Consider the following 48,318-nt stretch of genomic DNA (forward strand, 5'->3'; position numbering starts at 1 on the left):
GCTGCTGTGGCTGGCGCTCGGCATCGTCTGCATCGTGCTGCTGTCCTCCGCCGAGTCGGCGGCCTGGTTCAACCGTCCGCGGGCCTGAGACCCGCGGACCCGAGGCCGCTGCGGCGGCCCGGACACACCGCAGGCCGCGCCCCCGCCGGGGCGCGGCCTGACGTGCGTCCACCTCAGTGGAAGAAGTGCCGGGTGCCCGTGAAGTACATCGTCACACCCGCCGCCTTCGCAGCCTCGACCACCTGCTCGTCACGGACCGAACCGCCCGGCTGGACGACCGCCCGCACGCCCGCTTCCGCCAGGACCTGGAAGCCGTCGGGGAAGGGGAAGAAGGCGTCGGAGGCCGCGTAGGAGCCGCGCGCCCGCTCCTCGCCGGCGCGCTGGACGGCGAGTTTGGCGGAGTCCACCCGGTTGACCTGGCCCATGCCGACGCCGACGGTGGCACCGCCCTTGGCCAGCAGGATCGCGTTGGACTTCACCGCCCGGCAGGCACGCCAGGCGAAGGCCAGCTCGGCCAGCTCCGCCTCGTCCAGCGCCTCGCCGGTGGCGAGCGTCCAGGCGGCGGGGTCGTCGCCGTCGGCCTGGAGGCGGTCGGCGACCTGGAGCAGCGCGCCGCCGTCGACCGGCTTGTGCTCCAGGTGGGCGGCCGGGGCCTGGGGGCAGCGCAGCACGCGGATGTTCTTCTTGCGGGCCAGCACCTCCACCGCGCCGTCCTCGTAGTCCGGCGCCACGATGACCTCGGTGAAGATCTCGGCGACCTGCTCGGCCATGGCGACCGTCACCGGGCGGTTGACGGCGATCACACCGCCGAAGGCGGACAGCGGGTCACAGGCGTGCGCCTTGCGGTGGGCCTCGGCGACGTCCGCGCCGACGGCGATGCCGCAGGGGTTGGCGTGCTTGATGATCGCCACGCACGGCTCGGCGTGGTCGTGGGCGGCCCGGCGCGCGGCCTCGGTGTCCGTGTAGTTGTTGTAGGACATCTCCTTGCCGTGCAGCTGCTCGGCGCCGGCCAGCCCGCCGGTGCCGTCGCTGTAGAGGGCGGCGGCCTGGTGCGGGTTCTCGCCGTAGCGCAGCACGTTCGAGCGCCGGTAGGCGGTGCCGAAGAACTCAGGGAAGCCGGAGTCGTCGGCCGGGGCGTAGTCGGCCGCGAACCAGGAGGCGACGGCCACGTCGTAGGCCGCGGTGTGCGCGAACGCCTCGGCGGCCAGCCGCCTGCGCGTCGCGAGGTCGAAGCCGCCGCCCGTGACGGCCTCCAGCACCTCGCCGTAGCGGCCGGGGTTGACGACGACGGCGACGGACGGGTGGTTCTTGGCCGCGGCGCGGACCATCGACGGGCCGCCGATGTCGATCTGCTCCACGCACTCGTCCGGGGAGGCGCCGGAGGCGACGGTCTCCCGGAAGGGGTAGAGGTTGACGACGACGAGGTCGAAGGGCTCCACGTCCAGTTCGCCGAGCTGCCGGCGGTGGTCCTCCAGACGCAGGTCGGCCAGGATGCCGGCGTGCACCCGCGGGTGGAGGGTCTTCACCCGGCCGTCCAGGCACTCGGGGAAGCCGGTCAGCTCCTCGACCCGGGTGACCTCCACGCCCGCGGCGGCGATCCGCGCGGCCGTCGAGCCGGTCGAGACGAGCTTGACGCCCGCCGCGTCCAGGCCGCGGGCCAGCTCCTCCAGGCCCGTCTTGTCGTAGACGCTGACCAGCGCGCGGCGGACGGGCCGCCTGGTGGCCCCGGTGGTCTGGGGGGTCTCGGGGGTCTCGGAGCCTTCAGTCATGACCGAGAATGACCTTTCTTGCCTCGATGCGGTAGCCGTGGCGGGCGATGCGTCGCACCGTGTCGACGAGCAGCCGCCGCTCGACTTCCTTGATCCGCTCGTGGAGCGTGGATTCGTCGTCCTCCTCCCGCACCTCGACCACGCCCTGGGCGATGATCGGGCCGGTGTCGACGCCGTCGTCGACGAAGTGGACGGTGCACCCGGTGACCTTCACGCCGTACGCGAGCGCGTCGCGCACGCCGTGGGCGCCGGGAAAGCTGGGGAGCAGGGCGGGGTGGGTGTTGACGAAGCGCCCGCCGAACCGGGCGAGGAACTCCTTGCCCACGATCTTCATGAAGCCGGCGGAGACCACCAGGTCGGGCTCGTGGGCCGCCACCGCCTCGGCCAGCGCGCGGTCCCAGGCGTCCCGGCCGGCGTGGTCGCGCACGCGGCAGACGAAGGTGGGCAGCCCGGCGCGCTCGGCGCGCTCCAGCCCGGCGACGCCGTCGCGGTCGGCCCCGACGGCGACGATCTCGGCGCCGAAGGCGTCCGGCCGCTCCTCGGCGATGGCGTCGAGGAGCGCCTGGAGGTTCGTGCCCGAGCCCGATACGAGGACCACGACGCGGGCCGGGGAGTGGGCGGCGAAGGAACGGGAAGCGGAAGCCACGACGAGGCTCTTCTCGGATCTCTCGGTGGGACGGTGCGGCTTTGTACGGTCGTACGAATCCGTGGGGCGGACGAATCCGGGGAACCCTACGAAGCGGCCGACCGTCAGCAACGATACCGGCACACCGGGCGGCCCCCTCGGGACGGGGGGACGGCCGCCCGGTAGCGTCAGGGCCACACATCGGCGAACGGCCCGGGGCCGGGACGACATCTAGGGGAAGACACAGAGCACATGACGGACCGACGACGCCGCGCGGCCCCTGAGACCTCGACCGGGATCCCGACCGTTACCGCCCCGGGCCCGCTCCGGCTGCGGCCCCCCACCGGCCCGTCCCCCTCCGGCCCGCCTCCCTCCGGCCCGCCTCCCTTCGGCTCCTTCGGCGGCCCGCTCTCCGGCGGCCGGCTCTCCCGCGACCGGCTCCCCGGTGACCGGGAGGAGGACAACCCCTTCGCCGCGCCGCCCGAGGGCCGCCCCGAGCAGCCCTGGCGCCCGCGCGGATCCCAGGGGGCCGACCCGTCCGGCTCCTCCGGGTCGTCCGGGTCGTCCGATTCACCGGACTCCCCGCGAGGCGACGGGGACGGCGACGGCGACGGCCGGGGCGGCGACCGGCCGGAGGGCTCCTCACCCGACTGGGGCCGCAGGTGGAGCAGCCGCCAGCCGGGCCGCCAGAACGGCGGCTTCGGCAGCGGCGGCCGTCCGGAGCAGAACGGCGGGCAGAACGGCGGGCAGGGCGGCGCGCCCGGCGGCATGCGCTGGGACCCGACCGACCCCGTCCAGCGCCGGGCCCGGTACGCACTGGTCATCGGCGGCTGGGGGCTGATCTTCGCCTTCTTCGGCCTCCCCTGGCTGGCGGTGCCGCTGGGCGCGCTGGCCGTGTACTGGGGCGTCGGCGCCATCCGCGGCAAGCCGGGCACCGGCGGCGGTACGGGCGTCGGCGCGGACGGCGGTGCGGACGTCGGCACCGGCGGCGGTACCGGGACCGGCCGGGCGGCGGCCCGGCCCGAGGACGTGGCCGGCACCGACCGCTCCACCGCGCCGGAGTCCGGCGCGGGCCGGGCGCCCGCCCCCGCCGGCCCGGAGGCCGGCCGTTCGGGCCGGCCTCAACTGGCGGCGGCGGTGACCGGGCTGGTCACCGGGATCCTCGCACTGGTGATCATCGCCGCGCAGTTCACCGTCCAGCTCGTCTACCGCGACTACTTCGTCTGCGTCGAGGACGCCCTCACCAACTCCTCGCGCGAGGCGTGCGAACGGCATCTGCCCGAGCAGCTGCGCCCGCTGTTCGGTGAACCCGAACGCGGGGAGTGAGGCGGGGCGCGGTCACGACGGGCGCGACGGGCGCGGGGAGCAGCCGGGAGCCTCGCGGCCGCCGAACGTCAGTGTCCGCGGGCCGGGCGCAGCCGCCAGGACCGCATGGCCAGGGCCGCCGGCACCCCCAGGGCGGCCGTCCAGCCCAGCGCCGCGGCCCCGGTGAGCCGCCAGTCCGGGCCGACATGGACCAGCGCCCCCGTGCCCAGCGGACCGCCCGCGCAGGCGGCCAGCACCGCCATCGCCGCGCCGCAGCCGCAGGCGGCCAGCGCGGCCGCGCCGGCGGTCGCCCGTCCGTCCAGCGCCGCGGGCCCTCCCCCGGCGGGCACGGCCGCGCGCGCCACGCACCACGCCGCGAGCAGCCCGCCCGCCAGGGGGACCGCAAGCGCCGCGGCCCAGGTCACGGGCGTGCCCGGCCCCTCGACCGGTACGGCCGCCAGCAGCGGGAAGTCCGGCAGCGGCGGCAGGCCGGTCACGGCCGCGGGCCGCACCGTGCTGCCTCCCCCGAGCGTGAACCCGGGGCCGAGGCCGTACGCCGCGCCCCAGACGGCCGCGTTGGGCGTCAGGGCCAGGGCCAGCAGCAGGACCGCCGCCAGCCCCGGCCACTCCGGGGTCGGCTGTTCCTGCGAGGGGAACGCGGCCCGCTGGGCGGTGGCCACATGCCACAGCAGGGCGCCCGCCGCCAGCAGTGCGCCCCCGGCGCACAGCGCCGCGGCCGACGCGGCGGCGCCGCGCAGGGCGGCGGACGCCCCGGCGCGGGTGAGCGCGGGCCGCTCCGCCCGCCGCCGCATCCGCCGCATCCGGCGCAGGAGCCGCGGCGGGGCATCGGGCAGCGGCCGCCCCAGGCCCGTCCACGTTCCCGCCGCCGCGGCGGCGGCCGCGACGGCGGGCAGGCGCAGCGCGGCGCCCAGCGGATCGACCCGGATGGGGCCGGAGGCCGCGTAGCCGGTGACGGCCGCCGCGACCAGCAGGTATCCGGCGACGATCCAGCACGTGGCGCGCCATGCCGCACCTGTGTCCCCCGCGCCGGGATCAGTACCGGGGCCCGTACCGGGACCCCCGCCGGGGACTCGTGCGGGCACCGGTCCCCGGGCCGCGCCGCGGGCCGTGCGGTGGAGCAGCCACACCGGCACGGCGCACAGCAGCAGGGGCACCAGCCCGACCGGCGCGGGGGAACCGCTGAGGGTTTCGGTACGGACGAGAGGGGCACCGTGTGCCACCAGCCAGAGGTCGGCGGCGATGCGCAGCGCGCCGCCGGGACCGTCGTCGGGGTGGGGCGAGGTGATCCACAGCAGTATGACGAGGACTGCGATTCCGCCCAGGCCCAGGCCCGCGGCCATCACACCGTCGAGAAGGCGGTCGCGGGGAGGGACCGGCGCATGACGGATGAGCGCGAGGGCATGCGGGGGCGGTGAGGAGGGCGAGGCGTCGCGGCGGGTCATGGGATACACGCCGACATGCTGCCAACAACGCCCGATTCGCCCGGGGAGCAGGGAAAAAGTCGATGTGTCGCACACAGTGCGCTATGCAGTTTTTTCATACAGTGCGGCGGTATGGCATCCATACCGCCGCAATCATGACGACCCGTAGGGGGCGGCCAGCATGACCGAGACACTCTCCATCCCCGCGCCCGCCGAGGACGCGGCCCCGGAAGCCTCCGAGCGCGAGGAGCCCGCCGCCGGGCCGTCGTCCGGGCTCACGGAGACCGCGGACCTCCCCCGCCCGGCGGCGGCGGACGGGCCGGCCGAGGCGTTCGATCTGCTGTACGCGCGCCTGGCCCGGCCGCTGCTGCGCCAGACGTATCTGCTCACCGGCGACCCGGCGCCGGCCGGGCAGGCCGTACGCCATGCCTTCCGGCAGGCGTGGGAGCGGTGGCCCGAGGTCGCAGTGGACCGGGATCCGGCCGGCTGGGTGCGGACGGCGGCGTACGACCACGCGCTCTCGCCCTGGCACCGGCTGGACCCCCGCCGCCGCGCGGCCCGGAGGGACGGGACGGGGAACGGGGCGGGGAACGGGACGGGGAACGGGACGGAGAGCGGCGGAAGGCTGCCGCCGGAAGCCCTGCTGGACCTGCCGCCCTCCTACCGCCGCACGCTGCTCCTGCACGACGGCCTCGGACTGGGACTGTCGGAGACGGCCGCCGAGAGCGAGGCGAGCACCGCCGCCACGGCCGCACGGCTGATGCACGCGCGCGAGGCGCTGGCCGAGTACGTGCCCGGTCTGCGCCGTGTCGCGCCGGACCGGCGCAGGGAGATCATCCGCTCGATGCTGGAGGAGCTGGCGGACGCCGGCTCCCTGCCCGGACTTCCGTCCGCCCGCACGGCGCGCGACGGCAGCGAGCGGACGGTGCGGCTGCGGACGGGCGCCTCGTTCGGGGCGGCCGCGCTGGTGGCCGCGGCGGCGCTGCTGGCGTCCCTGGCCGGGCCGCAGGCACACGACTCCGCCCGGCAGGCGCCGCGGGGGGCCGGGGCTCCGGCCGTGTCAGGCTCCTCCCCGGACGGGCAGGAGAACCGGGCGGCCGGCTGAGGATGGCCCCGGGGCCCGCCGCGACTCCGCCGGGCCCCCCGCACGGCGCGGGCCCGCACCCCTCGGGGTGCGGGCCCGCGCCGTGCGGTACCGGCCGTGTCAGCCGTGTCAGCCGTGTCAGCCGTGTCAGCCGGCGAGCAGCTCGCGCGCCAGGCGGGCGGTCTCGGACGGCGTCTTGCCGACCTTCACACCCGCGGCCTCCAGGGCCTCCTTCTTCGCCTGGGCGGTGCCGGAGGAGCCGGAGACGATGGCGCCGGCGTGGCCCATGGTCTTGCCCTCGGGGGCGGTGAAGCCCGCGACGTAGCCGACGACCGGCTTGGTGACGTTGGCCTTGATGAAGTCCGCGGCCCGCTCCTCGGCGTCGCCGCCGATCTCGCCGATCATCACGATCAGGTCGGTGTCGGGGTCGGCCTCGAACGCCTTGAGGGCGTCGATGTGGGTGGTGCCGATGATCGGGTCGCCGCCGATGCCGACGCAGGTCGAGAAGCCGAGGTCGCGCAGCTCGTACATCATCTGGTACGTCAGCGTGCCGGACTTCGAGACCAGGCCGATGCGGCCCGGCTTGGTGATGTCGGCCGGGATGATGCCCGCGTTGGACTGGCCGGGGGTGATCAGGCCGGGGCAGTTCGGGCCGACGATACGGGTCTTGTCGCCCTTGGAGCCCGCGTAGGCCCAGAACTCGGCGGTGTCGTGGACGGCGATGCCCTCGGTGATCACCACGGCGAGCGGGATCTCGGCGTCGATCGCCTCGATGACCGCGCTCTTGGTGAACTTCTCCGGGACGAAGACGACGGTGACGTCGGCGCCGGTGGCCTCCATGGCCTCCTTGACCGTGCCGAAGACGGGCACTTCGGTCCCGTCGAAGTCGACGGTCGTGCCCGCCTTGCGCGGGTTGACGCCGCCGACGATGTTGGTGCCGGAGGCCAGCATGCGCCGGGTGTGCTTCTGGCCCTCGGAGCCGGTCATCCCCTGGACGATGACCTTGCTTTCCTTGGTGAGGAAGATAGCCATTGTTGTCGGTGTCCTCGTCCTTCGTTACTTCGCGGCCAGCTCGGCGGCACGCTCGGCCGCGCCGTCCATGGTGTCCACCTGCTGCACCAGCGGGTGGTCGGCGTCGTTCAGGATCTTGCGGCCCAGCTCCGCGTTGTTGCCGTCGAGGCGCACCACCAGCGGCTTGGAGACGTCCTCGCCCTTGGACTTCAGCAGCTCCAGGGCCTGCACGATGCCGTTGGCGACGGCGTCGCAGGCGGTGATGCCGCCGAAGACGTTGACGAAGACGGACTTGACGTCCGGGTCGCCGAGGATGATCTCCAGGCCGTTGGCCATGACCTCGGCGGAGGCGCCGCCGCCGATGTCGAGGAAGTTGGCGGGCTTGACGCCGCCGTGGTTCTCACCGGCGTAGGCCACGACGTCCAGGGTGCTCATGACCAGGCCCGCGCCGTTGCCGATGATGCCGACCTGGCCGTCGAGCTTGACGTAGTTCAGTCCCTTGGCCTTGGCGGCGGCCTCCAGCGGGTTGGCCGCGGCCTTGTCCTCCAGGGCGGCGTGGTCCGGCTGGCGGAACTCGGCGTTGGCGTCCAGGGACACCTTGCCGTCCAGCGCGATGATCCGGCCGTCACCGGTCTTGACCAGCGGGTTCACCTCGACGAGGAGGGCGTCCTCCTTGACGAAGACGGTCCACAGCTTCTGCACGGCGTCGACGATTCCGTCGGCGACGTCGGCCGGGAACTTCGCGGCCTCGACGATCTCGCGGGCCTTGGCCTCGGTGACACCCTCGACGGCGTCCACCGGGATCTTGGCCAGGGCCTCGGGCTTGGTGGCCGCGACCTCCTCGATGTCCATGCCGCCCTCGACGGACGCCATCGCGAGGAAGGTGCGGTTGGCGCGGTCCAGCAGGAAGGAGACGTAGTACTCCTCCGCGATGTCCGCGGTCTGGGCCAGCATCACCTTGTGGACGGTGTGGCCCTTGATGTCCATGCCCAGGATCTGGCCGGCCTTCTCGACGGCGTCGTCCGGGTCGGAGGCCAGCTTCACACCGCCGGCCTTGCCCCGGCCACCGGTCTTGACCTGCGCCTTGACGACCGCGCGACCGCCGAGTCGCTCGGTCACCTCGCGCGCCGCCTCGGGCGTGTCGATGACTTCACCGGCCAGCACCGGTACGTCATGCTTGGCGAAGAGATCCCTCGCCTGGTACTCGAACAGGTCCACGCGCGTCCGTCCCTAGTTGTGGTGTCGCGGTTCGTTGTCAGCGTGGGCGTGCCGCGTGGCCGCGGCGTCTGCGGAGCGCGCGGCATGTCCGCCTTGCAGGTTAGCCCTGTCGGTGTGCCCGGCATAAATCGCAGCTCACACCCGTGCGGTGACAACCGTCACAGACACCGCCCTCCCGACCTGGGTGGCAGGCGCCGCGGCGGGACGGGATCCGGCCGGCCGCCGGGACCGTCCGGGCGGGTCTCCGGGTGGATCCCCGGCAGGGGCCAGGCCGGAGACCGGCGCGGTGGCCGGTCAGCCGAGCTGGCGGCGGACCAGCTCGTGGAAGAGGCCGCCGGTGTCGGCGAGCAGGTCCGCGGGGGCCCCCTGCTGCACCACCCGGCCGTCCGACATGACGATCACCCGGTCGGCGTCCATGACGGTCGACAGCCGGTGGGCGATGACGACGCGGGTGCAGCGCAGGGCGCGGGTGGAGGCCATGACCACGCTCTGGGCCTCGTTGTCCAGCGCGCTGGTGGCCTCGTCCAGGAAGAGGATGCGCGGCCTGCGGATCAGCGCCTGGGCGATCATCAGCCGCTGGCGCTGGCCGCCGGAGATGGTGCCGCCGCCGTCCGACAGCATGGTGTGCATGCCCATGGGCATGGCCTTGATGTCCTCGGCCAGACCGGCCATCGCGGCCGCCTCCCACGCCTCCTCCGGGGAGAACGGCTCGGCGCCGCGGATGCACTCCAGGATCGAGCCGGTCAGCGGCTGGGCGTTCTGCAGGACGACCCCGCACTGGCGGCGCACGGCAGTGCGGTCCAGGGCCGCCAGGTCCTGGCCGTCGTAGAGCACGCTGCCGGAGACCGGCCGGTCGAAGCCGATGAGCAGCCGCAGCAGCGTCGACTTGCCGCAGCCGCTGGCCCCGACGATCGCGACGAACTCGCCCGGTCCGATCCTCAGGTCCACGCCGTCCAGGGCCGGCGGGCCGTCGTCGCCGTAGCGGTAGGTCAGCCGCCGGGCCTCGACGGCGCCGCTCAGCTCGCCCGGCGGCACACTGCCGCCGTCCACCTCCGGCAGCTCGTTCAGGATCGGCCTGACCTGCTCGAACATCGGCAGCACCGCGGCGGCCGAGATCAGCGCGCCGGTCAGCTGGGTGGCCGAGGACAGCATCAGTGTCACGGCGGTGTTGAAGGTGAGGAACTCGGCGGCGGACATGCTGCCGCGGGCCGGTCCGGCCAGCAGCATGAACATCGCCAGCGTGCACAGCGGCAGGTAGACCGCGTTGAGGACGGAGACGGCGTTCCTGATCCGGCCGATGCGCCGCTGGAGCCCGCGGGTGCGGGCGAACTCCCGCGCCCAGGCGGCGTAGGCGAAGCTCTCGGCCGCGGCGACGCGCAGCTTGGGCAGCCCGCGCAGGGTCTGGAAGGCCCGGTTGTCCAGCTTGAGCCCGAGCCTGACCAGCTGCCGCTGGTAGCGCAGCTGCCACAGCCCCAGCACCAGGAAGACCGCGGCGACGACCAGCAGCAGGGCGATCGCCGCCAGCGCCAGCGGCACGCTGTGGACCAGCAGCAGGACGAGGTTGACCGCGCCCACGGTGGTCGCCTGGAGGGCCACCGTGCTGATGCCGGAGAGCACCCGGCGGATGGCGCCGACGCCCATGGCCGCGCCGGCCAGCTCGCCGGTGGAGCGGCCCGCGAAGAACGTCGTCGGCAGCCGCAGCAGCCGGTCCCACACGGCGGGCTGGAGCGTCGCCTCGATACGGCCCTCCAGACGCAGGACGGCGGTGTTCTGCATCAGCATGAAGGCGGCCGAGACGACGCCGGCGGCGATGAGCGCCAGGGCCGTCTGCACGATGAGCCCGGTCTCGCCACCGGGCACGTACTCGCCGAGCACCTTGCCGGTGGCGATGGGCACCAGCGCGCCCAGGCCGACGGCGACCAGGCCGCTCAGGGCCAGGTCGCGCAGCTCGGCACGGGTGCCGCGCAGGCCGAAGCGCAGCAGTCCGGGCAGGCCCAGCGGACGGTCGGGCAGCGGACGGTAGAACATCACGGCGCGCGGCTCGAAGCGGGCCGCGCCAAAGGCGCCGACGCGTTCGCGTTCGCCGGTGGCCGGGTCCACCGCCTCGTAGCCGCCGCGCCGCCACAGCAGCGCCACGGGCGCGCCCTCCCCGGACTCCGGTCCGGCCGGGCCCCGGGTGCGGCGGCCGACCAGGGGGCCGCTGTCCTCGCGCCACCAGCGTCCGGTGAGCCTGACGGTGCGGGTGCGCACGCCGGAGGCGATCGCGATGCGCTCCACCGGGTCCGTGCGCTCGGGAACCGTGCCCGCGCCGCCCGGCTCGGTCAGGGTGATGCCGGCCCGCCCGGCCACCAGCCGGCAGACGGCGAGGACCGCGTCGTCGCCCGCGCCGCGCCCGGGGGTGCGTCCAAGGCGGCCGATGGAGGCCAGCAGCGCCCGGTCCGCCTGGGTACGGGCGGCCTCGCCGGCCTCGATGCCGGCCGCGGTGCGGTCCTCGTGGGTGCGTTCCAGCTCCTCGATCCAGCGGTCCAGGGCGTACAGCAGCCGGTACTGCTGGTCGACCATGCCCTGCCACATCGCCGTGTCGACCAGCAGCGTGCCCACGGCCTCAGCCCGGTAGGCGGCGCCGTACAGCACGCTGCCGGGGGCGACGTGCATCCACAGCACGTCGTCGTCGGCCGGACTCCCGTGCCCGTCGGTGGGGGCGGGGCCGGCCGACGGCGCCTCGTAGAGCACCCGCAGGCCGCGGCCGATGCCGAGCGCGAACGCCTGTTCCAGCGGGCTGGGCCGATCGGCGGCCCTGTCCCACGGGCCGGCCGCGCCGTCCCCCCGGCCGTCGGCCGGGGAGGCTCCGGTGGCCGCCCCGTCCCACTGGCCCGTGTCCCACCGGCCCGCCGTCCACTGCCCGGTGTCCCAGCCGTCCCCGGCCCATGCGGAGGCGGCACGGGCGGGGTGGGGCAGCTCCCGCAGCTCGACGCGGTGCAGTCGGCAGCCCTCCAGGGGGCGGCCGACCAGGGTGTGCTCGGGGCCCTCGACCGGGCCCAGCAGCAGCGTGCCCGCCTCCAGCCGGCCCAGGAAGTGCCAGTGACCCGAGCTCGCCGAGCCGACGGCGAACAGGTCCAGGGCCCCGTCCGCCACGAGCCACAGTACGTGCGGGCCCTCCAGGGACAGGCTGCGCACCCCGGCGCAGTCGACCGCCGTGCCCAGCCCGCCCAGGGCCGCGACGACGGGATCGGTGTGCCGGGCGTACGGAGTGTGCGGCGCCTGGTCCGTGCAGGAGGGGTGGGGGGCGTACGGGACGTGGGGGGTCGTCAACTCAGCGCTCCCTGACCAGTTCGGCGTACGGCCCGCGAGCCGCGACCAGGTCCTCGTGGCGTCCGCGCTCCACGACCGCGCCCCGGTCGAGCACCACGATCTCGTCGCTGTCGCGCACCGTGCTCAGGCGGTGGGCGATCACCACGCAGGCGCAGCCGCGCCGCCGCAGGTTGTCGATGATGGTCTGCTCGGTCACCGCGTCCAGCGCGCTGGTCACCTCGTCCAGGACCAGGACGCTGGGGCGGCGCACCAGCGCCCGGGCGATCTCCAGCCGCTGGCGCTGGCCGCCGGAGAGGTTGCGGCCGCCCTGCTCGACCCGGCTGTGGATGCCGCCGGGGCGGCGGGCGACCACGTCGTACACGGCGGCGTCCCTCAGTGCCGCGACGACGGCCTCGTCCGGGATGGAGGGGTCCCACAGCGCGACGTTGTCGCGGACGGTGCCCTCGAAGAGGAAGACGTCCTGGTCGACGAAGGACACCGACGCCGCCAGCGCGCCGCGCGGGATGTCCTCCAGCCGCATCCCGTCGATGCGGACGGTCCCCTCCCAGGGGGTGTGCAGGCCGGAGATCAGCCGGGAGACGGTGGACTTGCCGCTGCCGGAGCCGCCGACGAGCGCGACCTGACGGCCGGGGCCGACGGTGAGCGAGAAGCCCTTCAGCAGCGGCGGGTCCAGGGGGCTGTATCCGAAGGTGATGTCCTCCAGCTCCACGTGGCCCGTCAGGCGCCGGGTGCTGGGGACCGGCTCGCGCCGCGTGTAGAGCGGGTCGACCGGAAAGTTCTCCACGTCCCGCAGGCGGGCGACGTCGGCCGCGAAGTCCTGGATCCGGCCCGCCACCCCGTTGAGGCGGGTGATCGGCGCGGTGAAGCTGGTCATCAGGGTCTGGAAGGCGACGAGCAGACCGACCGTCAGATGCCCCTCGACCGCCCGCAGACCGCCGATCATCAGGATCAGCGCGCTGTTGAGCGTGGCCAGCACGGGTGCGGCGACCGCCAGCCACGCGCTGGGCACGCCCAGCCGCTGCTGCACGTCGAGGGTGACCGCGTGCTGACCGGCCCAGCGGCGGAAGAAGCCCTGCTCACCGCCGGTGGCCTTCATCGTCTCGATGAGCTGGAGGCCGCTGTAGGAGGTGTTGGTCAGCCGGGCGAGGTCGGCGCGCAGCTTCTGGGTGCCGGTGGAGCGCAGGTGGAGCACGACACGCATGGCCACCACGTTGAGCAGTGCCACGCCGACCCCGACGACGGTCAGCTGCGGATCGTAGGTCCACAGCAGCGCCGCGTAGAGCACGACCACCACGGCGTCCACGCCCGCGGCGGCCAGGTCGCGGGCGAGGGTCTCGGCGACCGTGTCGTTGGACTGCAGCCGCTGGACGAGGTCGGCCGGGTTCCGCTGGGTGAAGAAGGAGACCGGCAGGCGCAGCAGGTGCCGGAAGAAGCGGGCACTGGCCAGGGTGGAGGAGATGATGTGCCCGCGCAGCAGATTGGCCTGCTGGACCCCGGTGAGGACGGCGGTGAGCACCAGGGCGGCCGCCATCGACGCGAAGAGCACGCCCAGCAGCGAGGACTGCCCCCCGATGAGGAACATGTCGATGTAGGTGCGGCTCAGCGCGGGCACCGTCGCACCGACGGCCACCAGCAGCAGGCTGGCGAGCACGGCCGCCAGCAGGGTGCCGCGGGTGCCGCGCAGCCGGGCGGGCATGGCGCCCAGGACTCCGGGCCTGCGGCCGCCGCCGCGGAAGCCCGCCTCGGGCTCGAAGGTGAGGACGACGCCGGTGAAGCTGGTGTCGAACTCCTCCAGGGGGACGAACCGCCGCCCCTTGCCGGGGTCGTTGACGTACACGCCGCGGCGGCCCAGGCGGCGGCCCATGCCGTCGTAGACGACGTAGTGGTTGAACTCCCAGAACAGGATGGCCGGTCCGCGCAGTTCGGCGAGTGCCGCGAGGTCCATCTGCATGCCCTTGGCCCGCAGCCCGTAGCCGCGGGCGGCCTTGAGGATGTTGCCGGCCCGGGAGCCGTCGCGGGAGACGCCGCAGGCGATGCGCAGCTCCTCCAGGGGGACGAAGCGGCCGTGGTGGCCGAGCACCATGGCCAGCGCGGCGGCGCCGCACTCGACCGCCTCCATCTGGAGCACGGTGGGGGTGCGTACGGCCCTGGGGGTCCTGCCGCGTACGGCCGCGCCCGGTGCGGCGGTCCGGCCGCGCGGGGCGCGGCGGGAGCCGCCCCCGCCGCGGGCGTTCCCGCCGCCGCCACGGCCGTTGCCGCGGTGGCCGCCGTTTCCGCGGCGGTGGCCGGGGGGCGGGAGCCGGCCGGGCTGCCGTGCCGCCGGTGCGGCCGGGGCGGGGTCGTACGGGGCGGGGTCGTACGGGGCGGGGTCGTACGGGGCGGGGTCGTACGGGGCGGTCAAGGAAGGAACCAATCGACGGGGCGCTGCGCCGGGAGGCGGATGGCGCCGGTGACCGGTGTCCTGGATTCGAGGGCGTGCGCAGGACCGTCGCCCGAGGACCAGAGGTAGCCGGACCCGGTGGTGGAGGATCGCTCCAGCTCCACCAGCACCGCCACAGGGCTGCCCTGCCGGGCGAACCGGGCGGCGAGTTCGGTGTCGCCCAGGAAGGCGGCGATCCGCCGCTCCGTCTGGGGCACCCGCCCGACCTGCCCGACCCGGCCGCGCAGTACACCGAACTCCTCCTGGGGAGCGGACTGGACCTCCAGCTCCACCCGGGCGCCCTCGGTGATCGCCGCACCGCTGTCGCCGGGGACGTACAGCACGGCCACCAGCGGGTCGTCCGGGTCGTCCACGCGTTCCACGGTCGCCACGTCCGCGCCGGTCCCGACGACCGAGCCCACTCCGGCGACCAGGGCCGTCAGCCGGCCGCCGGCCACCGCGCGTACGGCCCGGTCGCCCTGTGCCGTGCGGACCCTGAGCAGGGGCGCGTCCGGGCGCAGCAGTTCGCCCTCCTCGGCGAGGACCTCGGTGACCTGGCCGGAGACCGGGCTCTGCAGCGTGTAACTGCCCCCGGGGCGGGCGAGGAGGCCGGGAGCGTCCAGCTTGGCGGACACCGAGCCGTTGACGGCCCACAGGCCGGCGACGGCCATGACGGCGACCGTGACGGCCAGGGCGAGCCGGCCCTGTGGGCGCGCGAAGCGCACGGGCAGGTCGAGTTCCTCCGGCGACTGCAGCTTGGAGAGCGCCTTCTTCCGGAACTGCACGGGCTACTCCTTGGACCGCTTTCCTCGGGGGCGGGCACCGCGGCGGCCCCGGCACACGGCGCGGACGCGGGCACGGAGGCGGGCGGACGGCGGCACGGGGGCGACGGCGCGGGGTGGTGCGGGGTGGTGCGGGGCTGTGCGGGGTGCCTCTGGCGGGGCCCGGGCGGACAGCCGTGAACCCCGGAACCAGGGGGAGCTCCGGGGTTCGGTGTGGCCTCACGGCGCGCACGCACACCTGCGGGGCCGTACGGCGCACGGGCCGACGGTCCGCGCGGACGCCGCTGTCAGGGACCGGCTGTCACAGACCGGCGATGTTGGCGTCGGCCTGGACGCCGGAGACGCCGGAGACGCTGCCCGGGAGCGAGCCGGCGATGCCGGTCGCGGCCTGGACGGTGTTGAGGGAGGACACGGCGCCCACGACGCCGGAGACGTCGCTGATGACGGCGCCGGCCACGCCGCCGGAGATGCTGACGACGCCGCCGGAGACGGCGTCCAGCTCGGCGTCGTCGATCTCGCGGGTCTCGAGGTGCTCGCGCATGACGCGTTTTCCCTTCGTTCGTGGAGGAGTTTCCGGGTGGCGTGGGGCGGGCCGGCGGAAAACGCGACCCGGCCACCCCCACGACGGTCCGGCAGCCGAAAACCGGCCACCGTTCATATGGCCGCCGTGGTGCGGACGATGAAAACACGCGATCGGCTGACCTGGCCAATTCCTCCGGAACATCTTTCCGCGCAGCATCGCCGACCTGGCGATCGGCGTACCTTTTCGGCCACCGGACGGTTTCAAGCTCTCCACGAGACGGAGAGAATTCGCTGCACGGATCACAGTTTCCGCAGGATGCACCGGGACATTCCGACCCCTGCACCGGATGAGGCAATCCGGACATCTCAAGCGACGGCGACATGAAGGAATCACCGTCCGCCCACCGTGTGAAAGTTCTACGGGCGCGGTGCGGGACTCCGCCCCCGGCCGCGCCGGAAGCCGCTCCCCCCTGATTCCCGCTGCGGAACGGAAGGGCCCGGAAGGACGGGGAATCGCTTTCCCCGGGACGGAAGACCCTTTCGCCGCGCACCTGTCCGCGAATTCCCCTCCGTTCCGTCACGGGAGAACCACGGAATCCCCCGCTCGGTCACTTCTCCGGTATCGGCAGGGGGCGCCTCTCGATCGCCGCCGCCATCACCTCCGGGAAGTGGTCGGGGGTACAGGCGAAGGCGGGCACGCCGAGCGCGGCCAGCGCCGCGGCGTGCTCCCGGTCGTAGGCGGGGGCGCCCTCGTCCGAGAGGGCCAGGAGCGTCACGACCTCCACGCCCGCGCTCCTCATCGCGGCGACGCGCTTGAGCATCTCGCCGCGGATGCCGCCTTCGTGGAGGTCGCTGACGAGGACGAGGACCGTCTCGGCGGGCCGGGTGATGCGCGACTGGCAGTAGGCGAGCGCGCGGTTGATGTCGGTGCCGCCGCCGAGCCTGGTCCCGAACAGGACGTCGACGGGGTCGTCGAGCAGGTCGGTGAGGTCCACGACGGAGGTGTCGAAGACGACCAGCCGGGTGGAGACCGACCGCATCGAGGCGAGCACGGCCCCGAAGACGGAGGCGTGAACGACCGAGGCGGCCATCGAGCCGGACTGGTCGACGCACAGGACGACGTCCTTGCGCACCGCCCGGGAGGCGCGGCCGTGGCCGACCAGCCGTTCGGGCACGACCGTGCGGTACTCGGGCAGGTAGTTCCCCAGGTTGGCCCGGACGGTGCGGTTCCAGTCGATGTCCCGGTGGCGGGGGCGGCGTGTCTTCGCCGACCGGTCCAGGGCGCCCGTCAGCGCCGCCCTGGTGCGGGCCGCGAGCCGGCGCTCCAGTTCCCCGACGACCTTGCGGACGACCGCGCGTGCGGCCTCCCGGCTCGCCTCGGGCATCGCCCTGCCCAGGGAGAGCAGTGTGCCGGCGAGATGGACGTCCGCCTCGACGGCCCCCAGCAGCTCCGGTTCGGTCAGCAGGGCCGACAGGCCGAGCCGGTCGATAGCGTCCCGCTGCATCACCTGGACGACGGAGGCCGGGAAGCAGTCGCGGACGTCGCCCAGCCAGCGGGCCACGCCCGGCGCCGAGGCGCCCAGCCCGGCGGACCGCGGCCCCGGCCGGACGCCGGCGCCCTCCTCGTCCCCGTAGAGGGCGGCGAGAGCGCGGTCCATGGCCGCGTCCCGGCCGGTCAGGGCTTCTCCGGTGCCGTCGGCGTCCCGGCCGCCGCCCAGGACCAGCCGCCAGCGCCGCAGCCGCTCGCCGGCGTCCCGCCCGTCCGTGCCCGTGTCCGTGGTCCCGGTGGGGCTCCCCGCCGTACCGGACGCCGCTGTCGGTTCGTTCACCGTGCGGTCACCTCCTCTCCCTCCGCGCCGCACCGCCCGGCGCCCTCCGTCCGATCTCCCAGCAGCAGCCGCAGGGTGGGCAGTACGGCACCGGCGCGCTCCTGATCCGGCTCCTCCCCGAAGCCGGGGACGGTCTCCCATTCGGCCGCCGCACCGCCCGGCGCCCGCGTACCGCGCCGGACCAGTTCGCCGACGGTGCGCCGCACCCCCGGCTCGTACGCGGCGAACGTCCGCCGCAGCAGCGGCAGTACTGCGGTGAACGCCTCCCCGGATATCCCCGTGAGCCAGCCGTCCACCAGGGCCAGCAGCCGCTCGTCGTGGACGAGCAGCATCCCGCCGTCCGACAGGAACCCCTCGATCCACCCCGCCGCGTCCACCGGCGGGGCCCCCGGGGAGAGCGCCGGGCCCATCAGCCCGGCCGCCTCCTCCCCGGAGAGCCGGCCGTCGTCCAGCAGCAGCCGGACGCAGCGGCCCCGGAGCAGCCCGGGGACCGCGGGGGCGCGGTCACGCCCGGCGAGGGTGCGCAGCACCGACCGCCAGCGCGTGAGCAGCCCCTCCCCCGCCAGCAGGACGACCGCTCGGTGGGCGGCGTCCACATGGCCGCGCATCTCGGCCGCGGCGGCGCCGCCGAGACCGGCGCAGGCGGGCGGCAGCCCGACGCACACCCGCTCGGCGATCCCCTCGGCGACCTCGCGCAGCGCGGCGGCGTCCGTGCCGCGCACGTCGCCGTAGCGCACGGAGCGCACCAGCGCGGGCAGAGCCCGGGCCAGGTGGCCGACGTCGGTGTCCAGGGCCGCGCGGTCGGCGAGGGCGCGCATCACCGCGGGCAGGGCCTCGCCGAGCCCGGCGAGCAGGCAGCGTTCGGCCAGTTCGGTGGTCTCGGCCAGCGAGGCGGCGTCGCGGGCCAGCGCCTCGGCCCTGGCGCCGGCCGCGGCGGCCACGGTGGTGCCCCACACCCCGGCCTCGGCGATCCGCACCGACAGCTCCGGCCGCCAGCGCAGCCGCCAGGTCTCGCGGAAGGTGCCCGTGCCGCCGGCGCGGCCGTGCACCGGCTCGCCCCAGTCGACGCCGAGCAGCCGCAGCCGGTGCAGCAGCCTGCTGCGCGCCGCTGCGTTCTCCTCCCGCAGATCGAGGTCGAGTTCACGCTCGCGCGCCTCGGGTCTGAGGCGCAGCGATCTCTGCAGGCGGGTGAGGTCGCGCTGGAGCGGGACGGCGGGGGCGTCCGGCGGCACCGTGCCGAGCGCGTCCCCGACGACCAGCCGGTCGTGGACGAGGGCGAGCGGCACCTCCGAGCCCTCGCACAGCACGGCCCGCACCGCGTCGAGCGTCTCGGCGAGCCCCGGCAGGGGGCGCCCGCGCAGGGCCGCCAGGGCGTCGGCGAGCCGTACCGCCTCGATGACGTGCGCCGGGGACACCGAGGACACCGCGGGCGGCGAGGACGGCGAAGCCCCGGTACGGCCCTCCTCGCGCAGCAGCCGGGCGGCCTCGGCCATCCACCGCTCGACGGGCCGGTCGGGCGCGGCGAACAGATGGCCGTACCAGCCGGGTGAGGTGATCCCGGCGCCGTATCCGCTGCGCCGTGCCAGCCGCTCGTTGGTCCACGGCACCCAGGTGACCTCCGTCCTCACCTTCGGCAGGCCCTTCAACAGCCTCCGGTCGGCGGCGGCTGTCGCCCGCACGGCGAGGGCCGGTACGTGCCAGGCGCCGCAGACCACGGCGACCCGGTCGTCGCCGAACCGACCGCACGCCTCCCGCAGCCGCAGCCGCATATGGGCCTCGCGCACCGCGTCGCGCCGCCGGCCCGCGCCTCCTTCGGAGGAGGTGCCCGCGGGAGTGCCGGGGGCGCCCTCGTGCGCCTCGCGCAGGGCGGTCATGGCGTCGGCGAGGGCGGTGAAGGCCGCGTACGGGTCGGCGGGGCGGGCTCCGGCGGGGCCGGCCGGCGGCACGCCGCGGTGCTCGACGACGTCCTCCCACCAGCGTTCGGGATCGTCGTGGCCGGCCGTCTCGGCGAGCACCCGCAGCGGGTCGAGGCGCAGCTCCCCGGCCGGCCCCTCCTCCTTCTCCTCCCCGCTCCCGTCTCCCAGGGCCAGGGTGTGGGCCGCGGGCAGGTCGAAGAACCGCACCGGCACCCCGTGCTCCAGCGCCCAGCGGACGGCGACCCACTCCGGGGAGAATCCGGCCAGCGGCCAGAACGCGGCGCGGCCCGGGTCGTCCACCGCATGGGCCAGCAGTGCGACCGGCGGGCGCATCTCCTCGTGCGCCGCGAGCGCCACCACCGCGTCGGCCTCCGGCGGCCCCTCCAGCAGCAGCACCGCCGGCCGGTGGGCGTCCAGCGCCGCCAGGACGGCCCGCGCCGAGCCGGGACCGTGGTGGCGTACGCCCAGCAGCAGCGGCCCCGGCGGCGGTGCGTCGCCCGCCGCCCCCGGGGCACCCGCGACGCCGCCCGCCGCGGCGACCGCCGCCCCCGTCCCGGGCACGCTCATGCGCCCGCCTCCCGGCAGGCCCGGTAGAAGTCCTTCCAGCCCTCCCTCTCCCGGACGACCGCCTCCAGGTACTCCCGCCACACCACCCGGTCGGCGGCCGGGTCGCGGACGACCGCGCCGAGGACGCCGGCGGCCACGTCGTCCGCGCGCAGCACCCCGTCGCCGAAGTGGGCGGCCAGGGCCAGTCCTCCGGTGACCACCGAGATGGCCTCGGCCGTCGACAGGGTGCCCGAGGGCGACTTGACCCTGGTGCGGCCGTCGAGGGTGACGCCGTCGCGCAGCTCGCGGAAGACGGTGACCACCCGCCGGATCTCGTCGGCGCCGTCGGGGACGGCCGGCAGGTCCAGGGAGCGGCCGATCTGCTCCACGCGCCGGGCCACGATGTCCACCTCCTCCTCGGGTGTCCCGGGCAGCGGCAGGACGACGGTGTTGAAGCGGCGGCGCAGTGCGCTGGACAGTTCGTTGACGCCCCTGTCGCGGTCGTTGGCCGTGGCGATCAGGTTGAAGCCGCGGACGGCCTGGACCTCCTCGCCCAGCTCCGGTATCGGCAGCGTCTTCTCCGACAGGATCGTGATCAGGGTGTCCTGCACATCGGCCGGCATACGGGTCAGCTCCTCGACCCGCGCGACCGCGCCGCCGGACATGGCCCGCATGACGGGGCTGGGCACCAGGGCCCCGCGGCTGGGCCCCTCGGCCAGCAGCCGCGCGTAGTTCCAGCCGTAGCGGACCGCCTCCTCGGCGGTGCCCGCCGTGCCCTGGACCAGCAGCGTGGAGTCGCCGCTGACGGCCGCCGCCAGATGCTCCGACACCCAGGTCTTGGCGGTGCCGGGCACCCCGAGCAGCAGCAGGGCCCGGTCGGTGGCCAGCGTGGCGACGGCCACCTCGACGATCCGGCGCGGGCCGACGTACTTGGGGCTGATGACCGTGCCGTCCGGCAGGGTGCCGCCGAGCAGGTAGGTGGCGACGGCCCACGGCGACAGTCTCCACCGCTGCGGGCGCGGCCGGTCGTCCGCAGCGGCCAGGGCGCCCAGCTCCTCGGCGAAGGCCTCCTCGGCGTGGGGCCGCAGAGCGGCCGGTGCGCTGGTGGCGGTCACGTTTCCCCCTCGCATGCGGCTTTCGCGTGTCGGTCCCACGATGCACGGGCCCACTGACAATCCCCCGCGGCGATCACGCGGTCGCCCTCCCCGTCCGGCCCGTCCGGCCTGCCCGGCCACTGCGCGGAGACACCGGCAACGGAGACGCCGGAAACGGTCGGGGCAGTCGAAGACGGTCGAAGGTGATCGAGAGCTGTCGCGGACGGTCGGAGACGGATTGTCAGTGGCCGCTCGTACGGTCGTCCACATGGTTCACCGCACAGAGAGCGAGCTTGTGTTTCCGGTCGGTGAGAGCTGCGGCATCGGTGGCGACGACAATCACGCGTCCGTACGGGGAGAGCGAGGGGCACATGAGCACAGGGGGATCGCGGCGGCCCGCGAAGCGGGCGCAGGCGCCGGCGTCTGACGCCGCTCCCACGAGAAGAGGGGAGGCCGCCGCCCGCGCCGGGGAGCGGGCGGCGGCCCCCGCCGGCCCCGAGGCGGCGCGGCGGCGGGCCGAACGGCGGGCCGAACGGATCTCGGCGGGCGCCACCGAGCTGGAGCACCGGCTGGCGGACCTGCTGCGCGGCGGTCTGGCGGACATGGAGAGGCCGGCGGGGGAGGCGGGCCGCGGCGTCTGGGAGGAGACGGCCGCCCGCATGGTGGACGCCCAGGCGCCCGGGCTGGCCGCCCGGGTCCGGGAGCTGGGGACCGTCCCCGGCTCCGGCCCCGGCTGGCCGTCCCGGCTGCTGGAGGAGTGCGCCCTGCTGCACCTGCTGGACCAGGGGTTCCTGAACATCGGCGGGCTGCCGGAGCCGCTGGCCGCGACCGTGCGGTCCCGGGTGGGGATCACCACTCGGGCGGCCGAGGTGCTGGCCGACCGCGACGCGGTGGTGCGCGACCACTGGCTGGTGCTGGGCCGGCACGACACCGAGGAGGGAAGGGTCGTGGCACGCCGGGTCTGGCTGCACGGGCGGCGGACCGGGCGCACGGCGCTGGTGCTGTCGTTCGCCGCCGGCCGGCCGTCGGAGCCGCCCCTCCCGGTGGGGGTCTCGGTGGACGCCGACCTCGCCTACTACCCCGGCGCCCCGGCACTGCGCGCCGCCCTCGGCGAGCGGCACGCGGAGCCCGGGCCGGGCGGGCGGCCGCCGGGGGCCGGTGTGCACGAGGCGCCGGCCTCCTACGGCGCCGCGCTGTGCGGCGACCCGTGGCTGGAGAGCCTGCCGGTGGTTCTGGCCGGCGTGGTGCCCGTGCCGGTCGGGGACGGCTGGCAGCTGGCCGACGAGGGCGGCTCCGCGCTGCCGGTGGCGGGGACGGCGGGGGTGCGTTCCCGGATGTGGCGGCTCGCCGCCGTCTCGGGCGGCGAGCCGGTCACGGTGTTCGGCGAGTGCGGCCACCGGGGCTTCACCCCGTACACCGTCTGGCCGGGGCCGGGAACTGGGTCGGAGCCGGCCGTGGCCGTGCCGCTCACCTCGCCGGACGTGCCGGGCGGTACGTGGTGAGCTGGGGCGAACTGGTCGGCGCCGCACTGCTGGGCGCGGAGCGGCGCACACCGCCCGGCGGCTCGGTCGAGGCGCTGCTGGACGCCGCCGCGGTGGAGACGGTGCGGCGGCGGGCCGGGCTGCGGCCCGCCCCCGCCGCGCCCCGGCCGGAGCCGGCGCCGCCGGACCCGCGCCCGCCGCTGCCGCCGGCCGCCGCCCGGCGGCTGTCCCTGCTGCTCGCCGACCGCCCCGGCGCGGGCGGCGGACGCCGGGGCACCGCGCCCGACCTCGCCGAGCTGCTGCCGCAGTGGCTGGCCGCCGCGGGCGCCCACGGCTACCGCGCCCCGGCCGAGCAGCTGCCCGCCCTGCTGGACGCGGCCCGCGCGCGCACGGACCTGCGCGCGGGCGCGCTCGCCCTGGGCGGACCGCGGGCCCTGTGGCTGGCGCGGCTCAACCCGGACTGGCGGTTCGCCCTGCGCGGCCGCTCCGGGCGCGGCCTCGGCCCGCCCGAGGACGGCGGCGCCGTACGGCGGTTGTGGGAGGAGGGCCTGTTCGCCGAGCGGTCGGCACTGCTGCTGTCCCTGCGGCGCCGTGATCCGGCGGCGGCCCGCGAGCTGCTGGCCGGCACCTGGGCCGCGGAGCGGGCCGAGGACCGGCTGATGTTCCTGGACTCGCTGCGCGAGGGCCTGTCGGCGGCGGACGAGGAGTTCCTGGAACGTGCGCTGGCGGACCGCAGCCGCAACGTCCGGGCCACCGCCGCCGAGCTGCTGTCCGCGCTGCCCTCCTCCGCGCTCGCGGCGCGGATGGCGGCCCGGGCCCGCTCCTGCGTCGCGCTGGACCGCACCGGATGTCCGGGCCGTCTGGTGGTCGAGGCGCCGTACGAGTGCGACCCGGGCATGCGGCGCGACGGTGTGGTGTCCGGGGCGCCGCCGGGCCGCGGCGAGCGGTCGTGGTGGCTGGTGCAGGTGGTGGAGGCCGCGCCGCTGGACACCTGGCCGGAGCATCTGGGCGGCCGTACGCCCGCCCGGATCACGGCGCTGCCGGTGGCCGACGGCTGGGAGGCGGACCTGCACGCCGCCTGGGCGCGGGCCGCCGTGCGCCAGCGGAACACCGTGTGGGCGCGGGCGCTGCTGCGGGGACCGTCCGCCCCGATGGCGGCGGCCCCGGGCGACCCGGCGAAACTGCTGGCGCTGCTGCCGCCCCGGGAGCGGGCGCGGTGGGCGGCGGAGTTCATAGCCGCCCACGGCCTGTCCGAGGCGTTCCGGGTGCTGGGCGTCTGCGCGGTCCCCTGGGCCGAGCCGCTGGGGCGGGCCGTGGTGGACGCGCTGGAGATCGCCCGGGACGCGGGCAGTTATCCGTGGAGCTTCAGCGGGGTGCTGGGTCTGGCCGAACGCTGCCTGGACCCGGGCGAGGCCGACCGCCTCGCCCCACTGGCCGCGGTCCCGGACGAGCCCGAGGACGGCTCACCGGGCGCGGGCGGCTACTGGGCGGAGGCGTTCCAGCGGCTGGTGGCCACGCTCCGCCTCCGCGCCACGATGCTCGCGGAGCTCGAGCCGCCGGGGGACGGCGACCCCGCGCCCCGGCCGGGGAGCCGGGACCGGTAGGCCGGGACCGGACCGGGGTCAGGCCGCCACGGAACGTACGTGGGAGCGCACCCACTCCACCACCTCGCCGGTGGGCGCACCGGGGGTGAAGATCGCGGCCACCCCCTGCTCCTTGAGCGGGGGGATGTCGTCCTCGGGGATGATGCCCCCGCCGAAGACCTTGATGTCCGCCGCGTCGCGCTCCCGCAGCAACTCCAGGACCTTGGCGAAGAGCGTGTTGTGGGCACCGGAGAGGATGGACAGGCCGATCGCGTCGGCGTCCTCCTGGATCGCGGTGTCCACGATCTGCTCGGGCGTCTGGTGCAGGCCGGTGTAGATGACCTCCATACCGGCATCGCGCAGCGCCCGTGCGATCACCTTGGCTCCGCGGTCGTGGCCGTCGAGACCCGGCTTGGCGACCACCACGCGGATCGGACCCGACACACCCATCACTGCCTCCCATAACGACTGCGGCCCGGCCGGCCCGTCCGACCATCTGCCGGTGGGCGGTTACCCGGTGAACGAACGTTATCGCCAGCATCCCCCACCCGGCAGTTCCGCGGTAAGGAGGGAGGGGGAAATCACACGGGACGCCGGCCGTCACGGCCGGTCTCCCCGCGGGGACCCGCGGTGATTCCCCGGGCGGTCCGCCGCCCCGCCCTCCCCCGATTCGCCTCCGCCCTGCATCAGTCCCCCGTTCAGAGGGCATACGACCACATATACCCGGCGCGTGCCACCGGGAGGAGGTCGACGGCATGAGGGTCACCAGGGCGCTGCCCATCCCGTCCGGCTCGTTCCTCGGCACCCTGCCGCTGTCCCTGATCCCCTTCGCCCCGCGTGAGCTGCGGGCCGCCGCGCTGGAGGCCGCCTCCCTGGCGAGCCGCACCCTGCTCTACCCCGCGGGCATGGCACAGGAACGGTGCGTGCCGGCTCCGCCGGCGGGCGCGGGCGAGGAGGACGAGCGGGTGCGCCCGGGGTCCCCGCCCGGGGGGAGGCGGGAGAAGGGGTGCTCCGGCGACACGGGAAGCCGTGAAGGGGAGAAGTGCCCTCCCGTTCTGCTGCTGCACGGCTTCATCGACAACCGCTCGGTGTTCACCCTGCTGCGCCGCTCACTGGTGCGCAACGGCTGGCGCGACATCCGCGCCTTCAACTACTCCCCTCTCACCTGCGATGTCCGCTGCGCCGCGGAGCGCCTGGCGGAGTACGTCGAGGAGGTCTGCGAGAGCACCGGCCGCCGCCGCATCGACGTGGTCGGACACAGTCTGGGCGGCCTGATCGCCCGCCACTACGCCCAGCGGATGGGCGGCGACGCCCGTGTCCGCACTCTGGTGACCCTCGGCACCCCGCACTCCGGCACCCGGGTGGCACCGCTGATGTCGGCCCATCCGATCGTGCGCCAGCTGCGGCCGGAGTCCGACGTGATCGAGGAGCTGGCCGGTCCCGCACCGGGCTGCCGCACCCGTTTCGTGGCCTTCTGGAGCGATCTGGACCAGCTCATGGTCCCCGTGGAGACCGCCCGGATCGACCACCCCGATCTGGATTCCCGCAGCGTGCGCGTGAGCGGCCTGGGGCATCTGACGCTTCCCGCGCACTGGGAGGTCGCCGCCGGGATCCGGCGGGAACTGGCCGCGGGGACGTCGCACCGCGGGGAACGGGCGGCGCGTGCGGAACGGGGATCCGCCGGGGCCGCCTGACCGGCCCCGGCGGATCCCCGCCACTCCTCCCCGCCGCCGCTTCCCGGGACGCCCGCCCTTCTGCCGGATTTCCCGCATACCCGCGTCTCCGCGTCCCCGCACGGGAATTCCCGGGCCTGCGACGCCGATTCGGTGCCTTCCGACTCCTTCCGGCACTCAATTTATTCGAACTTATTTCGAACGTGCGGCCAAGTACTGATCCGTAGTCCACCGAAAGGCGACCGAATGCCCGTTTCCCGGCCGCCCGAAACCTGCCGAAGATTGTCGCCGTCGCATACCGCCGGGTACAGTCGCCGCACTGCTCCGCCCCTGTCGTCGAGGCGAAAGAGAAGTTGGTGGTGAACGACCGTCACCTGTCGGGAGTCTCGACCCCCGCCGATTCCCCCGCCGACTCCTCGTACGGCCCCTACGGCTCCCCGTACGACCGGTCCGCATACGGCTACCAGGGCTCGCAGGACACCCCGTACGGCTACGTCACCGGCACCTCCGACGCCCTCGGCGCCGCGTACGGCGACGGCGACCCCCTCTTCGGCGCGATGCCGGGCGACACCTCCCAGGCCTCCGCCGACCAGCGGTTCCCCTCGGGCGACGGCTGGACCGGGGACACCGGGCAGCACGCCGTGTACGACAACCACCCGGCCGGCTCCTGGACGCAAGCCCCGGCGCAGCCCGCCGAGTCCCCGGACGGCGGCGGCCACGGCTGGGCGGAGACCGGCTACGGCACCGGCGTCCACACCGGCCCGGCGGCCTCCTCCGAAGCCTCCTGGACCGGGGACACCGGGCAGCACGCCGTGTACGACAACTACCCGGCCGGCTCCTGGGACGACTCCGGGTCCTACCCCGCGGTGGAGCCCGAGGCCGGCGACGGACAGGCTCACGGCGAGCACGGCGAGCACACCCGGCACAGCGAGTACACCGACTACGGCCGGCACAGCGAGTACGGCGAGTACACCGAGTACGGCGAGTACACCGGATACGCCGGGTACGACGCCCACTCCTCCGCCGACACGGACGGGACCGGTGCCTTCCCCGCGCCCGAACCCGAACCCGGCCACGGACCGGCCGAGTCCGCCGACTCCACCGAGCGGCCCGGCGCCTCCGATCCCCTCGACCTCCCCGGCCCGGCCGGGCCGGAGGAGCACGGGGAGGATCCGCGGAGGTCCGGGCCGCCGGCACGTCCGGCGGGTTCGCGCCGCCGCCGCTCCGCGCGGCCGAAGCGCTCGGCGCTGCTCACCGTCGCCGTGCCGTCCGTCTGCGTCATGGGCGTGACCGCCGTGGCCGCCGCCTCCGTCAGCGGTGTCGGCGACGAGGCCGAGGACACCACCGCGCAGGCCGCCCCCGACGCCGCCTCCGCGGTCAAGTCCAAGGCGGCCAACAGCAAGCTCGACACCCAGCTCGCCGGGCTCTCCGACGAGGCCGAGGGTTTCGCCGACCGCGCCAGCCGCACCCAGGAGCGCATCGACCTCAAGGAACGCCAGGAGGCCGAGCGCAAGCGCAAGGAGGCCGAGGCGGCGCGCAAGGAGGCGATGCGCCCCAAGTTCGCGCTCCCGGTGGCCCAGCAGGGGCTCAGCGCGTACTACGGGCAGGCCGGCATCAACTGGATGTCGCTGCACACGGGCCTGGACTTCCCCGTCGCCTACGGCACCCCGGTCATGGCCGCCACCGACGGCACGGTCAGGACCCAGTGGAACAGCGCCTACGGGAACATGGCGATAGTGACCGCGCCCGACGGGACCGAGACCTGGTACTGCCATCTGAGCAGCACCCGGATCCGCTCCGGCTACGTCAAGGCCGGTGACACCATCGCCTACTCCGGCAACTCCGGGAACTCCACCGGCCCTCATCTGCACTTCGAGGTGCGGCCGGCCGGCGGCGCGGCCATCGACCCGCTGCCCTGGTTCCGCGCCAAGGGCCTCGATCCCACCTGATCCAGCCCGGTCCCGACCGATCCCGCCCGGTTCCGGCCGATCCCGACCGATTCCGTCCGCCCCGGCCGACGCGCCGTCAGCGCCGCCGACCGGGGCCCGGAGATCTCCCGGAGTTCCCTGAGGGCTCCCTCAGAGCTTCTCCACCGGGGCGTACCGCAGCAGCAGCCGCTTCGGCTTGTCGCCGCCGAAGTCGATCGTCGCCTCCGCGTTGTCCCCGCTGCCCTTCACGGCCACGACCCTGCCCAGCCCGAAGCTGTCGTGCGTCACCCGGTCCCCCACCTCCAGTGCGACGGCCGGCCGGTCCTTGGCCCGGCCCGTGGCGAAGCCGCTCGGACCGCGCCGCCTCGTTCCCGCCGGGCCCGGCGGGAACGAGGCGGACAGCGACGACGACAGGGAGGACGCCGTCGACGACAGCCCCCCGGCGCCGCCCCTCGCCCCTGCGCCCGGCGCGGCCATCGGCCCCGTGCGCTTCCACACCAGGTACTGCTCCGGGATCTCCTCCAGGAAGCGGGAGGGCGGGTTGTACGCGGGCTGCCCCCATGCGCTGCGCATCGCCGAGCGCGTGAGGTAGAGCCGCTCGCGCGCCCGCGTGATGCCGACGTACGCCAGCCGCCGCTCCTCCTCCAGCTCCTTGGTCTTGCCCAGGGTCCGCATGTGCGGGAAGACGCCGTCCTCCATCCCGGTCAGGAAGACGACCGGGAACTCCAGGCCCTTGGCGGTGTGCAGCGTCATCAGCGTCACCACGCCCGAGCCCTCGGTGTCCTCGTCCGGGATCTGGTCGGAGTCGGCGACGAGGGCCACCTGCTCCAGGAACTCCGCGAGCGTGCCCGGGTTCTCGCCGCGCTCCTGCTCGAACTCCAGGGCCACGGCGGCCAGTTCCTGGAGGTTCTCCACCCGGGTCTCGTCCTGCGGATCGGTGGAGGCCTGAAGCTCCGCCAGATATCCGGTGCGCTCCAGCACCGCCTCCACCACGGTCGCCGGCCCGGCGCCGGACTCCACGACCGTGCGCAGGTCCTCCATCAGCGCGTTGAAGCGTTTGACGGCGTTGGCCGAGCGGGCCGCCATGCCGTACGCCTCGTCGACCCGGCGCAGCGCCTGGGGGAAGGTGATCCGCTCGCGCAGCGCCAGCGCCTCGATCATCGCCTCGGCCCGGTCGCCGATGCCGCGCTTGGGGACGTTGAGGATGCGGCGCAGCGGCACCGCGTCCTCGGGGTTGGCCAGTACCCGCAGGTACGCCAGGACGTCGCGGACCTCCTTGCGCTCGTAGAAGCGCACCCCGCCGACGACCTTGTACGGCAGGCCGACCCGGATGAAGACCTCCTCGAAGACACGGGACTGGGCGTTGGTGCGGTAGAAGACGGCGACGTCGCCCGCCTTCGCCTCGCCCGCGTCCGTCAGCCGGTCGATCTCCTCGGCGACGAACTGCGCCTCGTCGTGCTCGGTGTCGGCCACATAGCCCGTGATGCGCGAACCCGCCCCGGCGTCGGTCCACAGGTTCTTCGGGCGGCGGTTCTCGTTCCGCTCGATGACGGCGTTGGCGGCCGAGAGGATGGTCTGGGTGGAGCGGTAGTTCTGCTCCAGCAGGATGGTGGTCGCGTCCGGGTAGTCCTCCTCGAACTGGAGGATGTTGCGGATGGTGGCGCCGCGGAACGCGTAGATCGACTGGTCGGCGTCGCCGACCACGCACAGCTCGGCGCGCCCGCCGCCGGCCGCGCCCCCTTCCGCGCCGGTCGCCTCCCCCGCGCCGCCGGTCTTCCCGTCCACCCCCACCAGTTCCCTGATCAGGGTGTACTGGGCGTGGTTGGTGTCCTGGTACTCGTCGACCAGCACATGGCGGAAGCGGCGGCGGTAGTGCTCGGCGACCTCGGGGAACGCCTGGAGCAGGTGGACGGTCGTCATGATGATGTCGTCGAAGTCCAGGGCGTTGGCCTCGCGCAGCCGCGCCTGGTACATCGTGTACGCCTCGGCCAGCGTCTTCTCGAAGCCTCCCCCGGAGCCTCCGGCCGCCCGGGCCGCGAAGTCCTCGTCGTCGACCAGCTCGTTCTTCAGGTTCGACACCTGGGCGCTGAACGACTTGGGCGGGAAGCGCTTGGGGTCCAGCTCCAGGTCCCGGCAGACCAGCGCCATCAGACGGCGGGAGTCGGCGGCGTCGTAGATCGAGAAACTGGAGGTGAAGCCGAGCTTCTTGCTCTCGCGCCGCAGGATGCGCACACACGCGCTGTGGAAGGTGGAGACCCACATCGACTGCGCGCGCGGGCCGACCAGCTCCGCCACGCGCTCCTTCATCTCGCCCGCGGCCTTGTTGGTGAAGGTGATCGCGAGGATCTCCCCGGGGTGGACGCCGCGCGCGCCCAGCAGGTGCGCGATGCGGTGGGTGAGTACCCGCGTCTTGCCGGATCCGGCGCCCGCGACGATCAGCAGGGGCGAGCCGGTGTGCACCACGGCCGCGCGCTGCTGGTCGTTGAGCCCCTCCAGCAGGGCGGCCGGATCGACGACGGGACGGGCCGCGCCGTTGCCGTAGTAGGCGTCGCGCGCCCCGCCGGTGCCGAAGGCGCCCGCGAAGAGGTCGTCGGGGACGCCGTCCTCCGGCGGCGCGGACGCCTCCTCCGGCGGGGGCGGCGGCTCCTCGTCCCCGGAGGGCTCGAGGTCGGCCAGGAAGCTGTCGTCGAAGAGGCTGCTCATCGCCGTCGAGTCTAGGACGCCGTGCCGCCGGCCGGGGCGGCGCTCCTAAGATGGCGGGCATGACCGACGTCCCCGCGCCCCGTCCCCGTCCCGGCTCGGAACTGCGCGCCGGACACACCGACCGCGAGGCGGTGGCCGAGCGGCTGCGCGAGGCCGCCGGCGACGGCCGCATCGACCTGGAGGAGCTGGACGAGCGGCTGGAGAGGGCGTTCGCCGCCAAGACCTACGGCGATCTGGAGGCCCTGGTCGCGGACCTGCCCGGCCAGGACTCCGCGGGCCTGGCCCCGAGCCCTCGGGAGCCGCTGGCGCTCAGGACGGTCGCCGGGGACATCCGGCAGGACGGCCACTGGGTGGTGCCGGAGCGGATCACCGCCAGGACCACGCTGGGGCGGATCGTGATCGACTTCACGCGGGCGGAGTGCCGTCACCGCGAGGTCCACCTGGAGCTCGACGCGGGGATGGGCGAGATCAGGGTCGTCGTGCCGCGCGGCTGGACGGTGCGGGCCGAGGGGGTCACCTCCGGGATGGGCTCCGTACGCAACCGGGCCACCGAACCGCCCGTGCCCGGCATGCCGGTGCTGCGGGTCAGCGGCGGCTCCAAGGTGGGGTCGATCGTCGTGCGCCACCCGTACCGCTGGCCCGGGCGCCGCTCCCGCGACTGAGCGTCGCCGTCCCCGCCGCGGCCCGGTCTCCCGAAACGGACGATAACCGACCGATAACGAATCGGTTTCGGGATATACCGAACACCAGTCTTCACAGGAGCCCCACCGGTGCTCTACGGTCCAGCGTCAGGCGGCCCGGACCCCTCGCCGGCGACAGCGTCGGCACGGGCGGCCTCCGCCGAGCCCGGCCGTGCGGCCGGGGCCGGGGACCCACTCCCCCACGGGGTGAATCGGGCCCGCGGGCCCGTAGGGCGAACTTCCGACGCCCGAACCCGTCAGCTAACCCGGTAGGCGGTGTTCCACGGAAGGAGCGCTCGCCTTGGCGTCGCACCGCAGACCGCGTACCCCTCTGCTGTCCCCCGCCTCCCGGCGCGGAGCGGTCGGATTCACCACCGCGGCCATCGCCTCCGCGACCCTCCTGTCCCAGGGCCCGGCCCAGGCCTCGCCCGAGGACGACCGGCCCTCGATCGAGGAGGTCCGCGAGCGGGTGGACGCGCTGTACCGGGAGGCGGGCAGCGCGACCCAGAAGTACAACGCGGCCAAGGAGAAGACGGACGAGCAGCGCGAGAAGGTCGACCGGCTCCTCGACGAGGCCGCCGAGCGCGCGGACAAGCTCAACGACGCCCGCCGGAAGCTGGGCGGCTACGCCACCGCGCAGTACCGCACCGGAGGGGTCTCCGGCACCGCGGTGCTGCTCCTGTCCGACAACCCGCAGGACTTCTTCGGCCAGAAGCACCTGATGGACCGGATCACCGACCGCCAGCGCCAGGCCGTCGACGACTACCGGGACGAGCAGCGCGCCGCCCGGAAGAAGCGCTCGGAGGCCTCGGCGAGCCTGGCCGAACTCACCGACGCCCAGAAGGATCTGGCGGACAGCAAGAAGACCGTCCAGGGCAAGCTGGCGCAGGCCCGCGAACTGCTGTCGGAGCTGACCGCCGAGGAGAAGGCGCGGCTGGCCGCCGCCGAGCGCAAGCGGCGGGAGGAGGCCCGCCGCAAGGCGGCCGCCGCCGCTGCCGAGCGGGAGAGGCAGGCCGCGGAGGCCGAGCGCGAGGAGCAGGCCGAGGCGCCCGCGGACAGCGGCACGGACACGGGAACCGGCGGCACGGACACCGGTACCGGCGGCGGCACCGGGGACGACTCGTACGCCGCGAAGGCCGACAAGGTGCTCGCCTTCGCCGAGGCCCAGCTCGGCAAGCCGTACGTCTGGGGCGCCACCGGCCCCAACTCCTACGACTGCTCGGGCCTGACCCAGGCCGCCTGGCTCAGCGCCGGCGTCTCACTGCCGCGCACCACCTACGACCAGGTGGAGGCGGGCACCCGGATCGCCAAGGCCGACATGCGGCCGGGCGATCTGGTCTTCTTCTACGACGACATCAGCCACGTGGGCATCTACGCGGGCGGCGGCCAGATGATCCACGCGCCGAAGCCGGGCGCCGAGGTGCGCTACGAGTCCGTCGACTACATGCCCTTCCACAGCGCGGTCCGGCCGGCCTGAGGCGAACGGCCCGAGCCGGGCGGCCCGAGACGACCGGAGGGCGGCGGTGCCTCGCACCGCCGCCCTCCGTCCTCCGCCCGCGGTACGTGCGGCCGCGGTACGTGCGGCCGCGGTACGTGCGGCCGCGGTACGTGCGGCCGCGGTACGTGCGGCCGCGGTACGTGCGGCCGGCTACACCCACATGACGGCGATGAAGACGTTGGCGACGGTGAGCAGGCCGATGGTGCCGAACAGCGGCGCGGGCAGCCGCTCCTCGTCCCGCTTGACGTAGACCAGGGCGAGGATCACCACCAGCAGGGTGAGCTTCACACCGATCTTTATGTGGTCGACAGTCCGGCCGTCCGCCTCGTTCAGGCCGACCAGGGCGATGCCCGTCACCAGCATGGTGAGGGCTCCGTGCAGCATCGCCGGGACGATGCGGGCCTCGCCGGCCCCCATGGCCTTCATCTGGGTCATGAAGCCGCCGAGCAGGGCGCCGATGCCGACGATGTGCAGGCCGACGAAGAAGTGTGTGAGTGCCTCCATGGCACGCGAGCGTATCCGGGACTCCCCTGCCGCCCTCGGCCAGGGCGCTCACCGGCTCCCGCCGCCACGGCCGAGGGGGACCGGGACGGACCGCCTCACCCTCGGGAGGCACACCGCCCGCCGGGGCGGCTCACTCGTCCGGGTGGTGAACGCGCGGCGCTCCCGGAGGCGTCCCCTCCTCCCCGCCGCCACCGCGAACCGGCCTCCGCGCCCGGGGAGACAAGGCCGGGACGGGCCGGGACGGGCCGGGACGGGCCGCGGAACAGCCGGGGACAGCCGGGGGACAGCCGGGAACACCGCCCCGGCCCCCTTCCCCGTAGGGCACAATTCCCTCCCGTTGCCGGAGAGTCGGCGGCTCGGGGAGAGCCGGGGAGAGGTGGGTCGACAGTGGCCGTGGACACGGCGCGGGGCGGCGGTACGGCGAGCGTGCCCCCGAAGGGGACGGCGAGGCCGGCCGGTGCGGCGGGCGGCGCTCCGCCGGCCGGGGACGGCGGCTGCGCCTGCGCGGACTGCCCGCACGGGGTGCGGGAGGGCCGCCGCCGCGCACTGGCCGGGTTCCGGCGGCGGCGCGACGAACTCGCGGCCGGCATCGGAGTGCCCGCCGCCCTCGCACACTCACCCGGCGCCTCCCGCCAGTGGGTCTCAGACGAGCTGACCCAGGCGGCCCGCACCGTCGCCGAACACACCCGCGCCGAGGCCGCCTTCCGGCTGGGCGGGCTGTGGCGGCGCACCGCCGCCGCCGTCTGGGGCGCGGTCGCACTGCTGCTGGCCGGCCAGGCCGTCACCGCGGTGCTCGGCGCGGGCTGGACGACCGGGCGCACCGCCTCACTGGCCGCCGCGCTGGTCTGCGCGGCCGTGCTGACCGCCGCCGCCCGGCTGCACCGGGAGCGCGGCGGGGTGCTGGCGCCGGTGACCGGGGAGGACGGGCGGCTGTCCACCTCGCGCACGGTCGCCGCCGTCTGGGTGCTGCTGGCCTCGTACTCCGTGCTGGTCGTCGCCGTCGGACTGGCCGTCGCGCCCGGCGCGGACGCGCCCGCCCGGCTGCTCGCCGGCCTGGATCCGGGGCGCGGCGCCGGGCTGCTGACCGTCCTCGCCCTGTGCTGCGCGGTCGCCGTCACCGTGCACCGGACCGTCGCGCTGCGGGTGCGGGCGCAGCGCCTGCAGAAGGTGCGCGCCGACCGGCCGCGCGCCGCCGACCTGCTCACCGACGACGGCGGGCGCGGCGCCTTCACGGATGTGCAGTACGTGGCGGTGTGCTCGGTGGCGGCGGTCCTCGCGGCGGTACGGCTGGCCCGCCGGCCCGGCGAACTGCCGGATCTGCCCTGGGGGTTGGCGTTGCTGGTGGCGATCTCGGCGCTGACGTACCTGGCCGGGAAGTACTCCGAGGGCGGCCGGCCCGTCATCCTGTCCGTCGTCCGCTCCCGCGAGGTGGGCGACCTGGACTCGCCGATCCGCACCGGGGACGACATCGAGATCCGGGGCTCGGGCTTCGTGCCGCCCGGCGCGGAGGCGCCGGACCGGCTGGCCCGGACGACGGTGCGCATCGGCGCCGTCCACGTCCACGTCCCCCTGGTCCCGGTGGCCGGGGGCTTCGCCAACCCGGCCGACACGGTGCTGACCGTCCCCGTGCCGGTGGACGTCGAGCCCGGCCGGGTGGAGGTGCGGGTGATCACCGCGGCGGGCGTGGAGACCAACCGCTACTCCATCGACGTCCTGGACTGACGGACCGCCCGGAGGCCGGACCGCCGGAAGGCCGGTGGGAAGAGAGCGCTGAATCGATGGACCCCCTGCACGAGCTGCTGCGGGAAGAGGCCGGCTCCTACCGGCCGGACCGGGCGCGCATGTACGCGCGGGTGAGCCGGGCCGTCTCCGCCGGGCCGGACGGCGGAGACGGCCGCTCCCGCGTCCGGGCGCGCGGGGTGCCGTGGCCCCGCGTCGCCCTCGTCGCCGTGGCCTCGACCGCGGCGCTCCTGGCCGGCGCCCACGTCCTCACCTCCCCGGTGCGCGGGGACGGTCCGGCGCGGGAGGTGGCCACCGGCCCGCTCCCGGCGGCGCCCGGCCCAAACGCCGCACGGCCCTCCCCCGCCGGCCGGGCCCCGGACGCGCCGAGCAGCGGGCCGCTGCGCTCCGAGGGCGCCGTCGCCCCCCACAGCAACGCCTACCGGGCGCAGAGCAACGTCACACTCACCACCCGCGAGCCCCTCACCTCGCTCGTGCTGGAGGTGCGGATCGCCCGGACCGGCGGCGTACGGCACACCGGAAGCCGGCGGACCCTGCCCGAGGGCGACTTCACCGTCACCGCGCGCGAGACCGGCGGCGCGCTGGTCTACCGCTGGACGCTGAAGGAGGGCCGGACCGTTCCCGCCGGGCGGCACGTCTTCGCGGCCCGGTACGACCACGCGGCCGGTGCGCGGGAGACGGCGGGCGACGGCTACACCGCGACCGCCTCGGCGGCAAACGGCGAGCACACGGTCCGGGGCTCCTTCCCCGACCCGTCCGGCTGACGGCCGCCCGGCGGCCGGGCGCACACCGCCTCACCGCTCGCGGCCCCCGCCGGCTCCCTGCCCGATCCTTCCCCCGGCTTCCCGGGGCCGTCCCCCTCCCCGGCCGCCTCGTCCGGCAGATGCTGCACGATCACGGCCTCGCCCACCCCGACGCGGACGGTCAGCCGCAGCGTGCCCCCCGGCGCGCCGTCCTCGGCCGGGGGCAGTGTGCGCCGCTCGGCGATCCCGATGCCGCCTCCCTGCGCGGTCCCCCAGCCGCCGTCCCCGGGCAGCCCGGCGAGCCGGTAGCCGCCGACGCCCACGTCGACGGTCAGCTTCACCTCGACGTCGTGGGGGACGGTGATCCGCGCCTCGCCCGCGCCCAGATCGAGCACCGTGCTCAGCGTCCGGCCCTCGCCCGGGCTCACTCCCGAGAGGTCGAGCAGGGCCGAGCCGGTGCCCAGTTCGTACCGCTCCTCGACCGCCGCCGCGCTCGCCGGGCTCCACGACCTCTCGGCCCAGTCGGTGGTGATGTCCCTCGGCAGCAGCATCGAACCCGCCAGCAGCAGGCCGGTGCACATGATCGCGAAGAACGTCCCCCCGCCGATCCGCCCGTAGAAGACGGTGACCAGCGCGCCCAGGACGAAGACGCCCAGCGCCGCGCCGAGGCCCACGGACAGCGCGACGCCCAGCGGCTGCGTGTGCCAGACGGCGGCGGCGCCGATCACCGCCGCGGCCAGGGCCAGCAGGAGGAGCGGACCGCCGATGGGCCGGCGCCGGCGCGGCGCGCCGGGCCGACCGGGGCCGGACCCGTCCCCGCCCGGCGCCTCCTTCCCGCCCGGCGCCTCCTTCCCGTACGGGGGCGCACTCGCGTACGGGGGTGTCCCCGCGTACGGGCCGGCGGACGGCTCGTCCTCCGGCCCCCACAGGTACCCGGTGTCCGCCGGCGTCTGCGGCGGCCCGTCCTTCGTCAGCGGCTCGCGCCACCACGACGGCCCGGCCGGCGCGGGCGGGGCCTGGGCCTCGGGGGGCGCGTCGGCGACGGCGTGCGCCGTCATCGGGTCCGCCGGGCTCCCCTGCTCCTCCGCGGCCGCGGTGCGGCGCCGGTGCCGGGACCAGTAGGCCGCCCCGGCGACGGCCCCGGCCAGCAGTACGGAGAACGTCTGCGTCCCGCCGTCGCCGCTGCCCAGCGAGTTCAGCAGCAGTCCGCTGCCGACGAGCGCGCACAGCACCGCGCCCAGCGTGGTCCCCTCCACCCGGCCCGTCAGCAGCCGCCGCCCCTCGTTCTCCTCCTCGCCCTCCAGCGGGACGAGCAGCCAGGCGAAGCCGTAGAAGAGCAGGCCGATACCGCCGACGACCGACAGCACGGCCAGCGTCACACGGAAGATCACCGGATCGAGGTCGTAGTGGCGGCCCAGGCCGCCGCACACCCCGGCGACGACCTTGTGCCGGCGGCTGCGGGTGAGCCGCGCCCCGGCGTCCGGGGCCTGAGGGGTTTCCGGGGCTTCCGGCGCGTCCGGCCGGGGCTCGCCGGAGGGCGGCTGGGCGTCTGTCATGGGGACCATGGTGGCGTGCCGCCCGCCCCCGGACATCAGGGGGCGTCCCGGAGGCGACCCTGAGTTCTCCGGGCCGGATCAGGGACCGACCCTGATGTCCCGCGCCACCCGTCCGTGTGACGATCGTGGCGTGACCACCACCGCTCCGCCGCCCGCCGCCGACTCCCCACCCCTGCGCAGGCTCTACCGCAGCTCCGAGGGGCGGCTGCTCGGCGGTGTCGCACGCGGGCTGGCCGGGCATCTGGGCGTGCCGGTCTCCTGGGTGCGGATCGTCTTCCTCGTGCTGTTCATGACCAACGGGCTGGGCGCCCTGCTGTACGCCGCCTTCTGGTTCTTCGTGCCGCTGGGCGCGGGCGGCGTCGGGGCCGCGCCGAGGAAGGCGGACGGGCCGCGGCAGGTCCGCAGGCCCGACAAGGGCCAGCTCCTGGCGGTCCTGGTGCTGGTCGTGGCGCTGGCCTCGCTGGGCTCCAACCTCCAGTTCGGCGAGGCGAACGCCTACCTATGGCCGCTGCTGCTGGCCGGGATCGGCGTGGCCGTCGTCTGGCGGCAGGCGGACAACTCCCGGCGGGCCCACTGGGCGGAGGTCAGCCGCCGCAGGCGGCTGCTGCCCATCGCCCGCAGCGCCGCGGGCGCCCTCCTGGTCGGTGTGGGCATCACCGGCTTCGCCGTCACCCGGGGTCTGGGACCGCATCTGGGCACGGTGCTCCAGGCGTCGCTGGCGCTGCTGGTCGGCACGGCGCTGCTGGCCGGCCCGTACCTGGTCCGCCTCACGCAGGACCTGTCCGAGGAGCGGCTGATGCGCATCCGGGCGCAGGAGCGGGCCGAGGTGGCCGCCCACGTCCACGACTCCGTCCTGCACACCCTCACCCTGATCCAGCGCAACGCGGACAACCCCCGCGAGGTGGCCCGTCTCGCCCGCGCCCAGGAACGCGAGCTGCGGGCCTGGCTCTACAGGCCGAGCGGCACGGGCCGGGACGAGGAGGAGGAGCCGGACACCCTGGCCGACGCGGTGCGGGCGGCGGCCGCCGCGGTGGAGGACCACCACGGGGTGCCGGTGGAGGTGGTCTGCGTCGGCGACTGCCCGCTGAACCAGGGGCTGGCCGCACAGCTCCAGGCCGCCAGGGAGGCGATGGTCAACGCCGCCAAGTACGGTGGCGAGGGCGGCCCGGTGCAGGTCTTCGCGGAGGTCGAGGGGCGTACGGTCTTCGTCTCCGTGCGCGACCACGGCCCCGGGTTCGACCTGGACTCGGTGCCGCCGGACCGGATGGGCGTGCGGGAGTCGATCATCGGCCGGATGCGGCGCAACGGCGGTACGGCGGTACTGCGTTCCGCCCCCGAGGGCGGCACGGTGGTGGAGCTGGAGATGGAGAGGGCGGAAGCATGAACGAGGAGCAGCGCCGGGAACAGCGCCGGGCCCGGGTGGTCCTGGTGGACGACCACCGGATGTTCCGCACGGGCGTCCAGGCGGAGATCGGCAACACCGCCGAGACCGGGGTCGAGGTCGTCGGCGAGGCCGCCGACGTGGACCAGGCGGTCACCGTCATCACCGCGACCCGCCCCGACGTCGTCCTGCTCGACGTCCATCTGCCCGGCGGCGGCGGGGTGGAGGTGCTGCGCCGCAGCGCCACGCTGATGGCCGACCCCGAGCACCCGGTGCGCTTCCTGGCCCTGTCGGTCTCCGACGCGGCCGAGGACGTCATCGGCGTCATCCGCGGCGGCGCGCGCGGCTACGTCACCAAGACGATCACCGGCGCGGACCTGGTCCGGGCCGTCTTCCGGGTCGCCGAGGGCGACGCGGTGTTCTCCCCGCGCCTGGCGGGCTTCGTCCTGGACGCCTTCGCCTCCACCGACGCCCCGCCGGTGGACGAGGACCTGGACCGCCTCACCCAGCGCGAGCGCGAGGTGCTGCGCCTGATCGCGCGCGGCTACGCCTACAAGGAGATCGCCAAGCAGCTGTTCATCTCGGTCAAGACCGTCGAGAGCCACGTCTCGGCGGTGCTGCGCAAGCTCCAGCTCTCCAACCGCCACGAACTCACCCGCTGGGCCACCGCCCGCCGCCTGGTGTGAGAGGCCCTCCCGTTTAAACGATTGACCGGCATGGGCATGCGATAAAATCGCATCATGCCTGAGAAGAAGCCCAAGAAGCCGATCTCCGTCACTCTCGACTCAGACGTCCTCGAAGGGCTTCAACGCCTCATCCACCAGGGCGAGGCCTCCTCCATCTCCTCCGTGGTCAACGAAACCCTGCGCCATCGGCTGGAGCGCCGGCTGCAGGCGGAACGCGCCCGTGCCTACATCGAGGAGAACTTCCTCGGCGGACAGGAGTTCGCCGAGGAGGAACTCGTCGAGGCCCGCGGCATGCTGGCGGCCAGCAAGGCCAGGACGGCCGCCCGGCGCGGCTCCGGGGCATCCGCGGCGTGAACGAGGGCATCGTCTTCGACCACCATGCGCTGCTCGCCGCCGGAGGCGGCAACCGCCGGCTTTCGGGGTTCATCGTGGCAGCGCACGAGGACCCGCTCTACAGCGTCAGCGTGCCCGCACTCTGCCTGGCGGAGGCCACACGGCAGCGTCCGGGGATCTCCGCACACTTCGCGCAGCTCCCCGCGGTGGAGGTCTCGAATGTCGACAGACTCTCCGCCGATGTGATGGGCCGTATCGCCTCAACGCTCTTCCCCGAACAGGGATGGCCCGCGCTCCACGCGGTCGCCACCGGCATCACCACGGGCTGGGAGATCGCGACCACGGAGCCGGAGGAGTACAAGGGGTTCGGCGTTCCACTCCTTGCCGTACCCCGCTGACGCCCCGGCGGAAGTGCGCCGGTTCGCGCCCCGCCGTCAATCACTCCGCGTCCGCCCCAGGCCGATCTCGGCCCAGACGGTCTTGCCGACCGTGCGCGGGGTGACGCCCCAGCGCGCGGCAAGGGCGTCCACGATCAGCAGGCCCCGGCCGAACTGCTCGTCGTCGGCCGGACTCCTGGGCTCGGGGCACTGCTCCCCGCGTGCATCGCTGACCTCGATACGTAGCGCCGACGCCGTCAGCATCAAGTGGACCCGGAACAGCCGCCCCAGCACGCGGCCGTGCAGCAGTGCGTTGCCGGCCAGTTCGCTGACGATCAGCGATGCGTCCCCGGCCACGCCGGGGTGCCCCCACTCGTCCACCAGCCGTGCCGTCCGGCGCCGGGCAAGGCTCACGCTGCTGGGGAACGGGGTGTAGTCGAGCCTGTCCTCACGGAGGACGGCAGCGGAAACAGGGGAATGCGGCGTAGCCATGAAGGCCCCCTTCAGAGCACAGCGAGGCACCTGCGCGGCCTGTGCACCACGCAGCTCGGTCACGGTGAGTTGTCCATCCGCAACCATCAGCAGCATGACCGCATGGACTGCAAGTTGCAAGTGATACAACTAGTTTGATGGACCGTTCGTTTCCTCAACGTGAAGTAGTCGTGGCAGCATGCTGCTGACCACACAAGAAGGAGACCGCTATGTCTGGTGAGCTGCGGCCGACCGTGCGTCGCCGGGTCCTGGGGACGAACCTGCGGCGGCTACGTGAGGAGAAGGGCCTGCATCTGGAAGATGCGGCCCGCGAGCTGAGTTGTCACGCGGCGAAGGTCAGCCGCATCGAGTCGGGTCGCAGCGGCATCCGTCAACTGGACCTGCGCGTACTGCTCGACCTGTACGGCGTCCAGGAACCGGCGACGCGCGAGGGATGGCTGGCTCTGGCACGCGAGAGCCGTCGACGGCGGTGGTGGCGCGTCCTGGAGGACAAGCTGCCGCAGGAGTTCCAGGATCTGGTGGGGCTGGAGGACGAGGTCGCCGAGTGCCGTGGGTTCCAACCCGGCATCATCCCGGGCCTGTTCCAGACCGAGGCGTATGCCACAGCAGTGATCAAGGAAGGTTCGCCGGGACCTCTCGACGAGGAGCAGCAGACCAAGCTTCAGGTACGGCTGGAGAGGCAGAGGGCTCTCACTCGTACTGAGCCCGCTCCACTCAATGTCTGGATGATCCTCGGTGAGGCGGCTCTGCGTCAGCAGATCGGTGGTCCGGCCGTACTGCGCGAGCAACTGCTCCACGTGGTCAAAACCGCGCAGCTTCCGAACGTAACCGTGCAAGTACTACCCTTCACTGCAGGGGCTTGTCACGGTGGGCCGTATCCCTTCCTGATCTACGCCTTCCCTCCCCCGGCAAGCCTGGAAGTAGTGCTGCTGGAGAACTTCGCGAGTCACGCGTACCTGGAGACCAAGGAGGACACCGAGCGTCTTGGGCACGCGTTCGATCACCTCCGTGCCAGTGCTCTCAGCCCGCTGGACTCCGAGAAGTTGATCACCGAGATCGCAAACCAACTACCACGGACCTAAGGAAGAACAAGCAGATGGCGGCTCAGCACTCCGGATGGTTCAAGAGCAGCTACAGCGGCGCGAACGGCGAGTGTGTGGAGACCCTCCACACCGAGGTCGGCATGGCTGTACGCGACTCCAAGGAGCCCGGCGGCCCCTGCATACGCCTGTCCCCCACAGCCTGGTCCGCGTTCCTCTCCACACTGCGCGGCGGGGACGAGCGAGCCGCGTAACTCCGTCGCCCCCTGCACAGGGCGGTGTGACAGCACCGGCGACGCGAGGTAGGGGCACGAGCGGCGGTGCCGGGCTGATGGCACCGCACCGGACGGCACCGCACCGGACGGTCCTCCTGCTCCCCGAAGCCGCCGCCGGAAGGGCTGAGCGTGTGCGCCGCGCGGACCCCCGTCCCGCGCGGCGCGTGGTGGGTTCCCGCGCCGGTCAGGAGCGCTTCGGCTCGTAGTGCAGCGCGGTGATCCCGCAGTCGAACGGCCGGGCGGCGACGAGGCTGAGCCGGTGGTGGGCGCCGGTGTCGGGGAAGACGGGCATCCCGGCGCCGAGCGCGACGGGGTTGACGAACAGGTGGAGTTCGTCGAGCAGGCCCCGGGCGATCAGGTTCCGCACGAGGGTGGCGCCCCCGTAGGTGATGATGTCCCCGCCCGGCCGCTCCTTCAGCCGGTTGACGGCCTCGGTGAGATCACCGCCGGCGACCTCGGCGTTCTCCCAGGGCGACTCGGTCAGGGAGTCGGAGATCACGGTCTTGGGCGTGTCGTTCATCCAGGCAATGGACTCCTCGGTCTCGCCCTCGGGCCCGGCCGCCCAGGTCGGGATGAACCCCTCGGCGAGGCGGCGGCCCAGCACGATGTGGTCGACCGGCTTGGTGATCGCGTCGATGTGGGCGCCGATGTCGTCGGTCCAGGGGAACGTCATCCAGTCCATCTCACCGTTCGGCCCGGCCATGTAGCCGTCGACGCTGACCTGGACCTGGAGCTTGAACCTGCGCATGACTGCTTCCCCTCGGATCCGCTCGGGCTGATTCCGTGTCAGGGGAGAAGCTAACCGCGGCCACTGACAACGCCCCCGGAGCGGCTCGCGGGCGGGCCGTGCCCGGATCACATCCGGTCGATCGCGGTGAGGTCGATGTCGATGCCGAAGGGCTCGGAGAGCGTCAGCCGCCCCTCGTGGACGCCGGTGAGGGCGTACGCCCCCGCACCCGGGTCGAGCCGGTGGACGTGGACCACCGGGCGGCGTCCCGTGCCCTCCTCCACCAGCCAGAAGTGCGGGATGCCCGCCCGCGCGTAGAGCTGGGGTTTGCGTTCGCGGTCGCGGATCGCCGAGTCGGGGGCGACGGTCTCCACGGCCAGCACGACGTCCCGGGCGTCGTAGCGGTTGGCCTCCAGCCCGCGCACGGCCTCGGCGCGGAGCACGGACACGTCCGGCTCGGGCGCCTGCCCGGGGCCGAGCACCACGATCATCTCCCGCCGCACCCGCAGATGTGCCGGGCAGGTGCGGCGCAGGCCTTCCACCAGCAGGGAATTGGCCAGCGAGTGGTACGCGCTCTGCCGGGCGCGGAAGACCAGCGCGCCGTCGACGAGCTGGGTGTGGGACGGGAGGTCGGTCAGGCGGAAGAGGTCGTCGACGGTGAAGCCCCGGTGCGGGGGCCGCAGCCACTCGGGGAACGGCTCGTCGTCGACTCCGTTTGCGGTCGCCACATCGTCCATGCCGCCATGGTGATCACCCCTCCGGTACGACTTGCCGCAAACCCCCGCGCCGCCGCTCGAAGGGGTGAGTAGTAGCACCGGAGTTGACGGGGTTCGGGCGGCCCCCACAGGAAGGCCGGAGTTCTACAGCCGGTCGATCGCGGTGAGATCGATGTCGATGTCGAAGGGGACGGTGAGCTTCAGCCGGTCGTGGTGGATGCCGGTGGGCACGTAGCCGCGCGTCGCGGGCTCCAGTTCGAAGACGTAGACGACCGGGCGGCGTCCCGTCCCCTTCTCGATCCGCCAGAAGTGCGGGATGCCCGCCTCCGCGTAGAGCTGCGGCTTGCGCTTGCGGTCCCGCTCCTCCGAGTCCGGCGAGACGACCTCGGCGGCGAGCACGACGTCCTCGGCCCGGAAGCCGGTCTCCTCGGCCTCCTCGGTGACGCCTTCCGCCCTCAGCACCGAGAGGTCCGGTTCGACGCGGTTGCGCCTGTCCAGCACGACGGCCATCTCCCGGCACACCCGCAGCTCGCCGGGAACGGTCTCGTGGAGCCCCCTCTCCAGCAGGAACATCGCCAGCGAGTGGAAGTACTTCCGCGGGCTCACGAAGACCAGGCTCCCGTCGATCAACTCCGTGTGGGGCGGGAGGTCCGGGATGCGGTCGAGATCGTCCGCGGTGTAGCCGTCCGGCGGCGGCACGGGCCACGAAGAGGTGGGCAGCGGCTCGGCGGTCATGGTTCCTCCCATGCGCGGGATTCTCGGCCTCAGCCCAGCGTAACGACCCGCGAACGCCCGCGCCGCCGCTCAAAGGAGTGAGCGGCGGCGCGGGCGTTGACGTTCAGGAGGGCGCGGGGGGCGTCACTCCCACTCGATGGTCCCCGGCGGCTTGCTGGTGACGTCCAGCACCACGCGGTTGACCTCGGCGACCTCGTTGGTGATGCGGGTCGAGATACGGGCCAGCGTCTCGTACGGCAGGCGCGTCCAGTCGGCCGTCATCGCGTCCTCCGAGGAGACCGGGCGCAGCACGATCGGGTGTCCGTAGGTACGGCCGTCGCCCTGGACGCCGACGGAGCGGACATCGGCGAGCAGCACCACCGGGCACTGCCAGATGTCGCGGTCCAGCCCGGCCGCCGTCAGCTCCTCGCGGGCGATGGCGTCGGCCTCGCGCAGCAGGTCCAGACGCTCCTTCGTCACCTCGCCGACGATGCGGATGCCCAGGCCGGGGCCGGGGAACGGCTGGCGGTGGACGATCTCCTCGGGCAGCCCCAGCTCCTGCCCGACCATCCGGACCTCGTCCTTGAACAGCTTGCGCAGCGGCTCCACGAGCTGGAACTGGAGGTCCTCGGGCAGTCCGCCGACGTTGTGGTGGGATTTGATGTTGGCGGTGCCGGTGCCGCCGCCGGACTCCACCACGTCCGGGTAGAGGGTGCCCTGCACCAGGAACTCCACGGCCTCCTCGCCGGAGCCGGCCTCGGCGACGATCTCGCTCGCGGCCTGCTCGAAGACGCGGATGAACTCCCGGCCGATGATCTTGCGCTTCTCCTCCGGGTCGGAGACGCCGACCAGTGCGTCCAGGAAGCGCTTCTCGGCGTCCACCACCTTGAGCTGGACGCCGGTGGCGGCCACGAAGTCCTTCTCGACCTGCTCGGACTCGCCCTTGCGCATCAGCCCGTGGTCCACGTACACGCAGGTCAGACGCTCGCCGATGGCCTTGTTGACCAGGGCTGCGGCCACCGCGGAGTCCACGCCGCCGGACAGGCCGCAGATGGCGCGCTTGGTGCCGACCTGGGCGCGGATGGCCGCGACCTGCTCCTCGACGACGCTTGCCGCCGTCCAGGTCGGCTTCAGACCCGCGCCCCGGTAGAGGAAGTGCTCCAGCACCTGCTGGCCGTGCGTGGAGTGCATCACCTCGGGGTGGTACTGCACGCCGTACAGCCTGCGCTCGTCGTCCTCGAAGGCCGCCACGGGGACGCCGTCGGTGGAGGCGGTGACGGTGAAGCCCTCGGGGGCGGCCGAGCAGGCGTCGCCGTGCGACATCCACACCGACTGCTCGGCGGGGGTGCCCTCGAAGAGGGTGGAGCCGGGACGGGTCACGGCCAGGGCCGTGCCGCCGTACTCGCGGCGGCCGGTGTTGTCGACAGTGCCGCCCAGCGTCTGGGCCATCAGCTGGAAGCCGTAGCACATGCCGAAGACGGGCACCCCGGCCTCGAACAGCGCGCGGTCGATGCCGGGCGCGTCCTCGGCGTACACGGACGAGGGACCGCCGGAGAGGATGATCGCCTTCGGGTTCCTGGCGAGCATCTCCGCCACCGGCATGGTGGAGGGGACGACCTCGCTGTAGACCCGGGCCTCGCGGACGCGGCGGGCGATGAGCTGGGCGTACTGCGCGCCGAAGTCGACGACGAGGACGGTGTCCGGAGCGTCGGGCGCGGTGGGCTCTGATGCCACGGGGCTGGCTGCCTTTCGGCGTGGATCTGGGCTGGGAAAGCCCAGTCTACCGGGGGTGTGCACCCGGTCGGCCGTCTCACCGTCCGGACCCCCGCACGCCCCGCTCCGCCTCCGGGTGCATACTGGACCGCATGTTCGCGCGGACCTTCTGGTTTACCTATGGCACCGGCCCGGCCGGCTGCCACGGGATCCCGCACGCTGCGTGAACGACTGACGAGCGACTTCCCCAGGCGCCCCGGGCCGGTCAAGGCCCGGGGCGCCTGCCGTGTCCCCGGGACGCGAACGGCACCGGGCGCTACGACCCCAGGAGGGACGTACGGCCATGGCCACCACCACCCCTGCCCCGACCGAAGCCGGTACCGCATCCGCAGCCGCACCCGGAGCCGACGAGCCGATCGCGCGGGACCGCGAGCGGATCGACGAGCTGGACCGCCGGATCATCGATCTGGTTCGGGAGCGCATGGAGGTCTCCGCCCGCATCCAGCGGGCCCGGATCGGCGCGGGCGGGCGCCGGGTGAACCTCTCGCGCGAGATGGAGATCCTCACCCGCTACCGCGAGCGGCTGGGCAGGCCGGGCACCTCCCTGGCCATGACCCTGCTGGAGCTGTGCCGCGGACGTGTCTGAGCCCGCCGGGCCCGTGCCCCGCCGGACGTCCCCGCGACCGCTTTGCGCCTCACCGGGGAACGACCACCCGTACGGCGCATTACCGCGGCGGGGCACGGTCGTTGGACCTGGCGACCCCAGAGCCGGCCGGGCGCCCGGAGGCGTGGGGAGCGCATCGGAGCGATGAGACGCCGTCCTCCCTCGGGAGGTGAGGACCGGGCGTCGTGGGACCTCGTTCCGGTGCAGTGGCCGGACGGCAGGGGACAGCGGTCCGGCCACGACCCAAGCGGTCGGTCCCCGGGACGCCGGGGACCGACCGCTCCGCGGTTGAACGCCGCGACGGCGTGAACGTGCGGACGCGCCATACGCGCCGGGAGGGGGAGCGGCCGGGCCGCTCCCCCCTCTCACGTGTCCGCTCAGGCCTCGGCGGACCCGGCGGCCCCGGCGGACCCGGCGGATTCCGCCGCCTCCACCGCCTCCGCGTCCACCGTCTCCATCTCCGTCTCCGGCGCCGTCCGCTTCGGCGGAACGGCCGGGACCGGCAGCACCACCGGCAGCCGCAGCGCCGCGAACGCCTCCTCGGGCACCGCCGGGGCCCTGGGCGGCACCACGGGCACACGTACGTAGTCGGCGCCCTGCTCGGGGCGGGGGTCGGCCTCGCCCTTGTTGGGCCACAGGGACATCGCCCGCTCGGCCTGGGCGGTGATGGTCAGCGACGGGTTGACGCCGAGGTTGGCGGAGACGGCCGCGCCGTCCACCACCGAGATGCCCGGGTGGCCGTAGAGCCGGTGGTAGGGGTCGATGACGCCCTCCTCGGGCGAGGCGCCGATCGGGCAGCCGCCCAGGAAGTGCGCGGTCAGCGGGGTGCCCATCAGCTCGCCGACGTTCGTCCCCGGAAAGCCGCCGATCTCCTCGGCTACGAGCCGCGCGGCCTCGGCGCCCTCGGGGATGTGGTCGGGGTTGGGCGCCCCGTGGCCCTGCTTCGCCGTCAGCAGGCCCTTGCCCGGCCCCTTGGGCTTGCGGTAGGTGGTCAGGGAGTTGTCCAGGGACTGCATCACCAGGCCGATGATCGTCCGCTCCGACCACCGGTAGTTGGACAGCGTCCGCGCGGCCTGCACGGGGTGGCGCAGGCAGTGCGCCAGGAAGGCCAGCGGCCTCGGCGCGCGGCCGTAGGGCACCTGGAGGACGGAGAGGGCGCCCATGGCGTTGGAGCCCTTGCCGTAGCGCACCGGCTCGATGTGGGTGTTGTCATCGGGGTGGACGGAGGAGGTGATGGCCACCCCCTTGGTGAAGTCCGGCTCCGCGTGTGGCCCGTGCTTCTTCCGGTAGCGGCGCGGGGAGGTCATCGCGCCGACCAGGGCCTCGGAGTTGGTGCGGGTCAGCTCGCCCAGCTTCGGGGAGATGTGCGGCAGCAGACCGGCGTCGCGCATCCGGTGCAGCAGCGTCTGGGTGCCGTAGGTGCCGGCGGCGATCACCACCTTCCGCGCGCGCAGCACCGTGCGCCTCCCGCGGCGCTTCCCGGTGCGCGCCGTGGTCACCCGGAAGCCCCCGGCGCCGTCCTCGGTCACCTCGGTGACGGTGGTCATCGGGTGGATGACCGCGCCGGCCTTCTCGGCGAGGTAGAGGTAGTTCTCGGTGAGGGTGTTCTTGGCCCCGTGCCGGCAGCCGGTCATGCACTCGCCGCACTCGGTGCACGCCCGGCGGGCCGGGCCCGCGCCGCCGAAGTAGGGGTCGGGCACCTCCGCGCCCGGGGCGGCCCTCACCTCGCCCGAGGCGTCCTCGCCGTCGCCGAAGAAGACGCCCACCGGCGCCAGGTGGAAGGTGTCGCCCACGCCCATCTTCCCGGCCGCCGCCTTCAGATGGACGTCCGAGGGCGTCACCGTGGGGTTCAGCCGTACGCCCAGCATCCGCCTGGCCTGGTCGTAGTACGGCTTCAGCTCCTCCTGCCAGTCGGTGATGTGCCCCCACTGGCGGTCGGCGAAGAAGGCCGGCGGCGGCACGTAGAGGGTGTTGGCGTAGTTCAGCGAACCGCCGCCCACCCCGGCGCCGGCCAGGATCATCACCTTGTCCATCAGATGGATGCGCTGGATGCCGTACAGGCCCAGCGCCGGGGCCCACAGGTAGTTCCGCAGGTCCCAGGAGTTCCTCGGCAGCGTCTCGCGGGTGAAGCGCCGCCCCGCCTCCAGCACCCCGACCCGGTAGCCCTTCTCCGTCAGCCGCAGCGCGGACACCGAACCGCCGAAACCGGAACCGACCACGATCACGTCGTAGTCGTA

At 74.3% G+C, this 48,318-nt stretch carries 40 protein-coding genes and 1 riboswitch (1 of these 41 cut by a window edge); of the genes, 18 read left to right on the plus strand and 22 right to left on the minus strand.

From position 1 onward, the window contains the following. A protein-coding gene (locus CUT83_RS07755; protein ID WP_143688509.1) for a hypothetical protein crosses the window boundary here: on the plus strand, nucleotides 1–88 show its 3' portion. 494 nt of this gene lie to the left of the window's left edge; 88 of the gene's 582 nt are visible here — the last part of the coding sequence; its start codon lies off the left edge, out of view; it ends in the stop codon at nucleotides 86–88. An 85-nt stretch (nucleotides 89–173) separates the two neighbouring features. On the opposite strand, the gene purH is transcribed toward CUT83_RS07755, so the two are convergent. Both purH and purN read right to left on the minus strand, forming a co-directional pair. Next, nucleotides 174–1,769, minus strand: a complete 1,596-nt coding sequence (gene purH / locus CUT83_RS07760) for a bifunctional phosphoribosylaminoimidazolecarboxamide formyltransferase/IMP cyclohydrolase (RefSeq protein ID WP_101255151.1) — start codon at nucleotides 1,767–1,769, stop codon at nucleotides 174–176. Then, the gene (gene purN, locus CUT83_RS07765; protein WP_101255152.1) at nucleotides 1,762–2,415 is read right to left on the minus strand and encodes a phosphoribosylglycinamide formyltransferase; all 654 of its coding nucleotides are present in this window, start codon (nucleotides 2,413–2,415) and stop codon (nucleotides 1,762–1,764) included. The genes purH and purN overlap by 8 nt, the downstream gene beginning before the upstream one ends. Nucleotides 2,416–2,646: 231 nt before the next feature. Here purN and CUT83_RS29800 point away from each other — a divergent pair, with 231 nt between their 5' ends. Then, a complete protein-coding gene (locus CUT83_RS29800; RefSeq protein ID WP_143688510.1) occupies nucleotides 2,647–3,720 on the plus strand; it encodes a hypothetical protein in 1,074 nt (357 codons plus the stop codon). Between the two features lie 68 nt (nucleotides 3,721–3,788). Here CUT83_RS29800 and CUT83_RS07785 read toward each other — a convergent pair whose 3' ends face one another. Continuing rightward, on the minus strand, nucleotides 3,789–5,162 hold the full coding sequence (locus CUT83_RS07785) for a cell division protein PerM (protein WP_241524777.1): 1,374 nt from the start codon (nucleotides 5,160–5,162) through the stop codon (nucleotides 3,789–3,791). A 160-nt stretch (nucleotides 5,163–5,322) separates the two neighbouring features. On the opposite strand from CUT83_RS07785, the gene CUT83_RS07790 reads away from it, so the two are divergent. Beyond that, entirely contained in the window at nucleotides 5,323–6,246 is a 924-nt protein-coding gene (locus tag CUT83_RS07790) for a SigE family RNA polymerase sigma factor (protein ID WP_101255156.1), read from the plus strand. Between the two features lie 126 nt (nucleotides 6,247–6,372). On the opposite strand, the gene sucD is transcribed toward CUT83_RS07790, so the two are convergent. The 9 genes from sucD to CUT83_RS07835 form a co-directional block, all read right to left on the minus strand. Further along, on the minus strand, nucleotides 6,373–7,257 hold the full coding sequence (sucD, locus tag CUT83_RS07795; RefSeq protein WP_101255157.1) for a succinate--CoA ligase subunit alpha: 885 nt from the start codon (nucleotides 7,255–7,257) through the stop codon (nucleotides 6,373–6,375). 24 nt (nucleotides 7,258–7,281) lie between these two features. After that, the gene (gene sucC / locus CUT83_RS07800) at nucleotides 7,282–8,454 is read right to left on the minus strand and encodes an ADP-forming succinate--CoA ligase subunit beta (RefSeq protein ID WP_101255158.1); all 1,173 of its coding nucleotides are present in this window, start codon (nucleotides 8,452–8,454) and stop codon (nucleotides 7,282–7,284) included. 294 nt (nucleotides 8,455–8,748) lie between these two features. Continuing rightward, on the minus strand, nucleotides 8,749–11,667 hold the full coding sequence (locus CUT83_RS07805) for an NHLP bacteriocin export ABC transporter permease/ATPase subunit (protein WP_240957996.1): 2,919 nt from the start codon (nucleotides 11,665–11,667) through the stop codon (nucleotides 8,749–8,751). A gap of 100 nt (nucleotides 11,668–11,767) precedes the next feature. Then, complete coding sequence (locus tag CUT83_RS07810) at nucleotides 11,768–13,885, minus strand: NHLP family bacteriocin export ABC transporter peptidase/permease/ATPase subunit (RefSeq protein WP_165869506.1); 2,118 nt, start codon at nucleotides 13,883–13,885, stop codon at nucleotides 11,768–11,770. 278 nt (nucleotides 13,886–14,163) lie between these two features. After that, nucleotides 14,164–14,970: an HlyD family efflux transporter periplasmic adaptor subunit gene (locus tag CUT83_RS07815; RefSeq protein WP_101255161.1), complete on the minus strand. Its 807-nt coding sequence runs from the start codon at nucleotides 14,968–14,970 to the stop codon at nucleotides 14,164–14,166. Between the two features lie 298 nt (nucleotides 14,971–15,268). Then, nucleotides 15,269–15,508 carry a hypothetical protein gene (locus tag CUT83_RS07820; protein ID WP_101255162.1) on the minus strand — a complete coding sequence of 80 codons (240 nt, stop codon included), beginning with the start codon at nucleotides 15,506–15,508 and terminating at the stop codon, nucleotides 15,269–15,271. 589 nt (nucleotides 15,509–16,097) lie between these two features. Further along, nucleotides 16,098–17,228: a VWA domain-containing protein gene (locus tag CUT83_RS07825; protein ID WP_240957995.1), complete on the minus strand. Its 1,131-nt coding sequence runs from the start codon at nucleotides 17,226–17,228 to the stop codon at nucleotides 16,098–16,100. 86 nt (nucleotides 17,229–17,314) lie between these two features. Further along, nucleotides 17,315–19,801, minus strand: coding sequence for a DUF5682 family protein (locus CUT83_RS07830; protein ID WP_240957988.1), 2,487 nt, complete (start codon nucleotides 19,799–19,801; stop codon nucleotides 17,315–17,317). Continuing rightward, the gene (locus tag CUT83_RS07835; RefSeq protein WP_420882429.1) at nucleotides 19,798–20,910 is read right to left on the minus strand and encodes an ATP-binding protein; all 1,113 of its coding nucleotides are present in this window, start codon (nucleotides 20,908–20,910) and stop codon (nucleotides 19,798–19,800) included. The genes CUT83_RS07830 and CUT83_RS07835 overlap by 4 nt, the downstream gene beginning before the upstream one ends. A 335-nt stretch (nucleotides 20,911–21,245) precedes the next feature. On the opposite strand from CUT83_RS07835, the gene CUT83_RS07840 reads away from it, so the two are divergent. Both CUT83_RS07840 and CUT83_RS07845 read left to right on the plus strand, forming a co-directional pair. Then, nucleotides 21,246–22,376, plus strand: coding sequence for an SWIM zinc finger family protein (locus CUT83_RS07840; protein WP_194074701.1), 1,131 nt, complete (start codon nucleotides 21,246–21,248; stop codon nucleotides 22,374–22,376). Further along, nucleotides 22,373–23,959 carry a DUF5691 domain-containing protein gene (locus CUT83_RS07845; protein ID WP_241524776.1) on the plus strand — a complete coding sequence of 529 codons (1,587 nt, stop codon included), beginning with the start codon at nucleotides 22,373–22,375 and terminating at the stop codon, nucleotides 23,957–23,959. Before CUT83_RS07840 ends, CUT83_RS07845 begins: the two co-directional genes overlap by 4 nt. An 18-nt stretch (nucleotides 23,960–23,977) precedes the next feature. Here CUT83_RS07845 and icmB read toward each other — a convergent pair whose 3' ends face one another. Beyond that, entirely contained in the window at nucleotides 23,978–24,388 is a 411-nt protein-coding gene (icmB, locus tag CUT83_RS07850; RefSeq protein WP_093851153.1) for a coenzyme B12-dependent isobutyryl CoA mutase small subunit, read from the minus strand. Between the two features lie 305 nt (nucleotides 24,389–24,693). On the opposite strand from icmB, the gene CUT83_RS07855 reads away from it, so the two are divergent. Then, the gene (locus CUT83_RS07855) at nucleotides 24,694–25,632 is read left to right on the plus strand and encodes an alpha/beta hydrolase (protein ID WP_101255165.1); all 939 of its coding nucleotides are present in this window, start codon (nucleotides 24,694–24,696) and stop codon (nucleotides 25,630–25,632) included. Between the two features lie 338 nt (nucleotides 25,633–25,970). Further along, nucleotides 25,971–27,560 carry a peptidoglycan DD-metalloendopeptidase family protein gene (locus tag CUT83_RS07860; RefSeq protein ID WP_173915040.1) on the plus strand — a complete coding sequence of 530 codons (1,590 nt, stop codon included), beginning with the start codon at nucleotides 25,971–25,973 and terminating at the stop codon, nucleotides 27,558–27,560. A 129-nt stretch (nucleotides 27,561–27,689) separates the two neighbouring features. Here the strand turns inward: CUT83_RS07860 and pcrA are convergent, their stop codons facing one another. Next, a complete protein-coding gene (pcrA, locus tag CUT83_RS07865; RefSeq protein WP_101255166.1) occupies nucleotides 27,690–30,242 on the minus strand; it encodes a DNA helicase PcrA in 2,553 nt (850 codons plus the stop codon). 59 nt (nucleotides 30,243–30,301) lie between these two features. Here pcrA and CUT83_RS07870 point away from each other — a divergent pair, with 59 nt between their 5' ends. Then, the gene (locus tag CUT83_RS07870; RefSeq protein WP_240957986.1) at nucleotides 30,302–30,904 is read left to right on the plus strand and encodes a DUF1707 SHOCT-like domain-containing protein; all 603 of its coding nucleotides are present in this window, start codon (nucleotides 30,302–30,304) and stop codon (nucleotides 30,902–30,904) included. 166 nt (nucleotides 30,905–31,070) lie between these two features. Further along, a riboswitch (cyclic di-AMP (ydaO/yuaA leader) is annotated at nucleotides 31,071–31,213 on the plus strand. Nucleotides 31,214–31,223: 10 nt separating this feature from the next. Beyond that, nucleotides 31,224–32,399, plus strand: coding sequence for a C40 family peptidase (locus tag CUT83_RS07875; protein WP_101255168.1), 1,176 nt, complete (start codon nucleotides 31,224–31,226; stop codon nucleotides 32,397–32,399). 171 nt (nucleotides 32,400–32,570) lie between these two features. Here CUT83_RS07875 and CUT83_RS07880 read toward each other — a convergent pair whose 3' ends face one another. Continuing rightward, nucleotides 32,571–32,924, minus strand: coding sequence for a hypothetical protein (locus CUT83_RS07880; protein ID WP_101255169.1), 354 nt, complete (start codon nucleotides 32,922–32,924; stop codon nucleotides 32,571–32,573). A gap of 387 nt (nucleotides 32,925–33,311) precedes the next feature. Between CUT83_RS07880 and CUT83_RS07885 the strand changes: the two genes are divergently transcribed. Beyond that, on the plus strand, nucleotides 33,312–34,646 hold the full coding sequence (locus tag CUT83_RS07885) for a hypothetical protein (protein WP_420882428.1): 1,335 nt from the start codon (nucleotides 33,312–33,314) through the stop codon (nucleotides 34,644–34,646). Nucleotides 34,647–34,702: 56 nt separating this feature from the next. After that, nucleotides 34,703–35,428, plus strand: a complete 726-nt coding sequence (locus CUT83_RS07890) for a hypothetical protein (RefSeq protein WP_101255170.1) — start codon at nucleotides 34,703–34,705, stop codon at nucleotides 35,426–35,428. Here CUT83_RS07890 and CUT83_RS07895 read toward each other — a convergent pair. Next, nucleotides 35,356–36,963, minus strand: a complete 1,608-nt coding sequence (locus tag CUT83_RS07895; RefSeq protein ID WP_101255188.1) for a PspC domain-containing protein — start codon at nucleotides 36,961–36,963, stop codon at nucleotides 35,356–35,358. The two genes, CUT83_RS07890 and CUT83_RS07895, sit on opposite strands and share 73 nt — an antisense overlap. A 94-nt stretch (nucleotides 36,964–37,057) precedes the next feature. Here CUT83_RS07895 and CUT83_RS07900 point away from each other — a divergent pair, with 94 nt between their 5' ends. From CUT83_RS07900 to CUT83_RS07915, 4 genes are read left to right on the plus strand one after another with little or no spacing between them, the layout of a single operon-like run. Further along, nucleotides 37,058–38,347 carry an ATP-binding protein gene (locus CUT83_RS07900; RefSeq protein ID WP_101255171.1) on the plus strand — a complete coding sequence of 430 codons (1,290 nt, stop codon included), beginning with the start codon at nucleotides 37,058–37,060 and terminating at the stop codon, nucleotides 38,345–38,347. Then, nucleotides 38,344–39,030, plus strand: a complete 687-nt coding sequence (locus CUT83_RS07905; protein WP_240957985.1) for a LuxR C-terminal-related transcriptional regulator — start codon at nucleotides 38,344–38,346, stop codon at nucleotides 39,028–39,030. Before CUT83_RS07900 ends, CUT83_RS07905 begins: the two co-directional genes overlap by 4 nt. A gap of 54 nt (nucleotides 39,031–39,084) precedes the next feature. Then, nucleotides 39,085–39,384, plus strand: a complete 300-nt coding sequence (locus CUT83_RS07910; RefSeq protein ID WP_101255172.1) for a type II toxin-antitoxin system CcdA family antitoxin — start codon at nucleotides 39,085–39,087, stop codon at nucleotides 39,382–39,384. Then, nucleotides 39,381–39,761 carry a PIN domain-containing protein gene (locus tag CUT83_RS07915; RefSeq protein ID WP_101255173.1) on the plus strand — a complete coding sequence of 127 codons (381 nt, stop codon included), beginning with the start codon at nucleotides 39,381–39,383 and terminating at the stop codon, nucleotides 39,759–39,761. The genes CUT83_RS07910 and CUT83_RS07915 overlap by 4 nt, the downstream gene beginning before the upstream one ends. A 36-nt stretch (nucleotides 39,762–39,797) precedes the next feature. Here CUT83_RS07915 and CUT83_RS07920 read toward each other — a convergent pair whose 3' ends face one another. After that, nucleotides 39,798–40,232 (minus strand): ATP-binding protein, encoded by a 435-nt coding sequence (locus CUT83_RS07920; RefSeq protein WP_101255189.1) that lies wholly within the window; start codon nucleotides 40,230–40,232, stop codon nucleotides 39,798–39,800. A gap of 209 nt (nucleotides 40,233–40,441) precedes the next feature. Here CUT83_RS07920 and CUT83_RS07925 point away from each other — a divergent pair, with 209 nt between their 5' ends. Further along, a complete protein-coding gene (locus tag CUT83_RS07925; protein ID WP_101255174.1) occupies nucleotides 40,442–41,314 on the plus strand; it encodes a helix-turn-helix domain-containing protein in 873 nt (290 codons plus the stop codon). 14 nt (nucleotides 41,315–41,328) lie between these two features. Continuing rightward, on the plus strand, nucleotides 41,329–41,526 hold the full coding sequence (locus CUT83_RS07930) for a DUF397 domain-containing protein (RefSeq protein WP_101255175.1): 198 nt from the start codon (nucleotides 41,329–41,331) through the stop codon (nucleotides 41,524–41,526). A 205-nt stretch (nucleotides 41,527–41,731) separates the two neighbouring features. Here CUT83_RS07930 and CUT83_RS07935 read toward each other — a convergent pair whose 3' ends face one another. From CUT83_RS07935 to guaA, 4 genes are all read right to left on the minus strand, one after another. Continuing rightward, complete coding sequence (locus CUT83_RS07935) at nucleotides 41,732–42,295, minus strand: dihydrofolate reductase family protein (protein WP_101255176.1); 564 nt, start codon at nucleotides 42,293–42,295, stop codon at nucleotides 41,732–41,734. Between the two features lie 107 nt (nucleotides 42,296–42,402). Continuing rightward, nucleotides 42,403–43,011, minus strand: a complete 609-nt coding sequence (locus tag CUT83_RS07940; protein WP_101255177.1) for a Uma2 family endonuclease — start codon at nucleotides 43,009–43,011, stop codon at nucleotides 42,403–42,405. 123 nt (nucleotides 43,012–43,134) lie between these two features. Further along, entirely contained in the window at nucleotides 43,135–43,725 is a 591-nt protein-coding gene (locus tag CUT83_RS07945) for a Uma2 family endonuclease (protein ID WP_101255178.1), read from the minus strand. 123 nt (nucleotides 43,726–43,848) lie between these two features. Further along, complete coding sequence (gene guaA, locus CUT83_RS07950; RefSeq protein WP_101255179.1) at nucleotides 43,849–45,438, minus strand: glutamine-hydrolyzing GMP synthase; 1,590 nt, start codon at nucleotides 45,436–45,438, stop codon at nucleotides 43,849–43,851. 322 nt (nucleotides 45,439–45,760) lie between these two features. Between guaA and CUT83_RS07955 the strand changes: the two genes are divergently transcribed. After that, complete coding sequence (locus CUT83_RS07955; protein WP_101255180.1) at nucleotides 45,761–46,063, plus strand: chorismate mutase; 303 nt, start codon at nucleotides 45,761–45,763, stop codon at nucleotides 46,061–46,063. 395 nt (nucleotides 46,064–46,458) lie between these two features. On the opposite strand, the gene CUT83_RS07960 is transcribed toward CUT83_RS07955, so the two are convergent. Then, nucleotides 46,459–48,318: FAD-dependent oxidoreductase (locus CUT83_RS07960; RefSeq protein WP_101255181.1), on the minus strand; the 1,860-nt coding region annotated here is incomplete at its 5' end.

It is taken from the genome of Streptomyces barkulensis, assembly GCF_002843305.1.
In the GTDB taxonomy this organism is placed as follows: domain Bacteria; phylum Actinomycetota; class Actinomycetes; order Streptomycetales; family Streptomycetaceae; genus Streptomyces; species Streptomyces barkulensis.

Bases quoted from the DNA above. Each gene is read 5' to 3' on its own strand.
- purH (WP_101255151.1), bottom strand. From the start codon at position 1,769: ATGACTGAAGGCTCCGAGACCCCCGAGACCCCCCAGACCACCGGGGCC.
- CUT83_RS29800 (WP_143688510.1), top strand. From the start codon at position 2,647: ATGACGGACCGACGACGCCGCGCGGCCCCTGAGACCTCGACCGGGATC.
- CUT83_RS07785 (WP_241524777.1), bottom strand. From the start codon at position 5,162: ATGACCCGCCGCGACGCCTCGCCCTCCTCACCGCCCCCGCATGCCCTC.
- CUT83_RS07790 (WP_101255156.1), top strand. From the start codon at position 5,323: ATGACCGAGACACTCTCCATCCCCGCGCCCGCCGAGGACGCGGCCCCG.
- sucD (WP_101255157.1), bottom strand. From the start codon at position 7,257: ATGGCTATCTTCCTCACCAAGGAAAGCAAGGTCATCGTCCAGGGGATG.
- CUT83_RS07810 (WP_165869506.1), bottom strand. From the start codon at position 13,885: ATGGAGGCGGTCGAGTGCGGCGCCGCCGCGCTGGCCATGGTGCTCGGC.
- CUT83_RS07820 (WP_101255162.1), bottom strand. From the start codon at position 15,508: ATGCGCGAGCACCTCGAGACCCGCGAGATCGACGACGCCGAGCTGGAC.
- CUT83_RS07830 (WP_240957988.1), bottom strand. From the start codon at position 19,801: ATGAGCGTGCCCGGGACGGGGGCGGCGGTCGCCGCGGCGGGCGGCGTC.
- CUT83_RS07835 (WP_420882429.1), bottom strand. From the start codon at position 20,910: ATGCGAGGGGGAAACGTGACCGCCACCAGCGCACCGGCCGCTCTGCGG.
- CUT83_RS07840 (WP_194074701.1), top strand. From the start codon at position 21,246: ATGAGCACAGGGGGATCGCGGCGGCCCGCGAAGCGGGCGCAGGCGCCG.
- icmB (WP_093851153.1), bottom strand. From the start codon at position 24,388: ATGGGTGTGTCGGGTCCGATCCGCGTGGTGGTCGCCAAGCCGGGTCTC.
- CUT83_RS07855 (WP_101255165.1), top strand. From the start codon at position 24,694: ATGAGGGTCACCAGGGCGCTGCCCATCCCGTCCGGCTCGTTCCTCGGC.
- pcrA (WP_101255166.1), bottom strand. From the start codon at position 30,242: ATGAGCAGCCTCTTCGACGACAGCTTCCTGGCCGACCTCGAGCCCTCC.
- CUT83_RS07870 (WP_240957986.1), top strand. From the start codon at position 30,302: ATGACCGACGTCCCCGCGCCCCGTCCCCGTCCCGGCTCGGAACTGCGC.
- CUT83_RS07880 (WP_101255169.1), bottom strand. From the start codon at position 32,924: ATGGAGGCACTCACACACTTCTTCGTCGGCCTGCACATCGTCGGCATC.
- CUT83_RS07890 (WP_101255170.1), top strand. From the start codon at position 34,703: ATGGACCCCCTGCACGAGCTGCTGCGGGAAGAGGCCGGCTCCTACCGG.
- CUT83_RS07895 (WP_101255188.1), bottom strand. From the start codon at position 36,963: ATGACAGACGCCCAGCCGCCCTCCGGCGAGCCCCGGCCGGACGCGCCG.
- CUT83_RS07900 (WP_101255171.1), top strand. From the start codon at position 37,058: ATGTCCCGCGCCACCCGTCCGTGTGACGATCGTGGCGTGACCACCACC.
- CUT83_RS07905 (WP_240957985.1), top strand. From the start codon at position 38,344: ATGAACGAGGAGCAGCGCCGGGAACAGCGCCGGGCCCGGGTGGTCCTG.
- CUT83_RS07910 (WP_101255172.1), top strand. From the start codon at position 39,085: ATGCCTGAGAAGAAGCCCAAGAAGCCGATCTCCGTCACTCTCGACTCA.
- CUT83_RS07920 (WP_101255189.1), bottom strand. From the start codon at position 40,232: ATGGCTACGCCGCATTCCCCTGTTTCCGCTGCCGTCCTCCGTGAGGAC.
- CUT83_RS07925 (WP_101255174.1), top strand. From the start codon at position 40,442: ATGTCTGGTGAGCTGCGGCCGACCGTGCGTCGCCGGGTCCTGGGGACG.
- CUT83_RS07930 (WP_101255175.1), top strand. From the start codon at position 41,329: ATGGCGGCTCAGCACTCCGGATGGTTCAAGAGCAGCTACAGCGGCGCG.
- CUT83_RS07935 (WP_101255176.1), bottom strand. From the start codon at position 42,295: ATGCGCAGGTTCAAGCTCCAGGTCCAGGTCAGCGTCGACGGCTACATG.
- CUT83_RS07940 (WP_101255177.1), bottom strand. From the start codon at position 43,011: ATGGACGATGTGGCGACCGCAAACGGAGTCGACGACGAGCCGTTCCCC.
- CUT83_RS07945 (WP_101255178.1), bottom strand. From the start codon at position 43,725: ATGACCGCCGAGCCGCTGCCCACCTCTTCGTGGCCCGTGCCGCCGCCG.
- CUT83_RS07955 (WP_101255180.1), top strand. From the start codon at position 45,761: ATGGCCACCACCACCCCTGCCCCGACCGAAGCCGGTACCGCATCCGCA.